The following is a 56,097-nucleotide window of genomic DNA, read 5'->3' as shown; positions in this document are numbered from 1 at the left end:
GCGCAACTCGTTTGATTGCCAATTCCTCAATCGTCGGCGGGAAGTTTCTAAAGCAGAATTCGCTTACTCCGAAATCGTAATCTTCGGGTTGATCCCCGCCGTAATATTCCTCACGTATCTCGTTAATCGTCGCCGCATCATCTGGAAGTTCCGCAGCGGCCCATTTCAACAATTTTCTAATTGGAATTTCTATATCTCCGAGGTGATAGAGAACACGTATTTCCTCCGGAAAATCTATCCAGATAGTTCTATCGTATTCTTCCTCTTCTTCAGTATCTTCCTCTGCTCCATCACCTAGCCCTCCACCGTCGCCGGCGGAGTCCAGCGCGTCGAGCTCCGAAAGGACTAACTCGACGTCCGAGTGTACGTGCGGCGGACCGGAGGGAAGCACGATAGCAGTTTTGGAGCTTTCTTCATGATGCCGAGAAACAGTTTGGATCGGCTCGTCGGATCGCTTACGAGGGTTTTTCATAGGCTTGGTTCCTTACATTTTTGGGGAGGACGCGGTCTTACAATTACGACATAGCGGAATCTCCGCGGCTTCCGCGGAGGTCGGCGAAGATTGTTGCGAAAGACGTGCGGAAATGATCCACCGCCTTGAACTCATCGCAAGGCGAAGTGCTTCCACACTGACTGGAGATATTGCTGGTTGGAGATGTCGGTCGTCAGGGCAGAGATCCACCGGCGAGCAGTTTATTGCTCCTGCGTTCCAACCCTGAATTTGTTGACCGCCTAAACTGGTGAGGCTGGTGGACGATGTCCTGTTGCGCCTTCGAAAAGCCCTTCCAAGAACACGACGCGAATCTGGAGGTCCAGACGGGTCATTGCCTCGATGCGGTTCTTTAACCGAGGCGTTTCAGCGACGGGCCTTTCGACGTTTGCCAGCGAGGCTGGCACAGTGGTATTATGAAGCGGCATTTGTCGATCTCCTTATGGTTTGACAATGTCGGCCCTGCCGGGCGGCTCGACGTCCAATCAACGCCGCCCGGTTGGGTATTCCCAAAGACCCCTAGTCTTTGATCTGGTATTCCCGCAGCGTCCATCGAATGGTCTTGTCGAGGCGGTCGCGGATATTATGTAGGCGGGCAGCCTCTTCGAATGCCTCGCTTCGGCGATCACGGTCGCTGATGTCGAGGTCCCCTAATTCTGAAATCGCCTGGTCGATTTGTTCCAGCTTGTATTGATTGATGATCCTGGCGAGGTCCTGTGCGGCGTCGAGGAAAGCGCCGACCATTCGCTCGGCACGGCCGATGGACCGACGATAATCCATGGCACCGTGCTCATTCCAATCGTCTCGCCACTGTGGATCTTCATCGGCGTCAAAGGTGGGCGGCATTATCCCAACTTCGTCCAGGCATTGTTGACCGACGCTCCAATCAGCCGTTGCAAGATATTCATTGAAAGGCAGCTTCAGATAATCCGCCGTGGCTTCCGCTGCGGCTTTCTGTCTCTGCTTTTTGCGCTCGCGGTAGAGCCGTTGATGTTCAGCGTTGGTGAGTGCCACGGCCGTCTCCCTTTGATTTCTTACTCTTACACCATCACATAAGCATAAGCAAGATAAAACGGATCGCACCCTCGGATCCTTACCGGATCTCTCAGCGCAGAGAGATGCTCCTTGGGCGTAGGGCGCGCACCAGGCGCATTCGCTTGGGAATTCGAAGAACGCGTCAGCGATCCGTGCTTTATCGATCTGGCGAGCGTTCCGGCCTTGACCAGAGGGGAAGGACCGATCGACGAGACAAACATTCGAGCAGAGTGCACAGCACTACCAGGCGATACCAATCGGCTTGGACCCGACTTCTCAATATGTCCGCAAGATTGAGACACTGGATGCGAGCCAGTCAGAGACAGGCCACCCCCGTGTGCGCTTGAAGCCTACCTCTGGCGCGACACAGGCGAGAAAATAGGCCTCTTCCAAAATCGCCAATAGCAAGACATCGGATAGTTGGATTTCTCTCTGCGGTCTCTCAGAGAAGAGAGGCCGCAAAACACACGACCATTGAAAGCGAAAAGCCTAGAACCTCAACTCACCATCACGCCACACCTCTGCACTCAGCCTCTCTACGACCTACGTCTCGGCCGCTTCGTGGTCTCTGCGTGCGTCTCCCTAGCTCTTTAGCTAATTCGCTCTCTACGCCGGTGCTATTAATCCGATACTGGTCAAGCTGTTGCCGGTCGCATGTCTGTTCGACCAGGGGTGCTTGCCAGATAGCTTCCGTGATGTATCACGCTCAATCGCTGCGCTGACGGTGTTGTCGGTGTCTGGTGAGCTTCCCTGTCTGTTTAGTGCTCGAGGCTTGGAAGCTGTTTCAGGTTGCGTTTGTCAACCAAAAGCTCAAAAAGTGGTTTTCGGGGTCTGGTTGTCAACTTAGTGTAAACTTAGCGTCAAGCGCGCTCTTACCGCTATACAGTACGCATCACATTCTGGTTGACAGAGTTATGCCCCGAACGGTCGATTTCGGGTCGCCAAGTTGACATTGTCAACCTCCCGCTCCCTCAGAACCGTCTCCTAAAAAAGAGACCGGACCTCAACGATCATCGCCCAGGGGTTTCGCGCCCGATCTCCCGGACTGGCCTCCCACTGAAAGTGGAGCATTGTCGAAATTTTGTCTGCCGCAACAGGAGGCATCCCCACCGCTGACCAAATCAACCCTAAGACTTCGCTATGGGGCATCCCCTCAAGCGAATAAAGTCGTTTGGTTCCTGGAAACCGAGGCACACGTCGCACGAGCCTCTCCGTGGCACCTGCGATCATTGGCGCCACGGCTGTAAAGCACCCGATAGTGCTAACGAGATGAACGTTCTCTCCCCGTCAGATACATCCGCCCACAATGGGAGCGACCATCGGCTGCTACTTTGGCTATCGAAAGGAGATCGACCTCCCGCGATGTCATTGACCCGGGTATGGTCCGATCTTCCCGAAAATCGCGCGCAGGATCTTTGCCCGCTTCGCGGTTAGGGGTGGATCAGTATTGTCAGACGCTTTGCGAAGCGCCTCGATCCAAGACACCTCGTTCTCGCTCACGACAGTTCCGAAGATCTGCTTGATTGCCACCAACGCGCTGCTCTCAAAGTATTGCTCCAGCGCCAGGAGGAAGAGTCTCGCAGGGTCGCACTCCAGCGCTTTCGCGAGTCCGGGTACGCGGTCAAACGGAACTTTCGTCGCGCCCGTCTTTATCATCGAGAGAATATTAGTGTTGATGAACCCAGCTTCGACGGCTACGTCTTTCTGGCTTTTCCGCCCCTTGAGCTGATCGATGCGGCGATCTATGAACTTCGCAATCTCGTTGTTGGCATTGGGGTATCCAGAAGTATTATTCATGATTTATGCTCGCTCTCATATAAGTTGTAATTTACATTTTCTTTATAGCGAGACATGAACGGGTATATTTAGGATATAGATTTCGGGCAATGGGAATACACGAGTTTGCATTCCGCCCAGATAAGCTCGGAGGTCTGGCCTATGGCCTTCAATGCTGAGAGTTGAATCCTACGTAGCGGTCAGCAGCTATCCGAGATTATGAATCGCTACGCCGGGCACAACATTCTTGGCGATCTCGCATAGGTGCTGGTGATGCGTGAGGTATATCACCTGACCGGCACCAGCCATCTCGCCAAACAGCCTGAAAACCTCCTCAGACCGGACGTGGTCGAAGGTTTCCATTATGTCATCGGCCATAAATGGCACTGATGGTCGAAATTGCGCGAATTCATAGTATCCGGCGAGTCTCAGGGCCAGGTACAGCTGGAAACGCGCACCCTTTGAAAGCGCGTCGGCGACCTTAGATTGCCCGTCGCGCTGCAATGCGATGAGAACTTCGCCACCTTTCACAGGTTGGGTTGTCAGACCGGAGTACTGGCCGCGCGTGATGAGGGTGAAGGCGTCAGATGCCCGCGCCATCATTCCGGATCGATGACGCTCGCGATATATGCGCAGAGCATTTCCAGCGGACATTATTCCCAATTTCAGCTCGATGTAGCGGACTGCCTTCTCCTCGATTTCCAAAAGGACTGTGCGCCGCTCGGCATCTATACGGGCAACGGCGTTGTCGCCACCAATGGCGTCCAGTTTATCGGCTGCGCGCGTCTGCCTGATAAGCTGATGCTTTATCGGTTCGTCAAGATCCCGCAGGCGTTGGTCGCCTTCAGCGGTCTCGATTGCGAGGCTGTTCAAATCGAGAGAATCCAATATCGCACATGCCTGCTCGAACTCTTCCACGGCGAGCTCGACCAACAACTGTTCTTCGAGCTCGGTCACGCCAGCGCGTAGGCGATCCCTGTCTCGCAGCAGCTCGTCGCGTTCCATGACTTGGGCCAATGTTGTGACGCCAAAGACGTTCAGAACCTCGTTCTTGCGACGCTCATGTGCCGAAATTTCAGTTTCGATAATGTCTCGCGCGTCCTGCAAGCGCTTCAGGTCGCTCACGAGGCTTGCCTTGGTTTCGCGCGTGCGCTCGGCGCGCTCCAGGCGCTCCGCAAGCCGGATCGCCACCTGCTCCGGTTCTTCGTCGTGCCCCTGCTCGTCCGCTTCGGCTGCAACGGCGGTAACCTCGAAGACGAAGTTGTCCCTGTCCGCCTTCATCTTCTCGATGCGGAGCTGCAAGGCCTCCCGCTCCTGCAGGCTTTTGGACAATTCGGCTAGCTGGTCAAGGACAGTGCCGACACCCGACGCGGAAAGCCCGCTCTCGAGCCAGGTGCCCTCAAGCGCTTCGGCAATGCTAGCCAGCCATTCTTCCTCACGTCGCTCGGTCACTCCCACAGCGCGTCGTCTGGCAGCCAAATCCTCTTCCTTGGCGCTCACTGTCCTGAGCGCCTCGGCATGTTCAGCGTCCACCTTGCGCTGTCGATCAAGGAACGTCTCTGCGATGGCCGCGATCGTCTCCAGGCTGTCGTTGGGGTTTGAGCCTATGCCGACGCTCTCCAGTGCCCCGCTCAACTCAACGCGTATCCTCTCCCCCTCATCGGTCGCCCGCCCAGCCTTTTTGCGAGCAAGCTCGATTTCCTCCCAGGCATCGAGCGCATCGGTGCGGGCAGCGATATGGTCCTCGATCCGTTCGATCAGGCGCTCAGGCGATTGTTCCAGGCAATCTCCAAGCAGATCTTTTGCTCCCGCGCGCATTTCCGACAAAGCGGTGTCCACGTCTGTGTCGATCTGTGCAAGTTGCTCGCGCATGCGCGAGATGTCGGCCGCAGCCCCAGCGAGGTTGCGCGTTGTCGTCCGAATCTCGGCAAGCTCCGAAGCGCTAGCCAATCGGCCTGCGCCGACACTGTCGTCGCGCGCCAACGCGCCGGCGAAATCATCCGCAGTTTCGCCGCTAAGCTTACCTCTATGCCTTTCCCAGGCCTCGTCCCGGGCACGCCGGACGGCAGCCGCCGCTTCATCGTCGGCCACGTCGACCGAGGCACGAAGTGCACCGAGCCGCGCCGAGAGCACCGCCCGATTGCCCTCATGTTCGGAAAGGCGCCCGGAAAGTACAGCACTGCTTCTGCCGAGCTCTGCCGCCAGTGTTTTCCACGCGCCAATCTGCCTGGCATTCGGAACGGAGATGCGGGCCAGCGTCCGCGCATCTCCAGACCATGGGTGCAAGCGCCGGAGTGCTGCCTCCCACCGAATTGCGCCGGCGTCCTCCCCCTCGCGGGCGGCCCTGATCTCCCTGAGGTGGTCGCTGCCCCTCACTTTCGACAAAGACGAGGTTAGCTTTGCCCTAGCAGGCTCGGGCACGGCTCTTTCTTCGCCCACCCGCTCTCGTGCGGTCCGAAGCGCATCCAGGGCCGCCGCGGCTTCGTCGCGGGCGACGCGTACACCGGTCGCGATTCCAGATCGCTGCTCGAGCATAGCGCGAACAACTCCAACGGTGGCAGCAGGCAGAAGCAGCGCAGCAGGATCTTGTTCTGAAGACCGTCCCAGCGCGGCGAGGCAGTTCGCGACGGCATTGTTGAGGATTTGCAACTCGATCCCGCGATTGGGCAGGTCCAAGCCTGCCGAGACATAGCGCACCTTTCCTTCCCCCAGGGCTCGAATGCGCTCGGAGATCGCAAGGACTACCTCGTCCATGGCGACCGAGGCGATTCTCGTTGTAAGGCGCTCGGCCTCGTCGGTGTTTGCGGACAACCGCGTTCGCAGGCTAGCGTCGTCATCGATCAATTCGGCGACGCTGCCTGTCCAGGTCCGTGGCGGTGATGGGATCTCCGGCAGGTCGGCCAGCCGGGCTGCCTTGCGCCGGATATCCGCAAGGATCGGGCCCGCGCGGAGATACCTGGCAACGGCATCGAGCCGCGCCGACAGCACCGATCGTTCGGTGATGGTGCGGGCGTATTTTTCCGCCGCGTCAAAGCGTTCGGCTTCGAGGCTCTCATACGTCGACGCCAACGTGTCGATCTCATCCCTGCGCGACTTGAGTTCGGCAAGACGCTTCTTGAGCAGCGCTAGTTCGGTTCCGTGCGCCTGCTTCCGGTAGAGCCCGTCGGCTTCGGTCTCGAGCGAGCTCAAGGTGTCACTTGCATGCCCAAGGCCGGCGCTCGCCGTGAAAAGTAATTTTCCCAAGTCACCGCGGGACTCTAGGATCGATTTTCCGCCCGCTTCCAGCGTCTCGTCGTTCAGGGAGAACATGGTCTCGTATGCATCCCGGGACAGCCCCGCGAGATGTGCCGTCATCGCCATTTCGCTTACCGGCTGGCCCATCGCGTCCAGCAGCGAATTGCTACGCTGTTTCGTGCGCGTGAACGCATGCTCCGCGCCGGCGAATTCAAGCACCCCGCCGATGCGCATTGCGCTGTACTCGTGCAGGAAATTGTAGCGGCTGCGTTCCTCGATGCCGAACAGCAGGTCCAGATAGGCTGCAAGGGCCGTCGACTTGCCGGCCTCGTTCAGCCCGAACACGATATGCAGATCTGGCCCCGACGCTGGCTTTGGTCCGAAGTCGATCACCCTGTCGGTGAACTTGCCATAACGGATGAGGTCAAGGCGCCGCAGCCTCATGGTGATCCACCGACCTTGAGGCGGGCCGTGACCAGGTCGGCGCCACTGGCAAGCACCCGGTCGAGGAACAGTTCCAGCCCGGCCTCATCCTTGCCGGCGAAGTCGCGTCCTTCGGCCGGAAGGTCCGCGATCATCTTTTGGACGAATGCCCTCGCTTCCGCGCGAAACGCTGCCGAGCGGGCATCGGCGCGCATGGATTGAGCGAGTTCGAAAATCGGATCGGCAATACCTTCGGTTGTTTCCGTTTTGGCTGGGACGAGGTCGATCTCGAGCTTCTCCACCCATGTGTCACCCACCTGTTCCGCAGCCTGCTCGGCCTCGGCCAGCAGCAGGTCCTTGTCGCGGATCAGCGCCCACGACAAAGGCGAAGTCCCGGTCAGACCGAGACGGGCCACGGCATAACGGGATTTCACAGAAGCCCGGAGGGCTTCCAGCGCGGATCGCACTCGTCCGACGACTTCGGGCCATTCCACCGTTCCGGTCAGGTCGACGCTCACCCGCTCGAATTGCGCGACGCTGGTCAGCCTTTCCTGGATCTCGACGGAATGGTCATCTCGTATCGTCACAAGGGTGACGGATTTTTCGCCGGCCTCGTTGATGTCCCTGCCCTGCGGAATTCCCGGCATCACCACCGTGCTCGCCCCAGGATGAACTTTGCGAGCATGGATGTGCCCGAGCGCCCAATAGTCAAAACCATGGCCGTGCAAGTCGGCGACGTTGCAAGGGGCGTAGACGTCGTGGCCGGGCGACCCGGCCAAGCTAGTGTGCATGATCCCTACATTGATCGCCCCCTCGCGGGCCGCCGGATATTTGGGCAGCAAGCTGTCCGGCGCCTTGGGGTTCGCGAAGCTCAAACCATGGAACATGACGTCCAGGCCGCCGGCAGTTTGCAGCACGGACTGGGGACGGCCACCGAATATCGTGACCGTCTCGGGGAACACGAGTTGTTTCGATATCCGCGAAAGGGCGTCATGATTTCCGCGGATCTTAAAGACCCTAATGCCGGCCTGGTGCAGACGGGTCATCTGCGACGCCAGGAACCGCGCCGTTTTCATCGACGTCTGATCGCCATCAAAAAGATCGCCAGCGATGAGAAGCGCATCAACGCGCTCCTCTAGGCAGAGATCGACTATTGAGACAAACGTTTTGCGACTGGCGTCTCCGACCAATTCGGCAAGATCGGAATTTCGCAGCGCCAGCGAACGAAGCGGCGAGTCGAGATGGATATCGGCCGTGTGGATAAATCGAAAAGCCATTCTTTGCTGGCCTCTTATCTCGTAGGAGGATGCCGTTGTCAAAGCACGCTTGGCGCCACTGCGGACGGCTGCTTTGCGCCATAGCGTTATCCATTGAAAGACCGAAATGGGCCGTAAGCAGATCGGCAGCTTTCGAGCATCCAGTTGGCAAAAGCAGCCATTCAGCTCACGACCCAGCGTGACGCCAGTCGTATGACTAGATCACGGCGTGAGCCAGGCCGACGACGTCGCTCGCCGCCTGATGACAGTGCGGGAATCGGTCCCTTGATCCCCACCGCGATCGAGGCTAGCTGCAGTGCTTCAAATCGAGGTCCCGCCGGCTTCCTGACGAAGCTCTGGCCCTAGCTCTTCAAAGGTCAGGTCGGCCCGATTCCGCATGTGCTTGGGAAGAATTCCGATGACCCGCCAGCGGTGTTTCCCCCGCATTGGAAAGAACAGGTGGAAACCGTCCTGCCATAAATACACGTTCACGCGCGTGCAGAGATGCGCCGAGCGCCGACAGCCCGATCGCCCCGAACCTACCCTGGACCCAGTGCCCGGACGGGTAGTTGGGCCCGTCGCCCCACACATCCGAGCGGGATGGCCAGGCCGGGTTATGTCGACCAGGTCCTGGTGCCCAAGGCACGCGCCCGGCGACATCGTCGTGACGGACAACCTGTCTAGCCACAAGGCCCCGCGGCTCAAAGGACCGCATAGCAAGCCGGCAGAGATCGTGCAAACTCCAAGGTTGTGTGCTCTACTTGCCCCGCCCCACCTCGAGCCACTCAGAAGGTGCCCATGTCCAGACGCGTTGCTGCCGCCGGTGCGCTTGCCTCCTGCCTGCTCGCAGGCATGGCCATGGCCGCGGCCGAGCCGCTGTTTGAGAACTCGGTCGTGTCGAACAACATAGACTTCATCATAGCCAGCGACCCGGCGGTACCGGGCTGCCTGCGCGACCTCGGGCAAACCACTCAGGAGATGGCGGGCGCCCTGGATACCGACGAGCTCATGGCGTCGGACGTCTACACATTCGAGGTGGCGTTCGCCGACCAAAGCCAAGTCGGCCTCTGGGTCCACCCGTCGGTGGGCACGCGAGAGGACGCCGAGGAACTGGCGGCCCTGCTCGTGGGGCCGCTGGGGCGGCTCCCGGCCGTCATGCGGCAGCGACTGTCGCACGTCGTCGTCCATTCGGGCGACCACACGGCCTTTGCCGAGCACCTCGGGCACTTCTTCGCCGTGTACGCCGACAACCTCCAGAAGCGAATCGCCACCCACGATCTGGAGGAAACGGTGTTCCACGAGTCGGTGCACGCCACACTGGACGCCCAGTGGGCAGAGAGCGCGGAATGGCGGCAGGCTCAGGCGGCAGACGGGGCGTTCATCACCGCGTACGCGGCCGAGGTGCCCGTGGGCGAGGACCTAGCCGAGTCCGCGCTCTTCGCCTTCACCTACCTGAGGCACCCCGAGCGCCTGCCCCCGGAAGTCGTCCGCGGCGTCGAGAGGATCATGCCCGCGCGGCTGTCCTTCTTCGAGACGATCTTCGGCGCCCCGGAGCCCAACGTGACCGGCGTCGAGCCGCCTGAGGACTGCCTCGCGCCGTGAGGGCTAGAGCACATTCCGAGCCGTCAGACTCGGGAGGGGATTCCCGCCCTGCCACGAGTCCCGCGCCCACGCCGTGATATCGGAGCCGGCCGCTGCGATCAGCGTGTTGAGATGCGCGCGGCTCGGCTGGAAACCACGCAGGCGGCGGTTCGCATATCCCGCTTCGAACCCGCCGACGAGGGCGCCCACGCGCCAGCGCAGGCGCTGCAGGGCGGCGAGCACCTCAGGCCCTTCGAGGCGGAGGTCAGACCGATGCGGCCCGGCGTTGTCGCGCCAGTGAGACCCTAGTTGGAGGAACTCGCCCGCGCACCGGAAACCGCGGCGGTGGTCTTGCCGCTGGTGCGGGGCGGCGCACCCATCGGATGGTATGGCGCCACCGTTGATCCCCGCACAAGCGAAGCATTCAGCGCCGAGCTAGCAGCGTGGCTCGGACTCTCCTACCTCAAGACGTTCGAGATAGCCGAGAGCAGGACCAAAGACGCAGGTGAGAGCCCTGCGCACGAGGTTCGGCAGCACCCCACTCCTGCTTAGCGGAGCGACCGCGGCCGCCAACGCGAGGGTCGCTGAGGTCTTATAGAGTTTGCGAATGCCTTCCATCAGAACCTGAAGGCGCAATTCGGTTTCCCGCAGCTCCGTCAAGTCGTGGCCGCCGACAAGCTTCACATTTCCCTCAGGGTCGGTTATCGGGAAATCAGTGTTGCGCAGCCAACGGATAGCGCCATCGGCCGGTCGCCTGAAGCAGCCGCGTCTCATATGTCCTGATCCCGGACAATGGATCGACACGGGTGATACCTTCGGCTAAGATGCACCAACGCGGAAGTGCAAATGGCGCCTGTGGTCAGAATGATCAGCTTGGTAAACCGCATCATCACTCTCGCCGCGCTGACCACTATCGTGTATTTCGTCTCACAAGTACAGAATGGTCTCTCTAAAAACAAGCCACCGTTCGGTTGGACAAAGGATACCGTCTTCGACATAATACGTACTTCCGACGAAAGTACTTTTTCTTGCCTCGAGCATGTTGGTCGTGCCGATCGCCAAATATGGGACAAGCGCGTGGACGACGAACCGGTCGTAAATGCGTTCCTGTTCGCCGCCCACTATGCCGATGGAACGAACATTGAAATTGGCATTAACCCGGAATTCGGCGCCCAGGAGAAGGCCGAGGCCCTACGCTTTGCAAACCCGCTTGGCCAGCTACCCAGTTTGCTCAGGGCAGGGATCCACCGCTTCAGCGTTCACATGGGACAGGAGGGATTCCACGCCGGCACCGAGCAGGTGATTGTGTACTCCGGTACTGCTGACGAGCGCGCGAGCTACAATCATCTCGAGGAGTCGCTGTTTCACGGGTCTGTGCATGCGTCCCTCGACGAGGATCACCGGCTTTCGGATGGCTGGAAGGAGGCGCAGGCGAGCGATGGGCAATTTCTGGCGTCATACGCGGCGCGGAGTCCGGAGCGAGAGGACCTGGCCGAAACCGCGCTGTTTGCCTTTGCAATACTGCACCATCCTGACCGTTTCCCGCCCGCAGACACTGAAGCTACCATGCGAGCCGTCCCACATAGGATCGAGTACATTAGGAACCTTTTTCCGCCAGGCACGCCGCTTGTCTATAGCGTCGCCGATGCACAAGCATGCCGATGACGCGCCGGGCAGAACGGCACAGCCTTTCGGACTGGCTCGCCTTGCATGAGCTCGATCCGGTTGCTTGCCGCCGCATTCTCAGCGCAGTGGCCCGGGAGGTCGCCAGCGCATCGGCCGGGCACAAGTGGTCCGCTTCAGGAAGCTATGGTCTTGATCCTGAGACCGCTTGGCTGAGAACCGCTGATGCAATGCGCGCATTCTTTCCCGCGCAGCGGAGCATTATCGACGACACTTTCGAGAAGACCGTCAAGACGCTTGTAGCTCGGCCCAATAAATCTCCGAGAGCACTCACACTTGACAATGGACCGGGCACGTATCCCACAATTTTTTACAGCTTTCTTGGCGAACCGTCCGATTCCCTGGTTATTGCGCATGAATTTGGGCATGCCGTGCAAATCAGGGCGAGCCGGGGAAAGTTCGTATCGCCAATCATGAGGGAGGTTTGCGCATTTATCGGCGAAATGGCGCAGTTGTCATACGCCTTGTGCGGTGACGCGCGGCAATACCGTTGTCTTTCTCAGGTCTGGCATAAAGATAACCAGAAATATCTCGGAACCCATAGGGATCATCTGGATTCGGCTTTGTTACAGCCGGAGATGCCTTACAACTATTTTTGGAATTATCCGATCGCTCGCTATCTCGCGATCCAGATTTCTCAACGATGTTCGCGAGATCGGATGTGGACGCTTTTCGAGGGTGATTTATCCGTTCGAGGAGTTCTGCGGGAATTGGCCTTCGAGGCAAGTTTGGCGTGACGGTAACGAATGCCGTCTATCCATGTCGGCCCTGGAGCCTCGCGGCGGCAGCGGTTTCAATCTTCGCCGGCGCCCGAAAGTCGCGACGGCCCTTCGGGACCTTGCGGATACCGTGCGAAACCTTCGCAGCCGCTGCCGCGCCTTGACGATCGGTTGGCCCCACCAGAGAACCGGACCTCGAGAAATCCCCTCCTTCGACAGTTTGGCGAGTGTCGCACGTCGACCAGCGCAAGTCTTCAGCGGCGCGCGACGAAATCGCCGGCACCCCCGACCTTCGCGGCAACAGGTTGTGCTTGCACCGTGGGAGCGGCGCCGCGTGGGCCGCGGGGATGCCCGCTGGGTCTCACGGTCTCAGGAGAGTTCAGTATTAACTTTATTTCTTTTCCTCGTCCTCAGGAAGGGGTGGCAGCACGGCCAGCCGTCGACCGAGTGGCAAGGCGTCGAGGAGGATAGACACCCCCTCGGCGTTCCGCCGCTTGAACGCCACTCCGATCTTCGTGAAGACGTCCTTTCCCTTCCCATCACGCTCTCTGATTGCGAAGACGTCAAAGTCGGGCCTATTTCCTTCCATGCCAGCACACTCCCGATGTTAAGTTTGGATCGCAAGTTCGTTCCGCGGCCGGTGCTCATTGAGTGCTGGGCTGGATTGGTCGGCAACAGAGATCGACCAAGTGCCCTCGAGAGCCTTCAGCTGCCCGGGCTCACACTTCCCGATCACGCTGAATCCATTGCGAAATCGGCGTCCCTCTTACCACCATTCTGGATTCTGATCACTTTTCTGTCAGCCGCCCCGTCGAGCTTAACTTCGCTGAGTTCGCCGTCATCCAAGGTGAAGCGCCGGGTGGGTTGATATGTCTTCAGCGCGAGGCGGGTGAGCATGATCAGAATCCCCCCACGAGCGAGGAAGTCGGCAACTTCGCTCTTGAGGCTCTTGGACAGAGCTTCCCTGAAGGTCCCGTCAGGTTCGTCAACAACCAGCCATTTCGGATCCGGATAAAGCGCCCGTGCGAGGGCAAGCCGGTGACGTTCGCTCTTAGAGAAGATACTGCCGACGGCATCGATGCGGGTAAGATATCCGTCAGGCAAGGAGAGAATCTTGTCGTGCATCTGCGCCAGGCGCGCCACGTGCTCGAGCCTGTCCCAGTCCGGTTCAGTGTCCAGACCTGCGATGTTCTCCTCGACGGTGGCGGTGATAAAGTCGACCCGCTGCGGCACATAGCCGATCGTCCTGGCTGCATCGGTGATAGACAGTCGCTCGATAGGGATTGTGCCAAGCAGGACGTTGCCGCCGGCACGCGGGAAGCGCCCGATCAACATCTCGGCGAGCACGGTCTTGCCCGAATTACTACTGCCGACGATCTCGATCGCCGAACCCAGCGAGACCTCAACATTGAGATTGTGCAGTAGCCTCGTTTTTGTGATCGGACAGCGAACCGTCACTTGGGACAGGTACAAAGCTGCTCCGCCTTCCAACTTTGCAGTTGGCGCCCTTGCTGTCTTGAGCGTCCTGTCGAGGGTTATCCAGTTTGCGATTGCCTCTCTGATACTGGGTACCTGCTTCAGGAAGCTCTCCATGGGATAAAGGACCTGGCGGGCCAGGTACATGCTGGCGACCATCGCGCCGACCGTCAATTCGCCATTGATCGTCAAATAAGCGCCGGTCGCGAGCGCCAGGTACTGGATCAACCTGGCGGTGTGCGACGACAGGACCGAGAACCACGCATTCCAGTCATTGAGTTCAACTGCCATGTCGCGCGACCGGCGCCGCGCCAGCACCCATCGCTTGTTGTAGGCGGCCATCATCTGCTGCGATTCGATTACATCGCGCGAAACCAGCAGCGTGTCCTTGAGGTCGCCAATCTTGTCGCTCGCTTCGCTGGCACCCTCGTCGCGAGCCTTGGCGAAGCAGACCTTTACCGTCATGATGAGCACCAGCAGCGCGAGCCCAGCCCCCACAACCCATCCAATCATTGGACTGATCACGAATACCACAGCCAGGAACACCGGAGACCACAGGAAATCCAGGATGCTCACCAGCGAGCCGGAGTGAAAGAACCCGCGGAGCTGATCAGCCTCGTTTAGACCGGCCGCTGGCTTGCTTCCGCTCCTGCCGAAGTAGGTGTCGCGTGCCGCGGAGCTGAATATGTGGTCCTCGATGCGTTCCTGGAACTGAGCACCGAAACGCGCCAGTATCCGCCGCCGCGAATAATCAAGGAGCGTCATCACTGCTAGGATGGCGACGAGAAGCAGAAGCAAGGAGACCAGGGTCGCCTCCGATCGCGAAGGCAACACCCGATCAAAGATGAGGATCATGAAAAGAGGACCAGCCAACCTCAGCAAGCCGTAAACCAGGCTGATGAGGACGGCGAAAAATACGATGTACCGGACGCCATAAAAGGTTTCCCTCAGTACATTCGATTGTTTACTCCTGGCCAATGGTCTCTCACAACGTTGAACACACGACGACGACGCCGTGACCGGCGGCGGTTATTTCCGTACTTGGTTCAAGTTGAAAGAGAGGATGACCCGATCGGCCGCGCGCCCCTTCTCTTTGGACACGTTGCTGTCAACGCCATGATACAACCAAGCCGGGAATATTATCATGCGTCCTGGGATTGGCTTGTAATTCACCTTAGTCCAACAGTCCCGTGGCCGCTTCTTCTTTGCCACGTACTTCGGCTGGTTCATTATCATTACAGTACGAGGATCTATGAACTCGATCTTGCCTGCGCCTTCCGGCGCCTGGACATAGTAGACTCCGCTCCAGAGGCTGTTGGGATGCACATGGGCGCGGTTACCGTTGCCCGGCGGATTGATGATAGACCACATCGTCGTGACTTTGAGGACCTGGTCCTTCGCGTAGCTCAGATCCTGCGATATCCGGCTCAGTACCGTGTCGATCTCCGTTTGGAGCGGTTCGTAGTCCGCGTTCTTATGCAGCATTGTGGCGCTGTGCCAGCTGCCGAGCTCGGCCGTATTCGACTTGTTGACACCGGCCTGGTCCCGCTCCCGCTCAGCGTAAGTGAGATCAAGAAGAGTCTTGTTAAGACGCTCACAATTCTCGACGTCGTACTGATAGATTATCGTCGGAAAATAGTTTGTCCGCACGAACCTCTCGGAACCAGCCATTCCGGCTCTCGCAATTCCCTCTTTTGCGACATCTGGATTCACGGTCAACATCAGAACTCCTCCCACGGTTGCGGATGTCCGGCAGACCCAAGTATCGGTCGGTGCTTATAGCTCGATTGATCTAGTACGCTTCCCCTATAGGTGTCCCGGCTCCAAAAAAAAAAATAGATCAGACCAGCGGCACTTGGTCAACCATATTTTTACCTCCGTTTGTCTGGTCGAGCTGCCTGCCGTGTCTTGCCGCTTTCGGCTGGCGTCCCGCAAGAGACTTTCCGCGACGGAGATAGTGCGCCGTTCGAAGCTGGTAACCCCCAATCCACATCAGCCAGCTAGACGAAGGCTCCCTGGCCGGGGACAAAGGCAGTAAGCGGCGATGAAGTCGGTTCAACGAATGGCGAGCAGGGGCCTCCATTTCGCAGTCTTCAGGTATCCGCTAGGGTCTGGTCAATGTCCTCAGGCTCGTTTTAGCAACGCCGCATTACTTGGCCGATGCGACGCAATAAGCGCCTTGCCAAACCTGGCCATAGCGCTTCCCGTTCGACCGGCGCGATGCCCCGGCCGGTAGGGGCTCAAACACCAAAGCAGGTGTCTGCCCCGTTGCACGCACGGCCTTTCGGAAAGCATCCAACCGTACTCCTATACCAAAAGAAAGAAGCCCGGTTTCCCGGGCTTCCTTGTTGTTTGGGTAGGGCAACCGGACAGAAAGTCCGGTCGCATTTGCACGAGATTGACAGTGATCAGACCTGGCTGCCGGGCTCGTCGTTCTCGTCGTTCTCGTCGCCCTCGTCGCCCTCGTCGTCCTCATCGCCCTCGTCGTTCTCGTCATCCTCCTCGCCCTCGTCGCCCTCGTCGCCCTCGTCGTCCTCGTCGCCCTCGTCGTCCTCGTCGTCCTCGTCGCCCTCCTCGCCCTCGTCGCCCTCATCGCCCTCGTCGCCCGCTTCGTCGCCCTCGTCGTCCTCGTCGCCCTCGTCGTCCTCGTCGCCCTCATCGTTCTCAAGGCCCTCGTTGCCCTCGTCGTTCTCGTCGCCCTCGTCGCCCTCGTCGTCCTCATCGCCCTCGTCGTTCTCGTCGGCCTCGTCGCCCTCGTTGTCCTCGTTGTCCTCGTCGTCCTCGTCGCCCTCGTTGTTCTCGTCGGCCTCGTTGTTCTCGTTGCCCTCGTCGTCCTCGTTTCCGTTGGCCTCGTCGCCCTCGTTGTTCTCGTTGGCCTCGTCGTCCTCGTTGTTCTCGTCGTCCTCGTCGTTCTCGTTGCCCTCGTCGGCCACGCCGCCCTCGTCGCCCTCGTCGCCCTCATCGTTCTCGTCGCCCTCGTTGTTCTCGTCGCCCTCGTCGGCCTCGTCGTCCTCGTTGCCCTCATTGCCGCTGTCGTCGGCCGCGGCCTCGTCGCCCTCGTCACCCTCATTGTCGCCGGTGTCCTCGTTGCCCTCGTCGTCCTCGTTGTTCTCGTCGGCCTCGTCGCCCTCATCGCCCTCGTCGCTCTCGTTGTCCTCGTCGCCCTCGTCGTCCTCATCGCCCTCGTCGCCCTCATCGTCCTCGTCGCCCTCATTGCCCTCAACGCCCTCGTCGCCCTCATCGTCCTCGTCGCCCTCGTCGTCCTCGTCGCCCTCGTCGCTCTCGTCGTCCTCGTCGCCCTCGTCGCCGTCTACGTCAGCGTCCTCATCGCCCTCATCGCCCTCGTTGTTCTCGTCGTCCTCGTCGTTCTCGTCATCCTCATCGCCCTCGTCATCCTCGTCGCCCTCGTCGCCATTGTCGGGCTCGTCGCCCTCATCGCCCTCGTCGTCGTCATTGGCCTCGTCGAACTCGTCGCCCTCGTCGCCCTCATCGTTCTCGTCGCCCTCGTCGTCCTCGTCGCTCTCGTCGCTCTCGTCGCTCTCATCGCCCTCGTCGCCATTGTCGGGCTCGTCGCCCTCGTTGCCCTCATCGTTCTCGTCATTCTCGTCGTTTCCGACGTCGGGCTCGTTGCCCTCATCGTTCTCGTCGTTCTCATCGCCCTCGTTGGCCTCGTCGCCCTCGTCGCCCTCGTCCTGCTCGTCGCTCTCGTCATCCTCGTCGCCCTCGTCGCCGAAATTCACCTCGTCGGCCTCGTTGTCCTCGTTGTTCTCGTCGCCCTCGTCGCTCTCGTCGGCCTCGTCGCCCTCATCGGACTCATCGTCCTCGTCGTCCTCGTTATTCTCGTCGCCCTCGTCGGCCTCGTCGCCCTCGTCGTTCTCGTTACCCTCGTTGTCCTCGTTATTCTCGTCGTCCTCGTCGTTCTCGTTGCCCTCGTCGTTCTCGTTATTCTCGTCGCCCTCGTCGCCCTCGTCGCCCTCGTCGGTGTTGCCAACGGCGCTCTCGTCGCCCTCGTCGCCCTCGTCGGACTCATCGTTCTCGTCGCCCTCGTCGCTCTCGTCGCCCTCGTTATCCTCGTCGCCCTCGTCGTTCTCGTCGCTCTCGTCGCCCTCGTTGTCCTCGTTGTTCTCGTCGTCCTCGTCGGCCTCGTCGCCCTCGTTGGCCTCGTCGTTCTCGTTGTCCTCGTCGCCCTCATCGTTCTCGTTGCTCTCGTCGTCCTCGTCGTCCTCGTCGCCCTCGTCGCCTAGGCCGCTCTCGTCGCCCTCGTTGTTCTCGTCGTCCTCGTTATTCTCGTCGGCCTCGTCGCCTTCGTTATTCTCGTCGTTCTCGTCGTTCTCGTCGCCCTCGTCGGCCTCGTTGCCCTCGTCGTCGTTGTCGTTCTCGTTGCCCTCGTCGCCCTCGTTGCCCTCGTCGCCGTCGTCAGGCTCGTTGCCCTCGTCGTTCTCGTTGCCCTCGTCGTTCTCGTCGTTCTCGTCGGCTTCGTCGCCTTCGTTGCCCTCGTCGCTCTCGTCGTTCTCGTCGCCCTCGTTGCCCTCGTTGTCCTCGTCGCCTTCGTTGAAGCTGATGGGTGCGAACAGATCGTGCGGTCCGAACATTTTCAGGATCGCCTCGAACGGATCGAGGCCAGCTTCCAGGGCGTTGCGCAGCGCTAGCGAACCGCCATCCACCGCGAAATCACGTAGATTTGAACAAGCCATTATTACCTCCCACAGTGCACGCCGCCGGCGAAGCCGCCATAGTTAGCGAGCACATTCATGTTTCTAGTTCATGTTGAGAATGGTCGGCCTACACTGGGCCGCGCCTGGCAAAGACGAAAAAATAGGCCGATCTCCTAGGGATCAACCCACTGTTGCGACGTAACCGCACGAGCCCACGGCTCGACACCCATGGGGTCGAACAACGTCTAACGGGTCGTGCAAATCAACGTTCGTCCAGCGACCCACACGATACTCCGGGGACCATGCTGGTAGCCCGGAACGATCGGACGGGATTGCCTGATACCTCCCTTAAGGAGGTACTAATGCACGGTATCCCTCACATCTGCGCTTTGCAAGCTGGCCTCTGCGAAGAATCGCCATTTATTGTGCGCGATTTTTAGACTGTTGAGGCACACGGGCTGCGGCCGATAGATGGCACACGCGTTGTCGGGCTTGTCGTCGGAGACGCCGCCCGAGTGGCTGATCGAGGGCGGCGATAGCCATCTCGCCGCACCACCGCGCCGTCCAGGTGCTCTGTCTCGTCGATCAGGGTCGAGGCGCCGTCGATGTTGCCGACCGGGCCGACCATCTCCGCCCCCTTTCCTTCAAGCCCTCGCGCGATGTCCTCGGCCAAGAAGTACTCGTCCTCGACCACAAGGAGCCGGCGCCCCTCCAGCGTGTCCGCCCGGTCATGAGCGCTTGCTCATGCGCCGCTCCTTTCTCCAAGGGCAGGTCGATGGTGTAGCGCACGCCCTCGTGCGCGACACCATCGGCAGGGCCATCGCCGATTGAAGGCCCTCGTTGACGAGCAGCCCACATCCGAGGTCCGCGACCTCGTCGGGAAAGCCGACAAAGGCGCGCTGGCCTGTGTTCAAAGCGATCTCGCCAGGCCGTCGGGCTGCTTGCGTCGACCCGGTGGAAATAGTCGGTGACCTTGTGCGAAAATTCTTGCTAGCGATCTTTCGAGCGACTTCGTCTGCGGATCGTAGGTCTAGAGGGTTGGCCTACTCGTCTTCGCTGGCCTTAGGGCTTACGATATGCAGCGGCTGAAGCACGCGTACGACCTCGTTGCAGTCGACCCAGATCGCGGCGGCACACGCCTCCATTATTGGAGCGCTGCAGCTCTACCTCGACTTCAACGACCTGATCATGTTCCTGCTGCAGTTAAGGGAAGCAGCCGCGAATAGTGGCTGGGCAGACTTGGATGTTTCGACGCGGCGTTCGGCGCGCCGTTTCTTTTCGGGGTCGACGGACGCCCGCCGAGGCGCTAAAGTTCGTACATGCCGCGCGATATCCTGGTCCGCCGAACAGCCGAGACCGATCTGCCCGCCATTACGGCGATCTACAGCGAAGCGGTTCGCGCCGGTGCCGGATCATTTGAATTGGAAGTGCCGGACGTAACCGAGATGGCCCGCCGCTGGCGAAACCGCGTTGGCAAGGGCTATCCGCATATCGTGGCCATCCGGGATGACGCCGTCATCGGCTACGCTTATACCGGCCGCTACCGCACGCACCCAGCCTATCGCTTCTTGGTCGAGGACAGCATCTACATTGCTCCTGATGCGCAGGGCGCCGGTGTCGGTCGAGTGCTCCTGAGCGAGTTGATCAAGCTCTGCGAAGGACGGGGATTCAGACAGATGATCGCCCTGATCGCGGGCGGAACGGAGAACCCGTCGTCGGTCAGATTGCATGACCGTCTCGGATTTCGACAAGTCGGCCTGATCGAAGGCTCCGCCTTTAAGCACGGGCGATGGCTTGACATACTGTTGATGCAGCGCGCGCTTGGCGAGGGAAAAGCCTCGTTACCGCGCGAGCGCTAGCAGGCTGTTGAAGAATGGTTGCGTTTGGCTTTGAGGATAGCCTCATCGCCGTTGTGATAGGCGAATGTGATCTCGATCGAGCCGTCGTCGAGCAGTTCGGCGGAGCCGTAGCGCCCATCTGGCCGAGATAACGCCCGGAATCGGAGAAGCCGAACGGGATGGTGAGACGTCCCAGCCGCTCCACATAGGCGCGGAAGTGCGGGCCGCCGAACAGCCGAGCGAAATATTGCGCGGCCAGAAGGGTGAAGCCGGACTCCGTTTCCGCGATCAGGAAATGTACTGGCGTCGCCGCATCGATGTGCTTCACCATCTGCGCGACGATCATGAAGAGACGCCGCGCCGAGGCATCTTCCGACAGGATGGAGCCGTAGCTGACTGATCGCGGCTCTACCGCGTTGAGGAGATCGTTTACCGCCGCCAAGTAGGACCGCCGGTGCGTCGGGTCGCTGGGCGAGGTGACCAGCCCGACTTGGCTGCGGATCGCGTTGTGGACCTGCGTGGCGTTCAGCCGGACATGCGTATGCGCCAGGCCTAGTCCGTGCGACCGCATTTCGGCATCCAGCGTAACGAGCGAGAGCCGCAGATTCTCCTCGCGGCATTCCGCCAGCATCTCGTCGACCAGCCGGCGCAAGTCCACCGTATCGGTGAGCGCCACGGGTGCCTGTTCGACCATTAGGCGCCCGAACGTGGCGACTGCCTTGCCCGGCGAGTCGGGCCCGAGCGCGGCAAGGGTGCTCTGCTGCGCTTCAGCGGCTTCCCTTGCGCGCGTCAGCTTGAGCCGCAGGCGCTCCAGCGGCCCCAGTGGTGATGAGGGCGTCGATTGTCATGATGGCAATCGGCCCCCTACTTGTTGATGGGACGCATCATTTCTAGACCAACTCAGGGCTGCAATTCGTGTGCCGGGCTGCAATTCGTGTACCAACAACAAAAAACCGCCGCTTCGTGACACCTATCTAGAACGAGTCTGGTAAACGGCCCGTGGAACTACTCAACGACGGCCGGCCAACCCACCACCACCGTGAGGCGTACGGTGTCTTGAGGGAGTCCCATCGCAAAGGGGAACCACAAGCGCCGATGAAACTGGCCGGATCGTACTTACGCCCTGATCTGTTCACTTGAGCAGCGCGTTGAACGCAAGGGATTGGCTTAGCGCTCAATTCGACTAAAATCTTTGTTGACACTCCGACCCATTTTCAGGGCACGATAGCTGATGGAGGCGGGAATTGGCGGACCTAGTTGCGTTGTTGCGGAATGCCATCAATGGCCTTGACGATCACTCGCCAGCGATGCGCCAAAAGGTATATGAACGGGCCCGAACCGCAGTAGCTAAGAAGCTCGCTTTATTGAACGCGCCACCTTCAGTATCGGAAAGGACGCTGCGCGACCTAGAAAATGCAATCTGGGGGGTCGAAACGGAGCTCACGTTCGCGGACAGTTCGAATACCAGGCAAGCGATCTTATGTTCATCCGGAACAGATGACGATAGACTGCAGAAATCGGGAACGCCGGCAGAGCAAGCTTATGTGCTTGAAATAACAGGACTAGCTGGAAGTCGGTCGAGTGACCACGATGCTAAGTCAGGAGCCTTCGGCACAGACCTTTCGCAAGAAAGCATCCTCGGACGAGGAATGGCGTGTGATCGAACCGCTCGGCGAGCCGAAATTGCTCGAGAAGATGGGCAAATCAGACGAGGAAAACTGATCGGCATGCTAGGTCCAGACAAACGCAACCGGCGCTCGTGGACCATTCGAAAACCGCTCGGAATTGGTCTAGCGGCCATGGTGGGATTGTTCGGCCTTGTTTTTGCATGGGCTGCAACGTTCAACATATCCGGCGCCGTCATAGGCACGGGGCAGGTGCAGGCATCGGCCAATCGCATCGCGGTTCAACACCAGGTCGGTGGTGTGGTCGCCGCGATCCTTGCGAATAACGGCGACCAGGTGAGGAGCGGTGACGTTGTTTTAAGGCTTGACGACTCTTCGCTTCGTTCGGAACTTGCCACGGTCGAGGGCGAGCTGTTCGAAATCCTCGCTAACGAGGCCCGATTGGAAGCCGTGTTGGATGATCGCAAGGAGCTTTCGCTCCATCCCGTTTTGCAAGAGGCCGTCATGACCAATCCGGGCCTTAAGCCATTGCTGGACCATCAGCAGCGTCAGCTTGACGCGCACTACGACTCGCTCGTCACCCAGGTCTCGCTCTTACGGGAGCAGACAAATCAAATCCGTAATGAGGCCCTTGGGGTACAGGCTGCCCTCGACGCTAAGCGCGAAGAGCTTGCATTCTCCAGTGACGAACTTGCCGGCTCCATCCAGAAGCTGGATAAAGGGCTCATTACGAAGACGATCGTGACAACCCTGCAGAAGGAAGTTATTACAGCAAAGGGCGAGTTCGGTACTCTGACGGCGCAAGTTGCCGAGCTAAATGGAAAGTTAGCCGAGCAGGAACTTAAGCTGAACGCGATTCCATTGGAGATAAAGGATCTTGGCGCAGACAAAATAAACCTTCTAAGACAGCAATCGAAGAAGCTCATAGAAATCAGAAGTTCCATTCTCCATAATTTGGGCAATCTAGATGTTAGGACTCCGGTAAGCGGAATGGTTTTTGATTCCAAGATACTTGGGCCGCGATCAGTTATCGAAGCTGCGAAACCGATCATGTATATCGTCCCAGACGGCGAACCGACGTTAGTCGTAGTGCGCGTGGAAGGGAGGGACATCGATCAGGTTCACATAGGTCAGGAAGCTGGACTTAGGTTCACCACATTCAACCGACGGTCGACGCCGATCATTGAGGGGCGGGTGACGGCTATATCGGCGGATGCGTTTCTCGATGAACGCACCCAAGCGTTCTACTACTTTGTCGACGTGTCGCTGATTGAAGAAGAATTGCACAAGCTTGGTGATGTCAAGCTAATATCGGGAATGCCGGTTGAAGCGTTTCTCACGACGAAGAGCCGTTCGCCGGCCAGCTACGTGATCAAACCGATTTTCGATTACTTCGCTAGAGCGTTCAGAGACTGAACTGCAATCTGGCGTGTGACTCGGCGAGGATTAGGTATCGCCAGATAGATGAAGCTAGTGTCGGTCGTTCACGATGGCCCGTCCAAGGACCTGAAACTACGGCAGCTTCTGGGATCGGCGATCGTTTCTCTGAACGGCCGAGATGCGGCGCAAAGCGGCCGGACACGTAGCCCGCATTGGCTCGTAGCTGGCTCTCGCCCGGCGATCGCCTTCATCCCATCTTGCGCGTCTCAGATCCGCGCCTACACACGCACACGCTGTCGAAAGGACATCTTCTGGAGGTGAACCTCAGTCCTTTTGAGTTCGAGGAAATGGTCTATATGAGCTTCAACATCTCTTCGGCGAAGGGCCAGCACGAAAGCCTAATGGGTTTGACAATTTGGGAATAAAGCCTTTGTTGTCAATGATCGGCAATCGATCGTTTGACAGCCTAACCACTTGAACTGCCACGGCTGTTCCAGAACGGCTCAGCGTGGAATAGAATGCCACCTGCGGTCTCCCTGCTGAACGGCCGTAGATAAGCGAAAAGACGTATGGCGACCACGCAACTGGAACGGCCAGGAAATGGCGGCTTGAGCGCTCGCGCCATGCGAACGCTGAGGGCAATGCCGCGCGCCTGGAAACGGTTCTGGCGCCTCGTCGCACTTTACATGCCAAAGAGGCTCTATGCCCGCTCCCTGATCATCGTCATCGCGCCGATGATCCTGCTGCAATCGGTCGTCGCCTTCGTCTTCATGGAACGCCACTGGCAGACGGTGACGCAGCGCCTGTCGCAGGCCACCGTGCGCGACATTGCCGCCATCATCGACCTGATAGAGACCTATCCGCACGATGCCGACTACGCCAATGTGATCCGCATTGCGCAGGACCGCATGCAGTTGAAGGTCGACTTGCTGCCGCCCGATCCACTGCCGGCGCCCGGTCCAAAGCCTTTTTTCTCGATTCTGGATGACGTTCTCTCAACCGAGATCACCCGCCAGATCAACCGCCCGTTCTGGATCGATACCGTCGGCAATTCCAACATTGTCGAGGTCCGCGTCCAGCTCGAAGGCAAGGTGCTGCGCGTCTTCGTGCGCCGCAGCCAGGCCTACGCCTCGAACACCCACATCTTCCTGATCTGGATGGTTGGCACCTCGCTGGTGCTGTTGATGATCGCCATTCCCTTCCTGCGCAACCAGATCCGCCCGATCCTGACGCTGGCCGAGGCGGCAGAGAGCTTCGGTAAGGGCCGGCCAATGCCGCGCGATTTCCGGCCGCGCGGCGCGGAGGAAGTTCGCCGTGCCGGCTTTGCCTTCATCCAGATGCGCGAGCGCATCGAACGCCAGCTCGAACAGCGCACCGCGATGCTGACCGGCGTCAGCCATGATCTGAGAACCATCCTGACCCGCTTCAAGCTGCAGCTGGCGCTAACCGGCGGCAAGGCCGAGACCAAGGCAGCGCTCGACCAGGACATCGACGACATGCAGTCGATGCTGGAAGGCTATCTGGCCTTTGCGCGCGGCGAGGCATCGGAAGACACCGGCCGTTTCGACCTCCAGGCCTACTTCCAGAAACTCGGCGAGGAGGCGACGCTACACAGGCGCAAGCTATCGACCGCGCTCGCCGGCGATCCCGACGTGCATGTGCGACCCAACGCCTTCGCCAGGCTGCTGTCCAACGTCGTCGGCAATGCCTTCCGTTATGCAAGGACCGTGGAGATCACCGCCAACCACGGCCGCGGCTCGCTTCTCGTCACCATTGACGATGACGGCCCGGGCATTCCGCCCGAAAAGCGCGAGCACGTGTTCAAGCCTTTCGTGCGGCTTGACGAGGCCCGCAACCTCGACGCCAGCGGCACGGGACTTGGCCTGTCCATCGCCCGCGACATCGCTCGCAGCCATGGCGGTGACATCGTGCTGGACGACAGCCCGCTCGGCGGCTTGCGCGCCGTGATCAAGGTTCCCGCCTGACCTGAACCTAAGCTCGTCCCGCAATGCACTTGCGGGTTGCGCCTTCATCCGCCCGTCATGAAACCATGTTGAAGAGCGCGCATGAAGCGCGCGATCCATATTGATTCGGCCTCGCAGTCCCCCTTCGACGCAACGCCCATCCGGGTGCGCAGGAGCGAAGCGCGAGCGGCGGCCTGGTCGCCGTTCCGGCATCGCATCAAGGCCACCGACGACGATCTCCTGGGCAAAGGACCGCCATGCGCATTCTGATGGTCACCGACGCCTGGCGTCCGCAAGTCAACGGCGTCGTCCACACGCTGGAGCGGCTCTCGGAAACGCTGAAGTCTTTTGACGTCGAGGCGGACTTTCTGACGCCGAATATCTTTCGCACTCTGCCCCTGCCGACCTATCCCGACATCAGGTTGGCGCTGACCACGCCCGGGCATGTCGCCCGCCTGATCGACGCGCGCAAGGCAGACCACATCCACATCGTCACCGAAGGTCCGCTCGGCATGATGGCGCGGCGCTACTGCCGCCACGCCGGCCGGCCGTTCACAACCAGCTATCACACGCGCTTCCCGGAATATCTGAGCGCACGCCTGCCCGTCCCTGAAAGCTGGGCCTACCGCTGGCTGCGCGATTTCCACAATTCCGGACAAGGCACGCTGGTCGCCACCCAGTCGCTGGCGGACGACCTTGCCGCGCGCGGATTCACCAAGCTCAGGCCATGGACGCGCGGCGTCGATATCGACCATTTCCGGCCGGAAAAGCGGAAGGATCTGGGATTTCCGGGGCCGATCTTCCTCTGCGTCGGCCGCGTCGCCATCGAAAAGAACCTGACCGCCTTCCTCGATCTCGACCTGCCCGGCAGCAAGGTCGTCGTCGGTGAGGGACCAGAGCTTTCAAAGCTCAAGGCCAGATATCCCGATGCGCATTTCCTCGGCCACCGTCCCAACGACGAACTCGCCGAAATCTACGCGTCGGCCGATGTCTTCGTCTTTCCAAGCCGCACCGACACGTTCGGCAACGTCATCATCGAGGCGCTGGCCAGCGGCACGCCGGTCGCCGCCTATCCGGTGACCGGACCGATCGACATCGTCGGTGACGGCATCGGCGGCGCGGTGTCCACCGATCTGCGTGAAGCGTCACTCATCGCGCTCAATGTCGACCGCGCCGAGGCCCGCGAACGCGCCATGCGCTACAGTTGGAAGGCCTGCGCCGAAATGTTTCTGGATACGGTCCAAGAGGCCCTCGGCACGACGCGCAAGCTGGCGGCCTGACATTACCTTCGTCATCCACGGGCCTGCACGTCCGCTTCGCCCGTGGATGACGAAAGCTAGAACAGGCGGCCACCATCCGGCACCTTGCGCTCGATCGCGCCAAGCACCACGGCGCCCTCCTCGTCGGGAAAGCCAAGCGTCAGCACTTCCGACATGAACGGCCCGATCTGGCGCGGCGGAAAATTGACCACCGCGAACACCTGCCGGCCGATCAGCGTATCGGGCGCATAGTATTTGGTGATCTGCGCCGACGATTTCTTCAGCCCGATATCAGGGCCGAAATCGATCTTCAGCTTGAACGCCGGCTTGCGTGCCTCGGGGAACGGCTCGGCGTCGATGATGGTGCCGACGCGGATGTCGACACGGTCGAAATCGGAAAAGCTGATCTCGGGCTTGCGCGCGTTGCTCGAACTCATCGAGGCTCAGGCGTTTCCGTAGGTTTCGAACAGGACGCCGGCCAGCGCATCCTTGGCCGAGGTTCCCGACCAGACGACGAACTGGAACGCCTGAAAATAGCATTCGCAGGCTTCCAGCGCCGACGACAGCAGCACCTCGACCTGCTGGCTCGACGGCTCGACCCCGCCGGCCAGCAGCAGCGACTGGCGGAACATGATCGCGCCTTCCTGCTCCCAGAGGTCGAAATGGCCGAACAGCATCTGCTCGTTGATCAGCGACAGCAGCCGCATCACTTCGAGTGCGCGGGCCTCCGGCACCTTGATGTCGAAAGCGCAGGCCAGATGCAGCGCCTCGAAATCCTCCATCCAGGAGAATGAGACGTGATAGTCGGTCCAGCTTCCGGCAACCGAAATCGAAATCTCGTCATCGCCGGCCCGTTCAAAGGACCAGTCATTGTTGTGCGCCACCTGCTCGATGACATCCACCGGATGGATTTCGCGGGAGAATTCGAGTTCGAGAAGTTCCATGGAATGCTTCCTGTGTTCAGGGGAGCGCCACACGCTCCGCGGGGCACACACGACGAACAATCTTGTCTAGAACTCGGACGGCCAGGACTTCACGACACAAAGACCCCGGACCGGACCCCACCGCCCGGCCGCATGACCCTGCTCCGAATCATGCAACAAATTCAGTCTATTGATCGGGAGTCGCGTGAACAGCCCAATTTTTCGCACTGCGTCATTCGCATGTGGAAAGCCGCTGTCACAAAGATTCATGCAATGCCGGTAAACGATTCACGCCAAAGCGATTTTTCGGATTGTGCTTTGTGGAAAAGTTTAGCGATTATTTTTTTGGTTTGGGCTTCGCCGCAGCCGCAGGTGCGGCCTGCCCGGTCAATTCGGCGAGCCTGGCCTCAAGCGCATCGATGCGGGTAGCAAGGCGGGTGTTTTCTTCCCTGGCCTTCGCAGCCATGTCGCGGGCGGCCTCGAACTCCTCGCGCTGCACCACGTCCATGGTGCTGAGAATACGCTCGGCCTGTCCCTTGAAGGCGGTCTCCACCTCGCGCCGCACGCCTTGCGCAGCACCGGCGGCATCGGTCATCAACTTGGCGAATTCATCGAGAATGCGGTTCGGTCCGGTCGACATGGCAAATCCTCGCTTGGTCGAATTGACGTAGTGGCGCTGAGCGCGGAATGCAAGAACGTTGCGGCTGCTGCGGCATCAAGTCGGATGGAGTTTTGCTCGATGGGCTACTGGTCTGTCGGACCAATAACTATTATTGTACAAAAGAGAGCATCTGAAGGAGCATCTCATGGCCATCAGCGCAGATTTGGGCAACCGTCTGGAGGATGTCGTAAACCAGCTTGTGAGCACCGGCCGCTACAATTCGAAGAGCGAAGTGCTGCGCGAAGGCGTTCGCCTTGTCGAAGAACGGGAGAAGCGCCTTGCCGCGCTCGACGCCGCGCTCGCCAAGGGCATCGGTGAGGCCGACGCAGGGCAATTGAAGCCTGCCGAAGACGTGCTTGACCGCCTGGAGGCCAAATACAAAGCGATGGCCAAGAGGTGAAGCGGCTGGTCTTCACCCACCAGGCCGAAACAGACCTTGAAGCCATTGGCGATCATATCGCGCTCGACAGCCCGCTTCGGGCTGTGACGTTCATCCGGGAACTGCGTGACGACTGCATGGGACTGCAGACCATGCCGACGCGGTATCCGCTCTTGCCGCGCCACGAATCTTCCGGCATCCGTCGCCGCGTTCACGGAAGCTACTTGATTTTCTACCGCATCAGCACCGATGCAGTGGAAATACTGCATATCCTGCATGGGCGCGACGGACAACGAGGCCATTTTGTTTCCGGAGAATTGACGGCGCCCGCGTTGCCTTGACCCCGCCAAAACCCTGCCGCATGGTCCGCGCCCGAACGCGACCGCACCCGGGAGATCCTTGTTGAGCGAAAATTTTATGCTGCCGCTGGCCGCGCTGCCCTTTCCCAACATCGACCCGGTCATCGTCCAGATCGGCCCGCTGGCGGTGCACTGGTATGGCGTCGGCTACATCGTCGGCATTCTCTTCGCCTGGTGGTATGCCAAGCGGCTTGTCACCAACACAAGGCTCTGGCCCGAAGGCATCCTGCCGATGAAACCGGAGGACCTCGACGACTTCATCGTCTGGGCGGCCATCGGCGTGGTGCTGGGCGGACGCACCGGCTACGTGCTGTTTTACGACCTGCCGCGCTACATCGCCCACCCGCTCGATATCCTTGCCGTCTGGCAGGGCGGCATGTCGTTCCATGGCGGCCTGCTCGGCGTCATCCTTGCCATGACGCTGTTTTCTCGGTCGCGCGGCATCCGCACATGGACCCTGTTCGACGTGGTGGCAGCCGGCGTGCCGGTCGGCCTCGGCCTTGTCCGCGTCGCGAATTTCATCAATTCGGAGCTCTGGGGCAAGCTGACCAGCGTGCCGTGGGCCGTCGAATTCCCCAATGGCGGACCGTTCCCGCGCCATCCGAGCCAGATCTACGAGGCACTGCTTGAGGGCCTGGTGCTGTTCCTGATCCTGCGCGTCCTCACCCATTCACGGCTCAAGCTGAAGACGCCGGGCTTCGTCGGCGGCGCCTTCATCGCCGGCTATGGGGCATCGCGCATCTTCGTCGAATTCTTTCGCGAGCCCGATCAGCAACTCGGCTATCTCCTCGGGACGGGCTGGCTCACCATGGGTATGGTGCTGTCGCTGCCTATGCTCCTTGTCGGCATCTGGGCGATGGCCACGGCCAAACCGGTGCCACAGCCGCGGCCGGCATGACACCGCTGAAGGCCCGCATCATCGACCTCATCGGTGCGGTGGGGCCCATCCCCGTCAACGAATATATGGCGCTCTGCCTGTTCGATCCTCGAGACGGCTATTATACGACACGCGAACCCTTCGGCGCCGCCGGCGACTTCGTTACCGCGCCGGAGATCAGCCAGATGTTCGGCGAACTGGTCGCCGTCTGGCTTTACCAGGCCTGGCAGACGATCGGCCGGCCGCTGCCTGTCACCATCGCCGAAATCGGCCCCGGCCGTGGCACGCTGATGAAGGACGTGCTGCGCAGCGTGTCGCGGCTCGATCCGGCGTTCACCGCCAGCGCCTCGTTCGCCATGATCGAGACTAGCCCGAGATTGACCGACATCCAGAAGCAGACGCTTGCCGGTACATCGGCCGGGATCGGCTGGCATGAAACCATCGATACGCTGCCGCAGACGCCGCTTCTCATCGTCGGCAATGAATTGTTCGACGCGGTGCCCATCCGCCAGTTCATCCGTGCCGGCGCGGGGTGGCGTGAACGCGTGATCGGCCTCGATGATGCGGATGATTTGCGCTTCTTCGCCGGCGCCGGTTCGGTCGATGCGACGTTGTTGCCGGATGAGGCCGCCGATGCGCCACAAGGCGCGATCGTCGAGGTGGCACCGGCCCGCGCCGCGCTGATGGCGGCCATTGCCGGACGATTGGCCGCGCATGGCGGGGCGGGCCTGTTCCTTGACTACGGCCACCTTCAGCCCGGTGTCGGCGACACGCTGCAGGCCCTGCGCAAGCACAATCACGAAGATGTGCTGGCCAATCCGGGCGAAGCCGATCTCACCGCGCATGTCGATTTCGCCGCCCTTGCCGCTGTTGTCCGGGCGCACGGCCTCGATGTCCAATTGAGCACGCAAGGTGAATTCCTGCTCGGCATGGGCCTGCTCGAGCGAGCCGGGTTGCTGGGAGCCGAGGCGAACGAACAGGCGCGGCAAACCATTGCCGACGCTGTCGAACGCCTGGCCGGACCCGACGCCATGGGTCAACTTTTCAAGGTTCTGAAAATCCTCCCCACGCCAAGCAAGACGTCCTGACCGGCAGGCCGACCACCCAGCGTCAGAGGTCGTTTACAAGCCGTCCCGCCACGCCGCCGAGATAAGTGTCCCAGAGATGGTCGGACATCAGCCGGCGGTAGCGCCGCGTACTGATCAGGGCTCGATATGAGGCGCCGCCGACGTGAAAGAGGCTGCCGTCGAACATTTGGTGGTGGGCCTCTGTCTCGCCGATCCTCAAGCTGACCGTTGTCCCTCTGGCGCCAACGATGTTGTTTTCATCCAGCCTGTCGCGGAGCATCGGCCAATTGCCGCCGCCAGTATCCAGCCCAGTCTCGAATCGGGGCCTGAAATCCAGATCGAGATCCTCCACCGCCGCGTAGCGAAAGAAGCAAAGTCCAGCCCAGAAATACCACCCGTCATGGCCTCGCTCGGCCCGATGTTTCGCGCCATAGGCGGCCTTGCCCTCCATGCACCTGGGTATGTCCAGCGGGGCGACGGGAAAGCAGTCGTGGTCCAGATAGCCGAACGTTTCGGGTCGCAGGTGGCGCACGATATTGTGGAATATCCAGTTCATCGAGATGCCGTGCGACCGGTTGGGATTCCATTCCGGGTTTCGCGGCAGCCCGAAATAAACAATGCCTCGCGACCGGCAGATGGTCTCGATCGCCTGTCGCGCGGATCGGCTGGACGAATTGTCGACGACAACAAGTGTCATGCCGGTGGAATAGGTCAGCCAGGCCTTGGTAAGCGCATCGATGACCCAGGGCGTATTGAAGGCAATGGCAAAGCAATAGTGCCGAGAGCCGGTCCGCCGCAGCTCTTCAGCCAGCTTTGATCCCTGTGCCACGTGCCGCGACCGGAAATAACCTTCCACCAGCGCATTGCGGAAATCTTTCGCTTTGCGCACGTGACGGTTCTTATGAACCTGCCGGATCAGGCTCTTGACTGGTTGCCAGACCATTGAAACCTTCGCCGGAACACGCAACCGTCCAGCCGTTGCTCACTGCCTATAGTCCAAAGCCGGGTTTTCGCCAAGTTGGCAAGGCCCCCGAACATGATGCCTGGCGGCGTTTGTCCACGGTCTGATCCGGGCATGCGCTTTGAACTTCGCCTTGACGAAATCGCCGGCGCGGACAACAACGCGTCCATGCTGAATCAGACCAAACCGGATCCCGTTCGGTCGCCCCTGCTGGAAGAGGCGAAAGCGCAAGGCATCCGTCACGGCTATTTCACCCGCGTCGGCGGCGTCTCCAGCGGCATCTACCAGGGTCTCAACATCGGCACCGGCTCGAATGACGACCAGACGCTGGTCGCCGAGAACCGCCGTCGCGTTGCCGAATGGATGGGCGTGCCGGCGAGCCATTTGCTGACCGCCCATCAGATCCATTCGCCCGATGTCGTCATTGCCCGTGAGCCGTTTGCCGGTGAGCGTCCCAAGGCGGACGCCATCGTCACCGACCGGCCAGGCATTGCCGTCGGCGCCTCGACCGCCGATTGCGGACCGGTTCTGTTCGCGGATGCTGAGGCGCGCATCATCGGTGCAGCTCACGCCGGCTGGAAAGGCGCCTTCACCGGCGTGCTCGAAAACACGGTTCTGGCGATGGAAGGCCTTGGCGCTCGTCGCGAACGCATCGTCGCCGTGCTCGGCCCTTCGATCGGTCCCGACAACTACGAGGTCGGGCCGGAATTCGTCGCCCGCTTTGTCGAGACAGATGCCGGTAACATCAGCTATTTCGCACCCTCGGCAAATCCCGGCCATGCGATGTTCGACCTCAACCTTTATACGGTCGATCGGCTCAAAAAGGCCGGAGTGACGGCCGAGGGGCTCGGCCGCTGCACCTATGCCGAGGAAGGCCTGTTCTATTCCTACCGGCGTAGCACGCACCGTAAGGAACCGGACTACGGCCGGCAGGTTTCGGCAATTGTTTTGGAGAAAGAGTGATGGCGCTGCATTTCGAACGGTCGGAGTTTGACGCACGGCGCGACCGGCTGATGATCGAACTTGCCGAGAAGAAGCTCGATGCCGTGCTGCTGTTCGCGCAGGAAAGCATGTACTGGCTGACCGGCTACGACACATTCGGCTTCTGCTTCTTCCAGTGCCTGGTGGTCAAGGCCGATGGCTCGATGGTTTTGCTTACCCGCTCGGCCGATCTGCGCCAGGCGCGCCACACCTCGATCATCGACAACATCGTGCTGTGGACCGACCGCGACGGTGCCAATCCGGCCGTCGACTTGCGCAACCTGCTCAATGAACTCGGCCTGCTCGGCGCCCGCATCGGCGTCGAATACGACACGCACGGCCTGACCGCCTACAATGGCCGACGCCTCGACGAACAGTTGCAGACGTTCGGCCAGATCGCCGACGCCTCCGGCATCGTCAGCCGGCTGCGCCTGTTCAAGAGCCCGGCTGAAATCGCCAAGGCTGAGAAAGCCGCAAATCTTGCCGACGATGCGCTGGACGCAGCCCTGCCGCTGATCAAGCAAGGCGGCGACGAAGCCTTGATACTTGCCGCCATGCAAGGCGCGATCTTTGCCGGTGGCGGCGACTATCCAGCCAATGAGTTCATTATCGGCTCCGGCACGGATGCGCTTCTCTGCCGCTACAAGGCCGGACGCCGCAAGCTCACCAAGAACGATCAACTGACGCTCGAATGGGCTGGCGTCTTCCACCACTACCACGCCGCGATGATGCGCACCGTACTGACCGGCAAGGTGTCGAAACGGCACCAGGAGCTGTTCGATGCCGCCCGCGCCTCACTTCTTGCCGTCGAAAAGGCGATGACGCCGGGCAACAGCTTCGGCGATGTCTTCGACGCACATGCCCGCACGCTCGAAGCGCACAATCTGACCAAGCACCGGCTCAATGCCTGCGGCTATTCGCTCGGCGCCCGCTTCACCCCGTCCTGGATGGACATGCCGATGTTCTACCAGGGCAATCCCGAGCCGATCGCGCCCAACATGACGCTGTTCGCCCACATGATCATCATGGACTCTGAAACCGAGACGGCGATGACGCTTGGCCGCACCTATCTGACCACCGAAACGCAGCCGAAGCCGCTTTCACGCCATGATCTCGACTTGATCGTGCAGTGAATCCATAATGGAGGCATTGATCACGGCGTTCATCGCCAAGGAGTTTTTCAGGCAAATGAGACGATCGCATGTGACGACCGTGTCATTGCTCGCCGCACTGGCGCTGGCTGCTTGCACCAATGCCAAGGACGTCCTGGAACCTTCGGCCATCACCCCGCCGACGCCGTCGACACAGTCGCTTCCGGCCCCGCAAGGCGACGCGGCAGTCGCCGCTCCTGCTTCGACACCATCGTCGCCTGCCCCTGCCGCCGCCTCCCCCGCCACGCCGGCCCAGAATGCGGCCATCCTGTCGAAGACGCGGCTGCAGGTTGCGCCGATCGTCGGCGCTTCGGTGGAAGCCGCAACGCCATTGACGGCCGAACTTCAGACGCGCGCCAGGCAACGCGGCATTACGCTCGCCGGCAGCACCGACCAGACCGCCACACATGTGCTGAAGGGCTATTTCTCGACGATGTCGGAAGGCAAGGACACCACCGTCATCTACGTCTGGGATGTCTACGACCCGGCGGGCAACCGGCTGCATCGCATCAATGGCCAGCAGAAAGCCCCCTCGGCCAATGGCGGCGAAGGCTGGACCGCGGTCTCTCCCGCAACCATGCAGGCCATCGCCGATCAGACGATCGACCAGTTCGCCGCATGGCTCGCCGGGCGGGCCGGCTGATCGACGTGTTGCCGGTTTCCGTCAGTGCAGACGTTTTTGAGATTAGCCGGCGGATTCCCGATCTCGGCGCTTGCAATACCGGCGCGGCTCGCTAAAAGCCCGGTTAAGAGGCTCACGAGAGTCTGTCAGGGTCTCTCCATCCTTCACCAGGAACGGTGCATGAAGCTCTTCGCGGGCAATTCCAACAGGGTGCTGGCCGAAGCGGTCGCCCGCTACCTCAACATCCCGCTGGGCAAGGCCACCGTCAGGCGCTTCGCCGATCAGGAAATCTTCGTCGAGATCCAGGAAAATGTGCGCGGCGAGGATGTTTTCATCCTGCAGTCGACCTCGTTCCCGACCAACGATCACCTGATGGAACTGCTCATCATGATCGACGCCTTCATGCGGTCCTCGGCCAAGCGCATCACGGCGGTCATCCCCTATTTCGGCTATGCCAGGCAGGACCGCCGCGCGTCCGGGCGCACGCCGATCTCGGCCAAGCTGGTCGCCAACATGATCACGCGGGCGGGCGTCAACCGCGTACTGACGCTGGATCTCCATGCAGGCCAGATCCAGGGCTTTTTCGATATCCCGACCGACAATCTGTTCTCCGTGCCGGTCATGGCCCGCGACGTGAAGGCGAAATACAAGCAGCTCGCCAATGTCGTCGTCGTATCGCCCGATATCGGCGGCGTGGTTCGCGCCCGCGCGCTGGCCAAGCGCTTCGATGCGCAACTCGCCATCGTCGACAAACGCCGCGAGCGCCCAGGCGAATCTGAAGTCATGAACATCATCGGCGCGGTCGCCGGCAAGGATTGCCTGCTGATCGACGACATCGTCGATTCGGGCGGTACGCTGTGCAACGCCGCCGACGCGCTGCTTGCCAACGGCGCCACCAGCGTCACCGCTTACATCACCCACGGCGTGCTGTCGGGCGGCGCTTGTGCCCGCATCAGCGGCTCGAAGCTGCAGGAACTGGTCATCACCGATTCCATCCAGCCGACCCAGGCGGTGCTCGACGCCCACAACATCCGCGTCATCTCCATCGCCGACCTGATGGGCGAGGCGATCTCGCGCACGGCGACCGAGGAATCGGTGTCGAGCCTGTTCGACTAGAAAATTCCAAAGCGCCATTCCCAGTGCGACGCTCATAGATCAACGAAACGTTCGCAAGGCGGAGTGGACGCCGCATTGTCGGCCCGTCGTCTGCAGTGGGCCAGGAGCAGCCCTTTCTCCTGACGCGCTTACCATGGCATAGTGCTCCTCCAACAATGGAGGAGTAGCAGATGCCAATTCGGCGAAGGACTTTGCTCGGGCTTGCGGTTTCCATCGCGGCTGTCTTTTCGGGTCCGGCGGCCTGGGCCGCCGATTTTCCGGATCGGTCAATCACAATGGTTGTTCCCTTTTCCGCGGGCGGCTCCACGGATCTGGTCGCGCGCCTTGTCGCCAACAAGATGTCTGAAAAGCTCGGGCAGCAGATTGTCGTCGAAAATGTGGGAGGAGCTGGCGGCAGCATAGGCGCCAGCCAGGTCGCCCGGGCCGATCCGGACGGCTACACAATTCTCATGGGCACGGTTGCGACACACGCCCTGAACCCTCTGATCCTGAAGACAAAGCCTTACGATGCGGAAAAAGATTTCGCACCGATATCGCTGCTTGTGTTGGTGCCGAACGTTTTGGTCGTGAATCCTGAGTTTCCCGCGAAGGACGTCAAGGAACTGATCGAGATGTTGAAGAAGGACCCGGACAAGTACGCCTACGCCTCGTCCGGCAATGGAACCCCGCTTCATCTTTCAGGGGAGCTTTTCAAATCGATGGCCGGCGTGAGCATGCAGCACATACCCTACAAGGGCGCCGGACCGGCATTGAACGACGTTATCGGAAATCAGGTGCCGATGATGTTCGACAACCTCCCGTCTTCATCGGGCCATATCAAGAGCGGGACGCTGAGAGCTCTGGGCGTTACAACGAAGGAACGCGTTCCCTCCTTCCCTGACGTACCGGCAATTGCCGAAACCATTCCTGGCTATGAAACCTATAGCTGGAACGCTCTGTTCGCGCCCGCAGGCACCCCGGCGGACGTGATAGGCGTTCTTCAGAAGGCAGCAGCCGAAGCCCTTAAGGATCCCGATGTGATTGCTCGCATGGGCCAATTCAGCGCCTCGATCGTGGCCTCTACCCCGGAGGAGCTTGCAAGCCACGTGAAGGCTGAACTCGCCAAGTGGGAGCCAATCGTCAAGGCCAGCGGCGTTCAGTTGGACTAAATTTAGGGTGTTTGACGCAATTCCAGGAAACCGCTGCGCGCTTTCCTGGAATTGCCTCAGGGCACCGGGGCCTCAAGTCGAGGCGGGGCTCGCCTTGCCCCTTCGCCACTATCGCGGGCGCCACGCATATAGCCGCGTGGCGAGGCGCCCAGCATGCGCTTGAACATGGTGATGAAGGCCGGCACGCTGTCGTAGCCCAGGTCGAGCGCCACCCGTGTGATCGGCTCACCATCGGCCAATCGCGGCAAAGCCGCGAACAGGCAAGCCTGCTGGCGCCATGTCGACAGCGACAATCCGGTCTGGCGGTGGAAGGCACGGGTGAAGGAGCGCCGGCTCATGCCGACGATGTCGGCCCATTCGTCGATCGTCGCATGCGGCGAGGGTGCGGCAACGAAACGCCGGCACAGTGCTGCCAGCCTCGGATCGGACGGGAACGGCAGGCCGAGCGGGCGCTCCGGCAGGTTCGGGATTTCGTGCAGCAAAAGGTTCATGATCAACCCGCCGCGGCCCTCCAGCTCGGCGCCCTGCGGCAGCTTTTCCGACTCCACGATCAGGCTGTGCATCAGGTCGGTGATGCCGACCACACGTAGCCCGTCAGGCAGACCGGCGATCGCCTCCGGCATCACATAGACAGAACGCATGCTGACATCGCCCAGCATCTCGACCGAATGCTCGGTGCCGGCGGGGATCCACATGGCATGGTCGGGCGGCACCATCCAGCGCCCGTGCCTCGTCGTCACCAGCACGACCCCGACCAGCGCATGCAGCAACTGGCTGCGGCTGTGGTGATGTTGCGGCACATGGTAGCCGTCCGGATATTCGGTCGGCAGCGCCACCGCCGGCCCGACAGCTTCTTCCAGCCACTGCCACCGACTCTGATGCAACCGCCCGAGTTCGGCGGCATCACCCCTGAAGATTTCCCTGCCATGCGGCATCGGCAATGGCCCACTTGCGAAACTATTGGACCAAACCACGAAAGAAGTCGCCTGGCAACCGTCCTATAAGGCTGCCTGCGGATCTACCACGGAGCCTGCCTTGACCGACACGACAACCACGGCCGTCACCACCCCTGCGACGGCCAGCCCCACTTCGGCGCAGGCGACGGCCTTCACCGTCATCCTGGCGGTGAGCTTTTGCCATTGCATCAACGACATCATGCAGTCGCTGCTGTCGGCCATTTATCCCTTGCTCAAGGAAAACTACGGCCTCGATTTCTGGCAGATCGGCCTTTTGACCTTCACCTTCCAGGTGACGGCGTCGTTGCTGCAGCCGTTGATCGGCATGGCCACCGACAAACGGCCGATGCCCTATTCGCTGCCCTATGGCATGGCGTCTTCGCTCATCGGCCTGGTCGTGCTCGCCTATGCCGGACACTATGTATTGCTATTGATCGGCGCCTCGCTGATCGGCATCGGTTCGGCGATCTTCCACCCGGAATCCTCGCGTATCGCCCGCTTCGCCTCAGGCGGCAGGTTCGGCCTTGCCCAGTCGCTGTTCCAGGTCGGCGGCAATTTCGGCCAGGCCATGGGACCGCTGCTGGCCGCCTTCATTGTCGTTCCGTTCGGCCAGACCAGCATCGCCTGGTTTGCCGGCGGCTCACTGATCGGCATCATCGTGCTGTGGCAGGTCGGCGGCTGGTACAGCCGACTGCGCGCCGCACAGGCAAATCGCAAGACGGCCAGCTTCGCCTCGCCCTTCCCGCGCCGCAAGGTGATGTGGGCGCTGGCGGTGCTGACCTTGCTGGTGCTGACCAAGAACGCCTACATCGCCAGCCTCGCCAGCTACTATACCTTCTATTCCATTCATAAATTCGGCGTTTCGGTGCAGATGTCGCAGGTTATGCTGTTCCTGTTCCTCGGCGCCTCGGCGCTCGGCATCCTGCTCGGCGGACCGTTCGGCGACCGTTATGGACAAAAGGCGATGATCTGGTTTTCGATCGTCGGCGTCCTGCCCTTCACGCTCGCCCTGCCCTACGCCAATTTCGAATGGACGATGATCCTGACGGTGCTGATCGGCCTGATCCTGTCGTCGGCCTTCTCCAACATCGTCGTGTTCGCCCAGGAGCTGGTGCCGGGGCGCGTCGGAATGATCGCCGGCATCTTCTTCGGCTTCGCGTTCGGCATGGGCGGCATCGCCGCCGCGGTGCTCGGCGTCGTCGCCGACATGAAAGGCATCGATTTCGTCTTCCAGATCTGTTCCTACCTGCCGCTGCTCGGCCTGCTGACGGTGTTCCTGCCGAACATGAAGGAAGCGAGAAAGCACGAAGCTGAAACGATGGTCAGGTGATGGGAAGTAGCTAGAGGCCTAGCGAGACTTTGAAAGCAGAAAGCTCCTCGTCGGTGATGGGGACCACATGCTGGAGCTCGGGGTAGGCGCCAGTCTGCACGTCGGATATGAACTCGCGATAGGCGGCGACACGCTCGCGCTGCAGCCGTTCATACTCGGCGGCGAAGTTGCGATAGGTCTTGGCGTGGCGCGGCTTGTGGCCGGCGGTGTGGCCAAGCACGTCCTCGCTGAACAGATATTGCGCGTCGGCATGGGGACCGGCGCCCATGCCGAGCATGATCATCGGCGTATTCCTGGTGATCAGTTCGCCAATGCGGTCGGGCACCACCTCCAGCTCGGCGCCAAAGCAACCAATGGCTTCGAGGCGCTTCACGTGATCCCACACCGCACGCGCGCTGCCGGCTGTCCTGCCGACGGCCTTGAACCCGCCGGTCCAGGTGCATTGCGAAGGGATCAGACCGACATGGGCGATAACAGGCACCGCATTGTCGCAGAGCGCCTTCTGGATATCGAGCGAGGCGGCACAGTAGAAGCAGTCGCCGCCGATGCGCATGAAGTGGTAGGCGGTTTTCAGATAATCCTCTGCTGTGACCAGATTGCCGGCGGGGCCGTAGGGCAGCCCGACCTGCACGAAGCAGCGGCCGGCTGCCTCCCGCATTTCGGGCGTGAAGAAGCGGCCCTCGATCGACAGCATGTCGACGCCAGCCGCGTCCGCTGCCGCAGCCTCTTCGAGAGAGGTGACGTAAAGCATGGAGATCTTTTGCCCGCGGCCCTTCATGGCGCGGATGTCGGCGACGGTTGGACGCGTGCTCTTGGTGACCATTTCTTGTTCCCTCAGATGGTGAAAGCGTCGCGGAAGGCCTGCAGCGCCGCCTCGGGGTCGCCGGAGGCAAACGCCTCCATGCCCACCGGCCCACGGTAGCCCATGTCCTTCAGCGCGCGGGCGATGCCGCGATAGTTGATCTCTCCGGTGCCGGGCTCCATGCGTCCCGGAACGTCAGCGACCTGGACCTCGCCGATCCACGGTAGGCTGGCGCGGCAGAGTTCGATCAGGTTCCCTTCGCCGATCTGCGCATGGTAGAGATCGAGGTTGAGGCGCAGGCCGGGCCGGTTGACGCTCGACACCAGCGCCAGCGTATCTTCGGCGCGCCCAAACGGCACGCCGGGATGGTCGACCGGCAGGTTCAAATTCTCCAGCGTGAATGTCACGCCTTCGGCCTCGGCGAGGTCCGCAATGCGGTTCAGCGTGTCGCGCGCCTTGAGCCACATCGTACCGGTTGTCGTCTCGCAAGGTGTCACCGGCAGGCCGCCTTCGCCCAGCCCGGTGCCGTGCAAATTGAGCCGTGCGACGCCGAGGCGCTTGCCGACCGCCGCCGTCTCCTTTGCCGTCTTCAAGAGTTCGGCGGCACCCTCTTCATCGGAGAGCCTGCCGCGCAAATAGCCGTTCATGATCGAGAAGGTGGCACCGGATCCCTCCAGCATTGCGAGGTCGTGATCGGGCCAGTTCCAAAGACCAGCCTGGAAGCCCATTTCGGTGAGACGCCGCAAGCGCCATTCCATCGGCTTGTCGCGCCAGAGCATTTCGGCGCAGGCCGCAAGGGTAAAGGTGTCGGACATGTCAGACCTCGATGTACACGCGGCCGTCCTCGACCTTCGTGGCGTAGGTTCTAAGGTTCACGCAGACCGGTGCGCGCAGCGCTTCGCCGGTCCGGTAGTCGAACACGCCGTTATGCTTCGGGCATTCGACCTTGTGCTCCATAACCAGTCCGTCGCTCAGATGCACCTTCTCGTGCGTACACAGGCCGTCCGTGCAGAAGAAGGTATCTTCCGGACTACGATAGATGGCGAATGTCCGCCCCTCATGATCGAAGCGGATGACGTCCTCTTCCTCGATATCGTCCGTCGCACATGCATCAATTCAGTTTGCCATTGTCTTCCTGCAGTCTGGTCCTCGGTTGGTAGAAAAGTCGGCCGGCGGAACACGTGTCCGCCGGCCGCCCGGGAGGGAAGATGCCCGTGTGGAAGGCACCTTCACTGGGTTTACGCATGGCCCGCGTCGCGCGGCGCATCGTTGGTCGCGCTGAAGCTCTCGATCTCGGCTTCGAGCTCAGCCATCTGCTCGCCGCCGGCCATGAGGTCGGTGATCGCTTCGCGGCTTTTCTCACCCTTGCGGAAATCGGCAGCTTTCGAGCCTCTGATGAGGACGGCGAAGTGGTCGCCGACGGTCAGCGCATGGACGACATTGTGGGTGATGAAGATGACCGCGATGCCCTTGCGGCGCGCCTGCAGCACGATGCGCAGCACGTGCGCTGCCTCCTTGACGCCAAGTGCCGCGGTCGGCTCGTCGAGGATCAGCACGCTTGCGCCGAAATGGACGGCACGCGCAATGGCCAGCGCCTGGCGTTCGCCTCCGGACAGGCCGCCGACGAGGCGATCGCCGTCGTCGATGCGGGTGATGCCGAGCTGGCGCATCTCGGTGACGGCGATCTCGTTGGCCCGCTTGCGGTCGTAGATGGTGAGCGGCCCCCAGCGCCGCGTCGGCTCGGCGCCGACGAAGAACGAGCGGCCGATGCTCATCAGCGGGAACGTCCCGCCGAACTGGTGGACCGTGGCGATGCCGTGGTCGCTGGCGTCGCGCGGGCTGCCGAATTCGACGGATTTGCCGTCCATTTCCATCCTGCCCGACGTCGGCTTGTGGACGCCGGAGAGGATCTTGATCAACGTGGATTTTCCCGCGCCATTGTCGCCGAGCAGGCACAGCACCTCGCCTCTGTTAACCTCCAGCGAAATGTCGTGGAGAACATCGATCGGACCGAACGACTTGTTGATTCCGGTCAGCCTGAGCAGGGGCGTGGTCATGAGCGGGCCCTCGGTTTGGCGCGTGGCGAGTAGGTCAACGCCATGGTGCGGAACGTGTTGTTCATCAGCACGGCCGCGAGCAGCAGGACGCCGATGATGAGGCTGGCCCAGTTGGCGTCGAAGCCGGTGTAGAAGATGCCCTGGTTGACGATGGAGAAGGTCAGCGTGCCCAAAACGATGCCGACCACCGAACCGTAGCCGCCGGTGAGCAGCACGCCACCGATGACCACCGCGATGATCGAGTTGAAGATGAACGACTGCCCTGCAGCCACCTGAGCGCTGTTGTAGAGGATGGCCTGGGACATGCCGACGAAGGCTGCGCACAGGCCGCTGCTCATGAACAGCGCGATGGTGACGCGGTCGGTGGGGATGCCGGCATTGCGGGCGCTGACGGCGTCGCCGCCCATGGCCAGGATCCAGTTGCCGAAGCGCGAGAAATTCAGGATGAAACCGACGATCAGGACGATGGCGATCCACCAGAACAGGGTCACCTGAAACTTGCCGCCGAGATAGTCGCCGAACAACAGCTTGGCGACCGGTCCGCTCTTCAGCGCGACGCTGGTGCTGCCGGACAGGATGATCGAAAGGCCGAGCGTCAGGCCGGCCAGCGCGAACAGCGTTGCCAGGGTGACGACGAAGGACGGCACTTTGGTGCGGATCACCAGGACCCCGTTGATGAAGCCGACGGCGAGCCCAAGGCTGAGCGCCGCAAGGATGCCAACAATGATCGGCAGGTCATAGTGGCCCGAGATGATGGCAATGGTCATCGAGCTGGCCGGGCTCATCGATCCGACCGAGAGATCGAGATGTCCGGCGATCATCAGCAGCCCGACCGGGAGTGCGATGATGCCGAGTTCCGAGGCGACGTTGAGCCAGCTCGCGGAACCGCCGGCCGACATGAAATTGGCACCGCCGAAGATCGAGAAGAAGACCAGCACGGCGACCATGCCGATCAGCGAGCCGACCTCGGGGCGCCGCACGAGGCTGCCGATCGAGGGCATCGAGGAGTGCGGGGTGGGCGGCGCAGTCGCTGCCGCGGCGGGTTGGTCATGGGCTTGGGATGTCATCGAAGTGTCCCTGGCTTGAACAATGGGGAGCCTGGCGCGGCCTTCCGTCGGGGGCTCCGACCGGCGATGTCCGGCCCTCGGATACATCCTCGGGCCAGACACTCAGCGATGGGCGTTAGCGGGCGCCGGCCGCCGCACCAGCCAACGTCGCGTCGACATTGGCTGCGTCGACGATCCCCGGTCCGGTCAGCACCGGTTTCGTCGGCAGGTCCAGCCCATAGTTGACGAAGCCGTTCAGCAGCGACACCGCAAGATAGCCCTGCAAATAGGGCTGCTGGTCGATCGAGAACATCTGCGTGCCGTCCTTGATGCGCTGCAGGCCGGTTTCGTCCATGTCGAACGAAGCGAGCTTGACCTTGTCGCCGACACTGGCCTGGCTGATGGCGTTGGCGGCACTGTTGGCATCGCCGGCGCTGATGGTGATGAGACCGTCGAGGGTGTTGTCCTTCAGCACGGCAGCCTTGATCGCCTCGGCGACCGCGGTCGGGTTGCCGAAGCTGGATGAGGGCAGCGGCAGCTGGGTGGATTTGCCGCCGCTCTTGGCGATCGCGTCGGCAATGCCCTTGCAGCGGTCTTCCGTGTTGGTGGAGCCCGGCAAGGTGTTGACGCACAGCACGTTCTTGGCGCCGTGGCTGCCGAAATATTCGCCGCCGCCGAGACCGGCCGCGTATTCCTCGTTGCCGACATAGTTCATGGCGCCGAGCCGCTTGGCTGCATCCATGCCGCCGGAATTGTAGATGATGAGCGGCACGCCTGCGGCAACGACTTCCTTGAAGGCGTCATCCATGGCCTCGGGCACCCAGTCCGGGCCGACGATGGCGCTCGGCTTCTGGCTAAGCGCGGTGCGGATCAGCTTGGCCGCGTCCGGGCCGAGATTGTCGTAGTTCTGCGGACCGAGCCAGGTCACCGAGCCGCCCGTCAATTCGGCGACCTTGCCCGCATCGTCGGCGCCTTTCTTGACCTTCGACCAGAACGGATCGTCCGCCTTGCCACCGATGACGAAGATCTTCGCCCCCTCGGCCATAGCGGCTGTGGCACCTGTCGCCAGCACGGCCGCGGTCATCAGCGCCGTCAAGAGTTTCGTGGTACGTTTCATGTCGTTTCCTCCCAGTTGCCGTCTTCAGACGGGTTTTACAAAAACGTTGAATTCATCGGCAGGCGCGCACCTCTCCCGTTGCGCGCCGCGTCACGTGATCAATGGTTCGCCGCAGCCTTGGCGTTCATGCGCTCTTTCTTTTTCTGGAAGCGGGCGTCCATCATGGCCTCGCCCTGCTTGGTGCCGTCGTGCCAGGTGCCGAACCACCGATCGAGCGGGATCAGCCCGTCGCCGCCATAGTTCACCTCGAAATATTTGTGGTGCAGGTAATGCGCGTAGGCGTGGCTATCGACGGCCGTGTCCTCGCTCACCTCCAGCTTGTCGAAGCCGAGATGACCGTTGACGGCGCCGAAGCCCGCAACATGCAGCTGGAACAGCGCGACGATCGGATTGGACGGGATGATCAGGTGCCAGAAGGCCACCGCGTGGTAGAGGAACCCTTCCACCGGATGCATCGACAGCGACGACCAGGGCGAGGGGTTGATCGAATTGTGGTGGACCGAATGGATCCAGCGATAGAGCGGTCCCCAATGGATCAACCGGTGGATGAAGAAGAAGTGCACCTCGTGGATGGCCGGCACGACCAGCACAAGTGCTGCGAGGTAGACCGGGTGATCCTGCCAGCCGACCCACGGCACGTAGCCATTGGCAAAGCACCACAGGAAAATGACTTCGACCACGGTCCACAGCGGGATGGTGATGAAGAACGAGCGCAGGAAATTGTCGAGGTTCTGGCTCTGGAACCAGAACACGTCCGAGGGCGCATCGGCGGGGAATTTGTGGTTGTACTTGAACCGCGTCGCCTGGGCGCGCCTGATGTAGTAGCGCAGCTCGAAGATGCCGTAGAAGACCAGGATCGCCACGGCGTTGACGGCATAAAGCCACAGCGCCCAGCCCCAGCTGATGGTCTTCATCGTCTCGACGCCGGGGACGACATAGAACCAGTAGATCAGCGCCGTGGCCATGTGGAAGGCATTCCACGGCCAGATATAGCCGGGCAGCCATGCCAGGATCTTCGGCAGCCTCGGCGGCCAGTTCCACAACGGCACGGCCTCGATGTGCCCGTTCGGCTTCCAGTCGCCGCGCTTGTCGCGCACGCCGTATTTGAGATCGTCCATGCAATCCTCCACCCGCAGTGCCTGGGATGGCTCGCACGCGCACGCTGCCTCACACCGCCACAAGGCGGTCGGTCAGAACGTGTCTGCGCTGTGCTGCTGCTATCCCTGGGCTGGCGGTGCTTGCGCCTTCTTTGCTTCTGCCAGAGATAAACATCTTGATCCAAAATGAATCAAGAATAGAATGTTCATTCCAAAATGATTGTATCATTCGTCTCAGAATTGCTCGACGAATGATATTTTTGTATCAATTGCTACAGGCTGATGAGGCGAAATGGACCAGAACAAGCGGCCAACAATCAGGAATGTAGCCGCCGAGGCGAATGTTTCGGTGGCCACCGTCAACCGGGTGCTGAGCGGCTCGGGCGCCGTCCGCCAGGGCACGCGCGAGCGCGTCAGGTTGGCGGCGGAGCAGATCGGCTTCTACGGCATGGGCGCCCTGCGCAGCCGTATAGCGGCCGCCCGGCCGCGCTACAAATTCGGCTTCCTGCTGCATCAGCCCGGCCGCGCCTTCTACCGCAACATTGCCGAGGCGCTGCGTGCGGCAGTGCCAACGATCCCCGAATGCGAGATAGAGCTACGGACGGAATTTCTCGACGACCTGTCGCCGCAGAACGTCGCCTCGCGAATGCTGGCCCTGGGCGCCGAATGCGATGCCGTCGGCGTCGTCGCCGCGGTCCATCCGCTCGTCACCCAGGCGGTCGATACGCTCAATGCCCGCAACGTGCCGGTCTTCGCGCTGATCTCGCAGATCTCGGCGACGGGCCATGTCCGCTACATCGGGCTGGACAACTGGAAGGTCGGGCGCACCGCGGCCTGGGTGTTCGAACACGTCTGCAAGGCGCCCGGCAAGCTCGGCATCCTCGTCGGCAATCATCGCTACCGCTGCCAGGAGATGAACGAAAGCGGCTTTCGCTCCTATTTCCGCGAGCACGCCCCTGGCTTCACCCTGCTCGAGCCGCTGCTGACCTTCGAATCCAGCGCCATCGCGCAGGAGATGACCGAAAAGCTGCTCACCGAAAATCCGGATCTCTGCGGCCTCTATGTCGCCGGCGGCGGCATTACCGGCGCCATTGCAGCCCTTCGCTCCACCGGCCGCGCCGGCAGCCTCGTCGTCGTCGGCTACGAGCTGATGGAGTCGACCCGCCCGGCACTGCTCGACGGCACGCTGACCTTCGTCATCTCGCACCCGCTCGCCCGCATCGCGCAGGAAGCGCTGGCCGGCATGGTTCGCGCCGTCTCCGCGCCGAACGAGAGCGGCAACGTCACCACCATCCTGCCCTTCGAAGTATACACACGCGAAAACATCTAGCCGGTGGTTTGCCGGACCGACGATCCGATGGAACTAAAAGCCTCCCCCATACGCTCTGCCGATCCCGGCGAAAAAGGCTAGAAATGTCCGATCATGGCGCGAAAGCCGAAATTCAACGCGAGGCACTACCCTTGCCTGCCACGGCTTGCACCCTTTCGCGCCTTCCGCTATAGAGCCGCCACCCGCGTAGACACCCTTGGAGGCAACGCGGCGGAAGGCTGCCTTCCCTTGTGATCCCGAACAAAGGTCCGCGTATGCGGCTTCCGGCTTTCGGACATCCAGGCCTGGCGGCTTTCGACGTTTACGGTCCAGGCAAGTTGCCCTCCGCAAACGCTCCATAACACGCGAAAGGAAATGCCATGAGCCACGATACTTACGAGCTCAAGGCCGAAGCGCGCGAACAGGTCGGTAAGGGGTCCGCCCGTGCAGTTCGCCGCAACGGTAAAGTGCCTGCAGTAATTTACGGTGACAAGCAGCCTCCCCAGGCGATCGCTCTCACCTACAAGGACATCTACTACAAGATCCATGGCGGTGGGTTTCTGACCACGATCGCCACGATTGATCTCGACGGCAAGAAGATCCAGGTCCTGCCGAAGGACTTCCAGCTCGACCCGGTCAAGGATTTCCCTGTCCATGTCGACTTCCTGCGCATCGGCAAGGACACCCAGGTCAATGTCGACGTGCCGGTGCACTTCATCAACGAAGACAAGTCGCCCGGCATCAAGCGCGGCGGCGTGCTCAACATCGTGCGTCACGAAGTCGAGTTCCACTGCCCGGCCAATGCGATCCCGGAATTCATCACCGTCGATCTCACCGGCGCCGACATCGGCGACTCGATCCACATCTCGGCGGTTACGCTGCCGGCCGGCGTCAAGCCGGTGATCTCCGATCGCGACTTCACCATCGCGACCATTGCCGGCTCCTCGGCGATGAAGCCGGAGGTGGAAGAGACGGTCGAAGCTGCGGCTCCCGAAGCGGCCCCTGCCGCCGAAGAGAAGTAAGCCCTTCCCGCCCCGGAGGTGACGATGCTGCTGTTTGCAGGCCTCGGCAATCCGGGCGCGAAATACGCCAACAACCGGCACAATGTCGGCTACATGGCGGCGGACGCAATCGCCCGCCGCCATTCCTTTTCGCCCTGGTCGAAGAAATTCCAGGGCCTGATCGCCGAAGGCACGCTTGCCGGCGAAAAGATCATCCTGATCAAACCGCAGACCTTCATGAACCTCTCCGGCCAGGCGGTCGGCGAGGCGCTGCGCTTCTACAAGCTCGGCCCTTCCGCACTCACTGTCTTCTATGACGAGATCGACCTTGCCGCCGGCAAGCTGCGGGTCAAGGTCGGCGGCGGCTCGGGCGGCCACAACGGTATCCGCTCGCTTGACCAGCATGTCGGCAAGGACTTTCGCCGCGTGCGCATCGGCGTCGGCCATCCCGGCGTCAAGGAAATGGTGCATGGCCATGTGCTTGGCGACTTCGCCAAGGCTGACCGCGAATGGCTGGACGTGCTGCTCGATGCCATCGCCGACGACGCCGGACTGCTGGCCAAGGGCGACGACAATTCCTTCATGAACCGCGTGACGCTGGCCCTGCGCGACAAGCTCACGCCGACCGGCGATGATGATCGCCCGCCCCCGAAAGCGCCAAAGGCCCAGAGCCACATTCGCCAGGCACGGTCGCAACAGGCACCAGCCAAGCTGCCCGAAACCGGCCCGATGGCCGCCATGCTGAAGAAGCTGTTCGGCGGCAAGGATTGAGTCCGGGCACGGATCGGAGCCCGAGGGCTTGACGTTCATCACCCCTTTCGCCCATAGCCCTGATCAAATTTCGATTTCCCAATAGGACCGGACAAAAATGGGTTTCAAATGCGGCATCGTTGGCTTGCCCAACGTCGGCAAGTCGACGCTTTTCAACGCGCTGACCCGGACGGCGGCGGCTCAGGCCGCCAACTATCCGTTCTGCACCATCGAACCGAACACCGGCGAGGTGGCGGTGCCCGATCCGCGCCTGCAGAAGATAGCCTCCATCGCCAAGTCGAAGGAGATCATCCCGACCCGCATTTCCTTTGTCGATATTGCCGGCCTGGTGCGCGGCGCCTCGAAGGGCGAAGGGCTGGGCAACCAGTTCCTCGCCAACATCCGCGAGGTCGACGCCATCGTGCATGTGCTGCGCTGCTTCGAGGATGACGACATCACCCATGTCGAAGGCCGCATCGACCCTGTCGCCGACGCCGAGACTGTCGAGACCGAGCTGATGCTCGCCGACCTCGACAGCCTCGAACGCCGCATCGTGCAGATCCGAAAGCGCGCCGGCAGCAAGGACAAGGAAGCGACCACCGTGCTGCCGATGATGGAATCGGCACTCGAACTGCTGCAGGCCGGCAAGCCGACGCGCATCCTGCTCAACGGTATTTCGGCGGAGGATTTGCGGATCCTGCAGGGGCTGAACCTGTTGACCTCGCACCCCGTGCTCTATGTCTGCAATGTTGCGGAAGTCGATGCCGCCATCGGCAACGAACACACCAAGGCGGTGGAAAAAATGGCCGCGGCGCAAGGCGCCAGCGCCGTCGTCATCTCCGCTGCGATCGAGGCCGAAGTCGCCCAGCTCTCGGATGAAGAAGAGATGGAGTTCCTCTCCTCGCTCGGCCTCGACGAGCCAGGCCTGAACAAGGTCATACGCGCCGGCTATGAGCTTTTGCAGCTGATCACCTACTTCACCGCCGGGCCGAAGGAAACGCGCGCCTGGACCGTGCACAAGGGCGCCAAGGCGCCGCAGGCGGCAGGCGTCATCCACACCGATTTCGAGCGCGGCTTCATTCGCGCCCAGACCATCGCCTACAACGACTTCGTCACGCTGGGCGGCGAAGTGGCCGCCAAGGAAGCCGGCAAGGCCCGCGACGAAGGCAAGGAATATGTCGTCCAGGATGGCGACGTGCTGCTGTTCAAGTTCAACACCTGAGCTGGAAAAGGCTACCGGACGGTCCCGTGACGTTCGGCGCGACTATAGCTTCGAGGCGGTCGGGCAGCGCCTTTTCACGCGCCTTGACCTTGCCACGTCGCAGGTCTAATCGGCTGCTGCACGTGGTCTGCGCTTTCGTCGAAAGTAGCCGTCCCGTGCCATCATTTTTGACCCCAGCAAGGGAGACCCGGCGATGATCAAGGCCTTCGTCGTGGACAATGATCGGCTGCGCACCGTCGATGATCTCTTGCAAAACAGCGACGAGGTCGTCTGGGCCGACCTCCTGAATCCGAGCAAGGAAGAAGAAGCCGCGATCGAGACGTGGATCGGTGTTGCCATTCCGACGCGCGAGGAGATGGAGGAGATCGAGATTTCGAGTCGCCTCTATATCGAGGACGGCGCCTATTTCATGACCGCCACGCTGCCCGCCCAGACCGAAGCCGACGATCCGCTGATGTCGCCGGTCACCTTCGTGCTCGCCGGCTCAAGGCTGGTCACCGTGCGCTACCATGAGCCGAAGGCGTTCACGACCTTTCCTCTGCGCGCCGAGAAAGTGGCAACCGGCTGCACCAGCAGCGACACCGTCCTGATCGGCCTGCTGGAGGCGATCGTCGACCGCCTCGCCGACATTCTGGAGCGCGCCGGCCGCGACGTCGAAGCGATCTCGCGCGACATCTTCCAGGCGACCTCGACCAAGGTTTCCAAGCGCAACCGCGATTTCCAGGAGCTGCTGAAGGCCATCGGCCGCAAGGAGGACATTGCGTCTTCGATCCGCGACAGCCTGATCTCGCTGCAGCGCCTTGCCGGCTTCCTCGCTCATGCCTCGACCCGGACCAAGATGAGCAAGGACATCCGCGCGCGCATCAAGACCTTGTCGCGCGATGTGCTGTCGCTCGCCGACCATGCCACCTTCCTGTCGCAGAAGATCTCCTTCCTGCTCGACGCGACGCTCGGCATGATCTCGATCGAGCAGAACGCCATCATCAAGATCTTCTCCGTCGCCGCCGTCATCTTCCTGCCGCCGACGCTGGTGGCTTCGATCTACGGCATGAATTTCGACATCATCCCCGAGCTCAAATGGCAGATCGGCTATCCCTTCGCCATCGGCTTGATGATCCTGTCGGCGATCCTGCCGTTCTGGTATTTCCGCCGCCGCGGCTGGCTGTAGGCCCAACAAAAATCACTTGACCAAACGCCGCCCGGCCTGCATCCGGAAACCCCGATCCGTACCGATCGGAGGTTGTTGAACTGGACGCCAGACCATGACCGGAAAGACCTGGGCCTATGAGGATTTCGTCGAGGGCGCATCGCTCGACCTCGGCACCAAGCTGGTAAGTGCCGCCGAAATCATCGAATTCGCCGGGGAGTTCGATGCGCAGCCGATGCATCTCGACGAAGCGGCGGGAAAGGCCAGTATCCTTGGCGGGCTGGCGGCTTCGGGCTGGCACACCTGCGCGATGTTCATGCGCATGCTGTGCGACGCCTTCCTGCTGGACTCGACCTCGCAAGGTGCGCCCGGCGTCGACCAGGTCAAATGGAAGAAGCCGGTGCTGGCCGGCGACATCTTGAGCGGCAACACCACGGTCCTTGCCAAGCGGCTGTCCAAATCGAGGCCGCAACTCGGCTTGATCACCATGCGCAGCGAACTGTTCAACCAGCGCGGCGAAAGCGTCTTCGAATTCGAAAACACCTGCATGTTCCTGACCCGTGAGGCCAGCGCGTGACCCTCGACGAGTTCTTTCACATCGGCGTCACCGTCACGCTCGGTTCGCACAAGTTCGAACCCGAGGCGATCAAGGCCTTCGCCAGGAAATACGATCCGCAGGTTTTCCATGTCGACGAGGAGGCGGCCAAGAAGAGCGTGTTCGGCGGTCTCTGCGCCTCCGGCTGGCACACCGCCGCCACCTGGATGAAGCAGAATCTGGAAACTGGCATGGAGACCGAGGGTATCAGCTGGGCGGGCCCTGGTCCCTTGCCCGAATTCGGCCCCTCCCCCGGATTCAAGAACCTCAAATGGCTGAAGCCTGTCTATGCCGGGGAAACCGTCACCTTCACCCGCACGGCGCTTGCCCACCGCCCCATGGTCTCACGCGCCGGCTGGCGAGTGCTCTCGCTGCGCGCCGAGGCTTTCGATTCGACCGGCGAGAAGGTCATCGAGTTCGAAAGTGCTGTCCTGGTGAGGGTGGAGTGAACTTCTTCCTTCTCCCCGTTCACGGGGAGAAGGTGCCCGAAGGGCGGATGAGGGGCGGCACCAATGCCCGCGTTTCGTACCCAACGTCGCGCTGCCCCTCACCCTGCTTCGCTCGCGTTGCTCGCTCGCTTCCCTCTCCCCGTAAACGGGGCGAGGGAGTGTCCTCCCTCAATGCCCCTCAAACCCGATCAGCGTCCTCACCGGCACACCCAGCGCCTCCAGCTTCTTGCGTCCACCGAGATCCGGCAGGTCGATGACGAAGCAGGCTGCGAGGATATCGGCGCCGATCTGCCGCAACAGCTTCACCGCCGCCTCTGCCGTGCCGCCGGTGGCGATCAGGTCGTCGATGAGGATCACCTTCTCGCCCGGAGCAACGCCGTCCTTGTGCATCTCCATTTCGTCCAGCCCGTATTCCAGGCTGTAGGCGACGCGCACTGTCTCGTAAGGCAGCTTGCCCTTCTTGCGGATCGGCACGAAGCCAGCCGAAAGCTGGTGGGCGACAGCACCGCCGAGGATGAAGCCGCGCGCCTCGATGCCGGCGATCTTGTCGATCTTCTGGCCGGCATAGGGATGCACCAGTTCGTCGATGGCGCGGCGGAAAGCGCGCGCATTGCCAAGCAGTGTGGTGATGTCGCGAAACAATATGCCGGGCTTCGGGTAATCGGGAATAGTGCGGATCGCGGCAAGCAGCGTGTCTTCGAGCGAAGGTTTCATGAGGCGGAGGTTCCGTTGCCGTACAGTTTTGCCGGTAAGCGGCCGAAAAGAAAAGGGCGCCTTTCGGCGCCCTCGCATTTTCGGTGCCTTGCACCCGTTCAGTGCGCCACGCCGGCCCACACCTTGCGCTTGGTCAGATAGACCAGCGCGCCGAACAGCAGCAGGAAGACCAGCACGCGAAAACCGGTCTTCTTGCGGTCTTCCATATGCGGCTCGGCCGCCCACATCAGGAAGGCCGACACGTCGCGGGAATACTGGTCGACGGTCTGCGGCGAGCCGTCGTCATAGGTCACCTGGCCGTCGGAGAGCGGCTTGGGCATTGTCAGCGACACACCGGACATGAAGTAGGGATTGTAGTGCGTGCCTTCCGGTATCACCATGCCCGCCGGCGGCTGCTCGTCATAGCCGGTCAGCAGCGAATGGATGTAGTCGGGACCGCCCTGGGCATATTGCGTGAAGATGTCGAAGACGAACTGCGGAAAACCGCGCACGACGCCGCGCGCCTTGGCCAGCAGCGACATGTCGGGCGGGGCAGCCCCGCCATTGGCAGCGGCGGCGGCCTGCTCGTTGGGGAACGGTGCCGGGAAATGATCGGACGGCTTGCCGGGGCGTTCGAACATGTCGCCGGCGTCGTTCGGTCCGTCCTGCACTGTATATTCGGCAGATAGCGCCTTGACCTGCGCTTCCGAATAGCCAAGGTCTTCCAACGTCCGGAACGCCACCAAATTCATCGAATGGCAGGCCGCGCAGACTTCCTTGTAGACCTTCAGGCCGCGCTGCAGCTGGGCCTTGTCGTAGGTGCCGAACGGCCCGGCGAAGCTCCAGTCCATCTCCTTCGGCTCGTGGATCGGGAAATGCGTCGGCGCGGCCGCGTTGTGCGCCTCCTCGGCGGCGAAGGCTACGGTGCTTGAGGCCCCAGTGCCGGCGACCACGAGGCCGAACAGCGCCAGCGAGGTGAGAATCTTCTTCATGCCAAATCCCCTTAGATTCTCTTGCCGCTCAGCCCTTGGTTTCCGGCGACGCGGTTGCGCTCGCCGGATGCCCGCCACCGCCACCCTTGTTCTTCTCGAGCACCGCCTCGGTGATCGAATTCGGCAGCCGCCGCGGCGTCTCGATCAGGCCAAGCACCGGCAGCGCGATCAGGAAGAAGGCGAAGTAGAACAGGGTTGCCATCTGCGCCATCAGCACGAAGCTGCCTTCCGCCGGCTGCGAACCCAGCCAGCCGAGGAAGATGGCATTTGCGGCGAACAGCCAGAAGAACAGCTTGTACCAGGGCCGGTAGACCGCCGAGCGCACCTTCGAAGTGTCGAGCCACGGCACCAGGAACAGCATGACGATGGCGCCGAACATGCACAGCACGCCGCCGAGCTTGGAGTTGATCGGCCCGATGTTGAAGGTGATGGCGCGCAGGATCGCGTAGAAGGGCAGGAAGTACCATTCCGGCACGATGTGGGCGGGCGTCTTCAGCGGGTTGGCGACAATGTAGTTGTCGGGATGTCCGAGATAGTTCGGCATGTAGAAGACGAAATAGGCGAAGAAGAACAGGAACACGATCATGCCGAACGCGTCCTTGATGGTCGCGTAAGGGGTGAAGGCGATGGTGTCGGTCTTCGACTTGACCTCGATTCCGGTGGGATTCGACTGCCCGACCACATGCAACGCCCAGACGTGCAGCACGACGACGCCGGCGATCATGAACGGCAGCAGATAGTGCAGCGCAAAGAAGCGGTTCAGCGTCGGGTTGTCGACGGCAAAGCCGCCGAGCAGCAACTGCTGGATCCACTCGCCGACCAGCGGAATGGCAGTGAAGAAGCCGGTGATGACGGTGGCGCCCCAGAAGCTCATCTGCCCCCAGGGCAGCACATAGCCCATGAAGCCGGTCGCCATCATCAGGAGATAGATGATGCAGCCGAGGATCCACAGAAGCTCGCGCGGCGCCTTGTAGGAGCCGTAGTAGAGGCCGCGGAAGATGTGGATGTAGACGGCGACGAAGAAGAACGAGGCGCCGTTCGAATGCAGGTAGCGCAACAGCCAGCCCGAATTCACGTCGCGCATGATCTTTTCGACCGAATCGAAGGCGAGATTGCTGTCAGCCGTATAGTGCATGGCCAGCACGATGCCGGTCAGGATCTGCGCCACCAGCATGATCGACAGGATACCGCCGAAGGTCCACGCATAGTTGAGGTTGCGCGGCACCGGATAGGCGACGAAGCTGTCATAGACCAGCCGCGGCAGCGGCATGCGGGCGTCGAACCAGCGTCCGAGACCGGTCTTGGGCGTGTAGGTCGAGTGTCCCTCGCTCATCGAAATATCCCCTGCCTCAACCGATAAGGATTTTGGTATCGGAAATGAATTTGAATACCGGCACCGCCATGTTCTCGGGCGCCGGGCCCTGCCGGATGCGGCCGGCGGTGTCGTATACCGAGCCATGGCATGGGCAAAACCAGCCGCCGAATTCGCCTTCCTGGCCGAGCGGAATACAACCCAGATGGGTGCAGACCTGGACCATCACCATCCAGGCTTCCTTGCCAGGCGTGGTGCGGTTGGCGTCCGTCGCCGGCGCGTCGGAAGGCAGGTTGGCGTTGCGGGCGAGCGGATCCTTGAGTTCGGCGAGATTGACCGCCTCGCCGTCCTTCATCTCTTGCTCGGTGCGGTTGCGCACGACCACCGGCTTGCCGCGCCATTTGACGATCAGCGACATTCCCGGCGTGAGCGAGGCAACGTCGACCTCGACCGAGGCCAGCGCCAGCGTCGAGGCATCGGGGCGCATCTGGTCGATGAACGGCCAGGCGACAGCCCCTGCGCCGACCACTGCGGCCATGCCGGTGGCGACATAGAGAAAATCACGACGGTTGGGATCCTGGATGTCGGTTGCGCTCACGGGTGCCTGATCCTTTCGCCTCTTCCGTGCCGGCGGTCGAGCCTTGTTCCCGCTCAATCACGCCGACCCGACAGCGCATGGCGAACAGGCTAGCGAATTCCTCCGGCATTTGGACTTCGGTTTATGCGTGAAGCCTGTTTTTGTCCAGCGGGGTGAAGGCACAAGGGCAGATTGTCGCGGGGACATAAACCCGCATCGGGCGGAGTGGCACCGGATGCTCGTCGAACACGGCAAACGACCGGTGTTCCGCCGCAAACCAACGCTGCCGTCTGCCTCGACAGCAGTCGCGGGCTCGGTCTATCTTCCACCCCATGGCGCATATCATCGAACGCGACACATGGGCCGACGCGCCAGACCGCTGGCAGGGCGAACTGCAGTGCGGCGCCTACGGCTCCAAAAGCTGCCTGATCTTCAACTATCTGCCTGGCATTGGCGGCGGCCCGCGCCTGCACACACATCCCTACAGCGAGATCTTCATCATCCGCCAGGGCACCGGCCTGTTCACCGTCGGCGACCGGCAGATTGAGGCGTCCGCCGGCCAGATCCTGATCGTCCCACCGAACACGCCGCACAAATTCACCAATCTCGGTCCAGGCCCGCTGGAGACCACGGATATTCACGAGAACGGCAGCTTCATCACCGAATGGCTGGAGTGACCGAACCGTTTTTGCTCCGCTCTCTTTCGGTTCGGAAAAGATCATGACCAAACAAAGAGATAACGCTATTTCGCACCGAGCCGTGCCAGCACGGCCTTCGGGATGTTGTATTCCCGGATCGCCGCCTCGTGCTTGCGCAGCCCACACAGTTCGCGCTGGATGAAATAGCCGTGGACCGCCTCGGCGGCATCCCTGAGAAGTCGCGGTCGATGCTCCTCGTCGTCGCCATTCTCGCGCAATCTCGCCAGCGTTTCCTCCACGCGCTGGCCTGCGCGACCGAGCGCTGCCGCCTTTTCGGCGAGGATTTCATGACCGAGCAGGTCAAGCGC

54 protein-coding genes (2 of these 54 only partly in view) are annotated in these 56,097 nt (G+C 61.3%); 26 read left to right on the top strand and 28 right to left on the bottom strand.

Features of this window, described 5'->3' with window-relative positions; genetic code table 11:
• The 5 genes from LHFGNBLO_RS16305 to LHFGNBLO_RS16285 all read right to left on the bottom strand — a co-directional run.
• Positions 1-472 carry the 5' portion of a hypothetical protein gene (locus LHFGNBLO_RS16305; protein WP_258608994.1) on the bottom strand. 386 nt of this gene lie to the left of the window's left edge, so only the first 472 of its 858 coding nucleotides appear in the window; it begins with the start codon at positions 470-472; its stop codon lies beyond the left edge, outside the window.
• A 537-nt stretch (positions 473-1,009) separates the two neighbouring features.
• The gene (locus LHFGNBLO_RS16300; protein WP_258608992.1) at positions 1,010-1,504 is read right to left on the bottom strand and encodes a hypothetical protein; all 495 of its coding nucleotides are present in this window, start codon (positions 1,502-1,504) and stop codon (positions 1,010-1,012) included.
• Between the two features lie 1,386 nt (positions 1,505-2,890).
• Positions 2,891-3,322, bottom strand: a complete 432-nt coding sequence (locus LHFGNBLO_RS16295) for an XRE family transcriptional regulator (RefSeq protein ID WP_258608990.1) — start codon at positions 3,320-3,322, stop codon at positions 2,891-2,893.
• Between the two features lie 186 nt (positions 3,323-3,508).
• Complete coding sequence (locus LHFGNBLO_RS16290) at positions 3,509-6,979, bottom strand: ATP-binding protein (protein WP_258608989.1); 3,471 nt, start codon at positions 6,977-6,979, stop codon at positions 3,509-3,511.
• Positions 6,976-8,235, bottom strand: a complete 1,260-nt coding sequence (locus tag LHFGNBLO_RS16285) for a metallophosphoesterase family protein (protein WP_258608988.1) — start codon at positions 8,233-8,235, stop codon at positions 6,976-6,978. The genes LHFGNBLO_RS16290 and LHFGNBLO_RS16285 overlap by 4 nt, the downstream gene beginning before the upstream one ends.
• A gap of 777 nt (positions 8,236-9,012) precedes the next feature.
• On the opposite strand from LHFGNBLO_RS16285, the gene LHFGNBLO_RS16280 reads away from it, so the two are divergent.
• Positions 9,013-9,816 carry a hypothetical protein gene (locus tag LHFGNBLO_RS16280; protein WP_258608987.1) on the top strand — a complete coding sequence of 268 codons (804 nt, stop codon included), beginning with the start codon at positions 9,013-9,015 and terminating at the stop codon, positions 9,814-9,816.
• 3 nt (positions 9,817-9,819) lie between these two features.
• Here LHFGNBLO_RS16280 and LHFGNBLO_RS16275 read toward each other — a convergent pair whose 3' ends face one another.
• Complete coding sequence (locus LHFGNBLO_RS16275; protein ID WP_258608986.1) at positions 9,820-10,038, bottom strand: hypothetical protein; 219 nt, start codon at positions 10,036-10,038, stop codon at positions 9,820-9,822.
• Between the two features lie 603 nt (positions 10,039-10,641).
• Between LHFGNBLO_RS16275 and LHFGNBLO_RS16270 the strand changes: the two genes are divergently transcribed.
• The gene (locus LHFGNBLO_RS16270; protein ID WP_258608985.1) at positions 10,642-11,460 is read left to right on the top strand and encodes a hypothetical protein; all 819 of its coding nucleotides are present in this window, start codon (positions 10,642-10,644) and stop codon (positions 11,458-11,460) included.
• Positions 11,451-12,215: a hypothetical protein gene (locus LHFGNBLO_RS16265; protein ID WP_258608984.1), complete on the top strand. Its 765-nt coding sequence runs from the start codon at positions 11,451-11,453 to the stop codon at positions 12,213-12,215. The genes LHFGNBLO_RS16270 and LHFGNBLO_RS16265 overlap by 10 nt, the downstream gene beginning before the upstream one ends.
• A 373-nt stretch (positions 12,216-12,588) precedes the next feature.
• Here the strand turns inward: LHFGNBLO_RS16265 and LHFGNBLO_RS16260 are convergent, their stop codons facing one another.
• From LHFGNBLO_RS16260 to LHFGNBLO_RS16245, 4 genes are all read right to left on the bottom strand, one after another.
• On the bottom strand, positions 12,589-12,786 hold the full coding sequence (locus LHFGNBLO_RS16260) for a hypothetical protein (RefSeq protein WP_258608983.1): 198 nt from the start codon (positions 12,784-12,786) through the stop codon (positions 12,589-12,591).
• Positions 12,787-12,929: 143 nt separating this feature from the next.
• The gene (locus tag LHFGNBLO_RS16255) at positions 12,930-14,651 is read right to left on the bottom strand and encodes an ATP-binding cassette domain-containing protein (RefSeq protein ID WP_258608982.1); all 1,722 of its coding nucleotides are present in this window, start codon (positions 14,649-14,651) and stop codon (positions 12,930-12,932) included.
• Between the two features lie 51 nt (positions 14,652-14,702).
• Positions 14,703-15,395: a TIGR02466 family protein gene (locus LHFGNBLO_RS16250; RefSeq protein WP_258608981.1), complete on the bottom strand. Its 693-nt coding sequence runs from the start codon at positions 15,393-15,395 to the stop codon at positions 14,703-14,705.
• 686 nt (positions 15,396-16,081) lie between these two features.
• Positions 16,082-18,367: a hypothetical protein gene (locus LHFGNBLO_RS16245; RefSeq protein ID WP_258608978.1), complete on the bottom strand. Its 2,286-nt coding sequence runs from the start codon at positions 18,365-18,367 to the stop codon at positions 16,082-16,084.
• Positions 18,368-19,647: 1,280 nt separating this feature from the next.
• Here LHFGNBLO_RS16245 and LHFGNBLO_RS16240 point away from each other — a divergent pair.
• Complete coding sequence (locus LHFGNBLO_RS16240; RefSeq protein WP_258608976.1) at positions 19,648-20,187, top strand: GNAT family N-acetyltransferase; 540 nt, start codon at positions 19,648-19,650, stop codon at positions 20,185-20,187.
• Here the strand turns inward: LHFGNBLO_RS16240 and LHFGNBLO_RS16235 are convergent.
• Positions 20,105-20,842 (bottom strand): hypothetical protein, encoded by a 738-nt coding sequence (locus LHFGNBLO_RS16235; RefSeq protein WP_258608975.1) that lies wholly within the window; start codon positions 20,840-20,842, stop codon positions 20,105-20,107. The genes LHFGNBLO_RS16240 and LHFGNBLO_RS16235 overlap by 83 nt on opposite strands.
• Before the next feature lie 568 nt (positions 20,843-21,410).
• Here LHFGNBLO_RS16235 and LHFGNBLO_RS16230 point away from each other — a divergent pair.
• The 4 genes from LHFGNBLO_RS16230 to LHFGNBLO_RS16215 all read left to right on the top strand — a co-directional run bounded on the left by LHFGNBLO_RS16230 (position 21,411) and on the right by LHFGNBLO_RS16215 (position 26,415).
• Complete coding sequence (locus tag LHFGNBLO_RS16230; protein ID WP_258608973.1) at positions 21,411-23,207, top strand: HlyD family type I secretion periplasmic adaptor subunit; 1,797 nt, start codon at positions 21,411-21,413, stop codon at positions 23,205-23,207.
• A 533-nt stretch (positions 23,208-23,740) separates the two neighbouring features.
• Positions 23,741-25,156 (top strand): ATP-binding protein, encoded by a 1,416-nt coding sequence (locus LHFGNBLO_RS16225; protein WP_258608971.1) that lies wholly within the window; start codon positions 23,741-23,743, stop codon positions 25,154-25,156.
• 81 nt (positions 25,157-25,237) lie between these two features.
• The gene (locus tag LHFGNBLO_RS16220; RefSeq protein WP_258608969.1) at positions 25,238-25,405 is read left to right on the top strand and encodes a hypothetical protein; all 168 of its coding nucleotides are present in this window, start codon (positions 25,238-25,240) and stop codon (positions 25,403-25,405) included.
• Entirely contained in the window at positions 25,393-26,415 is a 1,023-nt protein-coding gene (locus LHFGNBLO_RS16215) for a glycosyltransferase family 4 protein (protein ID WP_258608967.1), read from the top strand. The genes LHFGNBLO_RS16220 and LHFGNBLO_RS16215 overlap by 13 nt, the downstream gene beginning before the upstream one ends.
• Before the next feature lie 56 nt (positions 26,416-26,471).
• On the opposite strand, the gene LHFGNBLO_RS16210 is transcribed toward LHFGNBLO_RS16215, so the two are convergent.
• The 3 genes from LHFGNBLO_RS16210 to LHFGNBLO_RS16200 all read right to left on the bottom strand — a co-directional run bounded on the left by LHFGNBLO_RS16210 (position 26,472) and on the right by LHFGNBLO_RS16200 (position 27,957).
• The gene (locus tag LHFGNBLO_RS16210; protein WP_258608965.1) at positions 26,472-26,831 is read right to left on the bottom strand and encodes a tRNA-binding protein; all 360 of its coding nucleotides are present in this window, start codon (positions 26,829-26,831) and stop codon (positions 26,472-26,474) included.
• 6 nt (positions 26,832-26,837) lie between these two features.
• Positions 26,838-27,338 carry a YbjN domain-containing protein gene (locus tag LHFGNBLO_RS16205; protein WP_006202532.1) on the bottom strand — a complete coding sequence of 167 codons (501 nt, stop codon included), beginning with the start codon at positions 27,336-27,338 and terminating at the stop codon, positions 26,838-26,840.
• A gap of 316 nt (positions 27,339-27,654) precedes the next feature.
• Entirely contained in the window at positions 27,655-27,957 is a 303-nt protein-coding gene (locus LHFGNBLO_RS16200; RefSeq protein ID WP_258608964.1) for an accessory factor UbiK family protein, read from the bottom strand.
• A 166-nt stretch (positions 27,958-28,123) separates the two neighbouring features.
• Here LHFGNBLO_RS16200 and LHFGNBLO_RS16195 point away from each other — a divergent pair, with 166 nt between their 5' ends.
• From LHFGNBLO_RS16195 to LHFGNBLO_RS16180, 4 genes are all read left to right on the top strand, one after another.
• Positions 28,124-28,378, top strand: coding sequence for a type II toxin-antitoxin system ParD family antitoxin (locus tag LHFGNBLO_RS16195; protein ID WP_258608962.1), 255 nt, complete (start codon positions 28,124-28,126; stop codon positions 28,376-28,378).
• Positions 28,375-28,698, top strand: a complete 324-nt coding sequence (locus tag LHFGNBLO_RS16190; protein ID WP_258608959.1) for a type II toxin-antitoxin system RelE/ParE family toxin — start codon at positions 28,375-28,377, stop codon at positions 28,696-28,698. Before LHFGNBLO_RS16195 ends, LHFGNBLO_RS16190 begins: the two co-directional genes overlap by 4 nt.
• A gap of 61 nt (positions 28,699-28,759) precedes the next feature.
• Entirely contained in the window at positions 28,760-29,614 is an 855-nt protein-coding gene (lgt, locus tag LHFGNBLO_RS16185; RefSeq protein ID WP_258608957.1) for a prolipoprotein diacylglyceryl transferase, read from the top strand.
• Positions 29,611-30,681 carry a class I SAM-dependent methyltransferase gene (locus LHFGNBLO_RS16180; protein ID WP_258608955.1) on the top strand — a complete coding sequence of 357 codons (1,071 nt, stop codon included), beginning with the start codon at positions 29,611-29,613 and terminating at the stop codon, positions 30,679-30,681. Before lgt ends, LHFGNBLO_RS16180 begins: the two co-directional genes overlap by 4 nt.
• 22 nt (positions 30,682-30,703) lie before the next feature.
• On the opposite strand, the gene LHFGNBLO_RS16175 is transcribed toward LHFGNBLO_RS16180, so the two are convergent.
• Positions 30,704-31,603: a hypothetical protein gene (locus tag LHFGNBLO_RS16175; protein WP_258608954.1), complete on the bottom strand. Its 900-nt coding sequence runs from the start codon at positions 31,601-31,603 to the stop codon at positions 30,704-30,706.
• A 186-nt stretch (positions 31,604-31,789) separates the two neighbouring features.
• Here LHFGNBLO_RS16175 and pgeF point away from each other — a divergent pair, with 186 nt between their 5' ends.
• From pgeF to LHFGNBLO_RS16150, 5 genes are all read left to right on the top strand, one after another.
• Positions 31,790-32,584, top strand: a complete 795-nt coding sequence (gene pgeF / locus LHFGNBLO_RS16170; RefSeq protein WP_258608953.1) for a peptidoglycan editing factor PgeF — start codon at positions 31,790-31,792, stop codon at positions 32,582-32,584.
• Positions 32,584-33,735 carry a M24 family metallopeptidase gene (locus LHFGNBLO_RS16165; RefSeq protein ID WP_258608950.1) on the top strand — a complete coding sequence of 384 codons (1,152 nt, stop codon included), beginning with the start codon at positions 32,584-32,586 and terminating at the stop codon, positions 33,733-33,735. The genes pgeF and LHFGNBLO_RS16165 overlap by 1 nt, the downstream gene beginning before the upstream one ends.
• Positions 33,736-33,790: 55 nt before the next feature.
• Positions 33,791-34,396: a hypothetical protein gene (locus tag LHFGNBLO_RS16160; RefSeq protein WP_258608948.1), complete on the top strand. Its 606-nt coding sequence runs from the start codon at positions 33,791-33,793 to the stop codon at positions 34,394-34,396.
• Positions 34,397-34,555: 159 nt separating this feature from the next.
• Positions 34,556-35,491 carry a ribose-phosphate pyrophosphokinase gene (locus LHFGNBLO_RS16155; protein WP_258608946.1) on the top strand — a complete coding sequence of 312 codons (936 nt, stop codon included), beginning with the start codon at positions 34,556-34,558 and terminating at the stop codon, positions 35,489-35,491.
• Positions 35,492-35,661: 170 nt separating this feature from the next.
• Positions 35,662-36,639 (top strand): Bug family tripartite tricarboxylate transporter substrate binding protein, encoded by a 978-nt coding sequence (locus tag LHFGNBLO_RS16150; RefSeq protein ID WP_258608944.1) that lies wholly within the window; start codon positions 35,662-35,664, stop codon positions 36,637-36,639.
• 56 nt (positions 36,640-36,695) lie between these two features.
• On the opposite strand, the gene LHFGNBLO_RS16145 is transcribed toward LHFGNBLO_RS16150, so the two are convergent.
• Positions 36,696-37,574 (bottom strand): AraC family transcriptional regulator, encoded by an 879-nt coding sequence (locus tag LHFGNBLO_RS16145; RefSeq protein WP_258608942.1) that lies wholly within the window; start codon positions 37,572-37,574, stop codon positions 36,696-36,698.
• Between the two features lie 100 nt (positions 37,575-37,674).
• Between LHFGNBLO_RS16145 and LHFGNBLO_RS16140 the strand changes: the two genes are divergently transcribed.
• A complete protein-coding gene (locus LHFGNBLO_RS16140) occupies positions 37,675-38,925 on the top strand; it encodes an MFS transporter (RefSeq protein WP_258608941.1) in 1,251 nt (416 codons plus the stop codon).
• 10 nt (positions 38,926-38,935) lie between these two features.
• Here the strand turns inward: LHFGNBLO_RS16140 and LHFGNBLO_RS16135 are convergent, their stop codons facing one another.
• The 7 genes from LHFGNBLO_RS16135 to LHFGNBLO_RS16105 form a co-directional block, all read right to left on the bottom strand.
• Positions 38,936-39,748: a 3-methyl-2-oxobutanoate hydroxymethyltransferase gene (locus LHFGNBLO_RS16135; RefSeq protein ID WP_258608940.1), complete on the bottom strand. Its 813-nt coding sequence runs from the start codon at positions 39,746-39,748 to the stop codon at positions 38,936-38,938.
• A gap of 11 nt (positions 39,749-39,759) precedes the next feature.
• Positions 39,760-40,542, bottom strand: coding sequence for a hydroxypyruvate isomerase family protein (locus LHFGNBLO_RS16130; RefSeq protein ID WP_258608939.1), 783 nt, complete (start codon positions 40,540-40,542; stop codon positions 39,760-39,762).
• Between the two features lies 1 nt (position 40,543).
• Entirely contained in the window at positions 40,544-40,843 is a 300-nt protein-coding gene (locus tag LHFGNBLO_RS16125; RefSeq protein ID WP_258609754.1) for a MocE family 2Fe-2S type ferredoxin, read from the bottom strand.
• A 122-nt stretch (positions 40,844-40,965) separates the two neighbouring features.
• Complete coding sequence (locus LHFGNBLO_RS16120) at positions 40,966-41,784, bottom strand: ATP-binding cassette domain-containing protein (RefSeq protein ID WP_258608938.1); 819 nt, start codon at positions 41,782-41,784, stop codon at positions 40,966-40,968.
• Positions 41,781-42,785, bottom strand: coding sequence for an ABC transporter permease (locus tag LHFGNBLO_RS16115; protein ID WP_258609753.1), 1,005 nt, complete (start codon positions 42,783-42,785; stop codon positions 41,781-41,783). The genes LHFGNBLO_RS16120 and LHFGNBLO_RS16115 overlap by 4 nt, the downstream gene beginning before the upstream one ends.
• Before the next feature lie 181 nt (positions 42,786-42,966).
• A complete protein-coding gene (locus LHFGNBLO_RS16110) occupies positions 42,967-43,947 on the bottom strand; it encodes a sugar ABC transporter substrate-binding protein (RefSeq protein ID WP_258608937.1) in 981 nt (326 codons plus the stop codon).
• A 98-nt stretch (positions 43,948-44,045) separates the two neighbouring features.
• Positions 44,046-45,065, bottom strand: a complete 1,020-nt coding sequence (locus LHFGNBLO_RS16105; protein WP_258608936.1) for a sterol desaturase family protein — start codon at positions 45,063-45,065, stop codon at positions 44,046-44,048.
• Between the two features lie 271 nt (positions 45,066-45,336).
• Between LHFGNBLO_RS16105 and LHFGNBLO_RS16100 the strand changes: the two genes are divergently transcribed.
• From LHFGNBLO_RS16100 to LHFGNBLO_RS16070, 7 genes are all read left to right on the top strand, one after another.
• Entirely contained in the window at positions 45,337-46,374 is a 1,038-nt protein-coding gene (locus LHFGNBLO_RS16100; RefSeq protein ID WP_258608935.1) for a LacI family DNA-binding transcriptional regulator, read from the top strand.
• Positions 46,375-46,733: 359 nt separating this feature from the next.
• Positions 46,734-47,375, top strand: coding sequence for a 50S ribosomal protein L25/general stress protein Ctc (locus LHFGNBLO_RS16095; RefSeq protein WP_258608933.1), 642 nt, complete (start codon positions 46,734-46,736; stop codon positions 47,373-47,375).
• Positions 47,376-47,399: 24 nt separating this feature from the next.
• Entirely contained in the window at positions 47,400-48,125 is a 726-nt protein-coding gene (gene pth / locus LHFGNBLO_RS16090; RefSeq protein WP_258608931.1) for an aminoacyl-tRNA hydrolase, read from the top strand.
• 97 nt (positions 48,126-48,222) lie between these two features.
• A complete protein-coding gene (gene ychF, locus LHFGNBLO_RS16085; RefSeq protein ID WP_258608929.1) occupies positions 48,223-49,326 on the top strand; it encodes a redox-regulated ATPase YchF in 1,104 nt (367 codons plus the stop codon).
• Between the two features lie 193 nt (positions 49,327-49,519).
• A complete protein-coding gene (corA, locus tag LHFGNBLO_RS16080) occupies positions 49,520-50,494 on the top strand; it encodes a magnesium/cobalt transporter CorA (RefSeq protein ID WP_258608925.1) in 975 nt (324 codons plus the stop codon).
• Positions 50,495-50,588: 94 nt separating this feature from the next.
• Positions 50,589-51,050 carry a MaoC family dehydratase gene (locus LHFGNBLO_RS16075; RefSeq protein WP_258608923.1) on the top strand — a complete coding sequence of 154 codons (462 nt, stop codon included), beginning with the start codon at positions 50,589-50,591 and terminating at the stop codon, positions 51,048-51,050.
• On the top strand, positions 51,047-51,517 hold the full coding sequence (locus LHFGNBLO_RS16070; protein WP_258608921.1) for a MaoC family dehydratase: 471 nt from the start codon (positions 51,047-51,049) through the stop codon (positions 51,515-51,517). The genes LHFGNBLO_RS16075 and LHFGNBLO_RS16070 overlap by 4 nt, the downstream gene beginning before the upstream one ends.
• A gap of 168 nt (positions 51,518-51,685) precedes the next feature.
• Here the strand turns inward: LHFGNBLO_RS16070 and LHFGNBLO_RS16065 are convergent, their stop codons facing one another.
• The 4 genes from LHFGNBLO_RS16065 to petA form a co-directional block, all read right to left on the bottom strand.
• Positions 51,686-52,231, bottom strand: a complete 546-nt coding sequence (locus LHFGNBLO_RS16065) for an adenine phosphoribosyltransferase (protein ID WP_258608919.1) — start codon at positions 52,229-52,231, stop codon at positions 51,686-51,688.
• Positions 52,232-52,329: 98 nt separating this feature from the next.
• The gene (locus tag LHFGNBLO_RS16060; protein WP_258608918.1) at positions 52,330-53,202 is read right to left on the bottom strand and encodes a cytochrome c1; all 873 of its coding nucleotides are present in this window, start codon (positions 53,200-53,202) and stop codon (positions 52,330-52,332) included.
• 28 nt (positions 53,203-53,230) lie between these two features.
• Positions 53,231-54,535, bottom strand: a complete 1,305-nt coding sequence (locus tag LHFGNBLO_RS16055) for a cytochrome b (RefSeq protein ID WP_258608916.1) — start codon at positions 54,533-54,535, stop codon at positions 53,231-53,233.
• A 16-nt stretch (positions 54,536-54,551) separates the two neighbouring features.
• The gene (gene petA, locus LHFGNBLO_RS16050; protein WP_258608914.1) at positions 54,552-55,112 is read right to left on the bottom strand and encodes a ubiquinol-cytochrome c reductase iron-sulfur subunit; all 561 of its coding nucleotides are present in this window, start codon (positions 55,110-55,112) and stop codon (positions 54,552-54,554) included.
• A gap of 311 nt (positions 55,113-55,423) precedes the next feature.
• Between petA and LHFGNBLO_RS16045 the strand changes: the two genes are divergently transcribed.
• Positions 55,424-55,768: a cupin domain-containing protein gene (locus LHFGNBLO_RS16045; RefSeq protein ID WP_258608912.1), complete on the top strand. Its 345-nt coding sequence runs from the start codon at positions 55,424-55,426 to the stop codon at positions 55,766-55,768.
• 65 nt (positions 55,769-55,833) lie between these two features.
• Here the strand turns inward: LHFGNBLO_RS16045 and LHFGNBLO_RS16040 are convergent, their stop codons facing one another.
• A protein-coding gene (locus tag LHFGNBLO_RS16040) for a DUF6665 family protein (protein ID WP_258608910.1) crosses the window boundary here: on the bottom strand, positions 55,834-56,097 show its 3' portion. 51 nt of this gene lie beyond the right edge of the window; the window shows 264 of its 315 coding nt (coding positions 52-315); its start codon lies off the right edge, out of view; it ends in the stop codon at positions 55,834-55,836.

Origin of the sequence: Mesorhizobium sp. AR10 (assembly GCF_024746795.1) — a bacterium.
Lineage (GTDB): Bacteria > Pseudomonadota > Alphaproteobacteria > Rhizobiales > Rhizobiaceae > Mesorhizobium.
The sequence above is the reverse complement of the archived record's forward strand: the minus strand, read 5'-3'. Positions and strand labels throughout refer to the sequence as shown.

Bases quoted from the DNA above. Each gene is read 5' to 3' on its own strand.
- LHFGNBLO_RS16295 (WP_258608990.1), bottom strand. From the start codon at position 3,322: ATGAATAATACTTCTGGATACCCCAATGCCAACAACGAGATTGCGAAG.
- LHFGNBLO_RS16290 (WP_258608989.1), bottom strand. From the start codon at position 6,979: ATGAGGCTGCGGCGCCTTGACCTCATCCGTTATGGCAAGTTCACCGAC.
- LHFGNBLO_RS16285 (WP_258608988.1), bottom strand. From the start codon at position 8,235: ATGGCTTTTCGATTTATCCACACGGCCGATATCCATCTCGACTCGCCG.
- LHFGNBLO_RS16280 (WP_258608987.1), top strand. From the start codon at position 9,013: ATGTCCAGACGCGTTGCTGCCGCCGGTGCGCTTGCCTCCTGCCTGCTC.
- LHFGNBLO_RS16270 (WP_258608985.1), top strand. From the start codon at position 10,642: ATGGCGCCTGTGGTCAGAATGATCAGCTTGGTAAACCGCATCATCACT.
- LHFGNBLO_RS16265 (WP_258608984.1), top strand. From the start codon at position 11,451: ATGCCGATGACGCGCCGGGCAGAACGGCACAGCCTTTCGGACTGGCTC.
- LHFGNBLO_RS16260 (WP_258608983.1), bottom strand. From the start codon at position 12,786: ATGGAAGGAAATAGGCCCGACTTTGACGTCTTCGCAATCAGAGAGCGT.
- LHFGNBLO_RS16250 (WP_258608981.1), bottom strand. From the start codon at position 15,395: ATGTTGACCGTGAATCCAGATGTCGCAAAAGAGGGAATTGCGAGAGCC.
- LHFGNBLO_RS16245 (WP_258608978.1), bottom strand. From the start codon at position 18,367: ATGGCTTGTTCAAATCTACGTGATTTCGCGGTGGATGGCGGTTCGCTA.
- LHFGNBLO_RS16240 (WP_258608976.1), top strand. From the start codon at position 19,648: ATGCCGCGCGATATCCTGGTCCGCCGAACAGCCGAGACCGATCTGCCC.
- LHFGNBLO_RS16225 (WP_258608971.1), top strand. From the start codon at position 23,741: ATGGCGACCACGCAACTGGAACGGCCAGGAAATGGCGGCTTGAGCGCT.
- LHFGNBLO_RS16220 (WP_258608969.1), top strand. From the start codon at position 25,238: ATGAAGCGCGCGATCCATATTGATTCGGCCTCGCAGTCCCCCTTCGAC.
- LHFGNBLO_RS16215 (WP_258608967.1), top strand. From the start codon at position 25,393: ATGCGCATTCTGATGGTCACCGACGCCTGGCGTCCGCAAGTCAACGGC.
- LHFGNBLO_RS16210 (WP_258608965.1), bottom strand. From the start codon at position 26,831: ATGAGTTCGAGCAACGCGCGCAAGCCCGAGATCAGCTTTTCCGATTTC.
- LHFGNBLO_RS16205 (WP_006202532.1), bottom strand. From the start codon at position 27,338: ATGGAACTTCTCGAACTCGAATTCTCCCGCGAAATCCATCCGGTGGAT.
- LHFGNBLO_RS16200 (WP_258608964.1), bottom strand. From the start codon at position 27,957: ATGTCGACCGGACCGAACCGCATTCTCGATGAATTCGCCAAGTTGATG.
- LHFGNBLO_RS16195 (WP_258608962.1), top strand. From the start codon at position 28,124: ATGGCCATCAGCGCAGATTTGGGCAACCGTCTGGAGGATGTCGTAAAC.
- LHFGNBLO_RS16180 (WP_258608955.1), top strand. From the start codon at position 29,611: ATGACACCGCTGAAGGCCCGCATCATCGACCTCATCGGTGCGGTGGGG.
- LHFGNBLO_RS16175 (WP_258608954.1), bottom strand. From the start codon at position 31,603: ATGGTCTGGCAACCAGTCAAGAGCCTGATCCGGCAGGTTCATAAGAAC.
- pgeF (WP_258608953.1), top strand. From the start codon at position 31,790: ATGCTGAATCAGACCAAACCGGATCCCGTTCGGTCGCCCCTGCTGGAA.
- LHFGNBLO_RS16165 (WP_258608950.1), top strand. From the start codon at position 32,584: ATGGCGCTGCATTTCGAACGGTCGGAGTTTGACGCACGGCGCGACCGG.
- LHFGNBLO_RS16160 (WP_258608948.1), top strand. From the start codon at position 33,791: ATGAGACGATCGCATGTGACGACCGTGTCATTGCTCGCCGCACTGGCG.
- LHFGNBLO_RS16155 (WP_258608946.1), top strand. From the start codon at position 34,556: ATGAAGCTCTTCGCGGGCAATTCCAACAGGGTGCTGGCCGAAGCGGTC.
- LHFGNBLO_RS16150 (WP_258608944.1), top strand. From the start codon at position 35,662: ATGCCAATTCGGCGAAGGACTTTGCTCGGGCTTGCGGTTTCCATCGCG.
- LHFGNBLO_RS16145 (WP_258608942.1), bottom strand. From the start codon at position 37,574: ATGCCGCATGGCAGGGAAATCTTCAGGGGTGATGCCGCCGAACTCGGG.
- LHFGNBLO_RS16135 (WP_258608940.1), bottom strand. From the start codon at position 39,748: ATGGTCACCAAGAGCACGCGTCCAACCGTCGCCGACATCCGCGCCATG.
- LHFGNBLO_RS16130 (WP_258608939.1), bottom strand. From the start codon at position 40,542: ATGTCCGACACCTTTACCCTTGCGGCCTGCGCCGAAATGCTCTGGCGC.
- LHFGNBLO_RS16120 (WP_258608938.1), bottom strand. From the start codon at position 41,784: ATGACCACGCCCCTGCTCAGGCTGACCGGAATCAACAAGTCGTTCGGT.
- LHFGNBLO_RS16115 (WP_258609753.1), bottom strand. From the start codon at position 42,785: ATGCCCTCGATCGGCAGCCTCGTGCGGCGCCCCGAGGTCGGCTCGCTG.
- LHFGNBLO_RS16110 (WP_258608937.1), bottom strand. From the start codon at position 43,947: ATGAAACGTACCACGAAACTCTTGACGGCGCTGATGACCGCGGCCGTG.
- LHFGNBLO_RS16105 (WP_258608936.1), bottom strand. From the start codon at position 45,065: ATGGACGATCTCAAATACGGCGTGCGCGACAAGCGCGGCGACTGGAAG.
- LHFGNBLO_RS16100 (WP_258608935.1), top strand. From the start codon at position 45,337: ATGGACCAGAACAAGCGGCCAACAATCAGGAATGTAGCCGCCGAGGCG.
- LHFGNBLO_RS16095 (WP_258608933.1), top strand. From the start codon at position 46,734: ATGAGCCACGATACTTACGAGCTCAAGGCCGAAGCGCGCGAACAGGTC.
- pth (WP_258608931.1), top strand. From the start codon at position 47,400: ATGCTGCTGTTTGCAGGCCTCGGCAATCCGGGCGCGAAATACGCCAAC.
- ychF (WP_258608929.1), top strand. From the start codon at position 48,223: ATGGGTTTCAAATGCGGCATCGTTGGCTTGCCCAACGTCGGCAAGTCG.
- corA (WP_258608925.1), top strand. From the start codon at position 49,520: ATGATCAAGGCCTTCGTCGTGGACAATGATCGGCTGCGCACCGTCGAT.
- LHFGNBLO_RS16075 (WP_258608923.1), top strand. From the start codon at position 50,589: ATGACCGGAAAGACCTGGGCCTATGAGGATTTCGTCGAGGGCGCATCG.
- LHFGNBLO_RS16065 (WP_258608919.1), bottom strand. From the start codon at position 52,231: ATGAAACCTTCGCTCGAAGACACGCTGCTTGCCGCGATCCGCACTATT.
- LHFGNBLO_RS16060 (WP_258608918.1), bottom strand. From the start codon at position 53,202: ATGAAGAAGATTCTCACCTCGCTGGCGCTGTTCGGCCTCGTGGTCGCC.
- LHFGNBLO_RS16055 (WP_258608916.1), bottom strand. From the start codon at position 54,535: ATGAGCGAGGGACACTCGACCTACACGCCCAAGACCGGTCTCGGACGC.
- LHFGNBLO_RS16045 (WP_258608912.1), top strand. From the start codon at position 55,424: ATGGCGCATATCATCGAACGCGACACATGGGCCGACGCGCCAGACCGC.